Annotated in this window: 59 protein-coding genes (2 of these 59 cut by a window edge); 36 read left to right on the forward strand and 23 right to left on the reverse strand. The window is 63.3% G+C overall.

The annotated features are described in order from the left end of the window. The 10 genes from ACTG4K_RS06575 to ACTG4K_RS06620 all read right to left on the reverse strand — a co-directional run. Positions 1 to 24, reverse strand: partial view of a monovalent cation/H+ antiporter subunit D gene (locus ACTG4K_RS06575; RefSeq protein ID WP_439113388.1) — the start only. The gene continues 1638 nt to the left of window position 1, outside the view; the window shows 24 of its 1662 coding nt (coding positions 1–24); it begins with the start codon at positions 22 to 24; its stop codon lies off the left edge, out of view. After that, positions 24 to 410 (reverse strand): Na+/H+ antiporter subunit C, encoded by a 387-nt coding sequence (locus ACTG4K_RS06580; protein WP_439113584.1) that lies wholly within the window; start codon positions 408 to 410, stop codon positions 24 to 26. The genes ACTG4K_RS06575 and ACTG4K_RS06580 overlap by 1 nt, the downstream gene beginning before the upstream one ends. Positions 411 to 477: 67 nt before the next feature. Continuing rightward, positions 478 to 3321, reverse strand: coding sequence for a monovalent cation/H+ antiporter subunit A (locus ACTG4K_RS06585; protein ID WP_439113389.1), 2844 nt, complete (start codon positions 3319 to 3321; stop codon positions 478 to 480). 95 nt (positions 3322 to 3416) lie between these two features. Next, positions 3417 to 4571: an MFS transporter gene (locus ACTG4K_RS06590; protein ID WP_439113585.1), complete on the reverse strand. Its 1155-nt coding sequence runs from the start codon at positions 4569 to 4571 to the stop codon at positions 3417 to 3419. 8 nt (positions 4572 to 4579) lie between these two features. Further along, positions 4580 to 5944, reverse strand: coding sequence for a DNA recombination protein RmuC (rmuC, locus tag ACTG4K_RS06595; RefSeq protein WP_439113586.1), 1365 nt, complete (start codon positions 5942 to 5944; stop codon positions 4580 to 4582). A 152-nt stretch (positions 5945 to 6096) separates the two neighbouring features. Further along, entirely contained in the window at positions 6097 to 7095 is a 999-nt protein-coding gene (locus ACTG4K_RS06600; protein ID WP_439113390.1) for a 2-hydroxyacid dehydrogenase, read from the reverse strand. A gap of 233 nt (positions 7096 to 7328) precedes the next feature. Continuing rightward, positions 7329 to 7676, reverse strand: coding sequence for an FKBP-type peptidyl-prolyl cis-trans isomerase (locus tag ACTG4K_RS06605; protein ID WP_439113391.1), 348 nt, complete (start codon positions 7674 to 7676; stop codon positions 7329 to 7331). Between the two features lie 39 nt (positions 7677 to 7715). Further along, on the reverse strand, positions 7716 to 8441 hold the full coding sequence (locus ACTG4K_RS06610) for a nitroreductase (RefSeq protein ID WP_439113392.1): 726 nt from the start codon (positions 8439 to 8441) through the stop codon (positions 7716 to 7718). Further along, positions 8438 to 8887 (reverse strand): acyl-CoA thioesterase, encoded by a 450-nt coding sequence (locus ACTG4K_RS06615; RefSeq protein ID WP_439113393.1) that lies wholly within the window; start codon positions 8885 to 8887, stop codon positions 8438 to 8440. The genes ACTG4K_RS06610 and ACTG4K_RS06615 overlap by 4 nt, the downstream gene beginning before the upstream one ends. Further along, positions 8884 to 9870, reverse strand: coding sequence for a histone deacetylase family protein (locus ACTG4K_RS06620; RefSeq protein ID WP_439113394.1), 987 nt, complete (start codon positions 9868 to 9870; stop codon positions 8884 to 8886). Before ACTG4K_RS06620 ends, ACTG4K_RS06615 begins: the two co-directional genes overlap by 4 nt. A 254-nt stretch (positions 9871 to 10124) precedes the next feature. Here ACTG4K_RS06620 and phaP point away from each other — a divergent pair, with 254 nt between their 5' ends. Further along, positions 10125 to 10667 carry a TIGR01841 family phasin gene (phaP, locus tag ACTG4K_RS06625; protein WP_439113395.1) on the forward strand — a complete coding sequence of 181 codons (543 nt, stop codon included), beginning with the start codon at positions 10125 to 10127 and terminating at the stop codon, positions 10665 to 10667. Between the two features lie 217 nt (positions 10668 to 10884). Here phaP and ACTG4K_RS06630 read toward each other — a convergent pair whose 3' ends face one another. After that, entirely contained in the window at positions 10885 to 11841 is a 957-nt protein-coding gene (locus ACTG4K_RS06630) for a patatin-like phospholipase family protein (RefSeq protein ID WP_439113396.1), read from the reverse strand. Between the two features lie 81 nt (positions 11842 to 11922). Between ACTG4K_RS06630 and ACTG4K_RS06635 the strand changes: the two genes are divergently transcribed. From ACTG4K_RS06635 to ACTG4K_RS06670, 8 genes are all read left to right on the forward strand, one after another. Beyond that, on the forward strand, positions 11923 to 12978 hold the full coding sequence (locus ACTG4K_RS06635) for an extracellular solute-binding protein (RefSeq protein WP_439113397.1): 1056 nt from the start codon (positions 11923 to 11925) through the stop codon (positions 12976 to 12978). 221 nt (positions 12979 to 13199) lie between these two features. Then, the gene (locus tag ACTG4K_RS06640) at positions 13200 to 13958 is read left to right on the forward strand and encodes a 3-hydroxyacyl-CoA dehydrogenase (protein ID WP_439113398.1); all 759 of its coding nucleotides are present in this window, start codon (positions 13200 to 13202) and stop codon (positions 13956 to 13958) included. A gap of 415 nt (positions 13959 to 14373) precedes the next feature. After that, on the forward strand, positions 14374 to 14844 hold the full coding sequence (locus ACTG4K_RS06645; protein WP_439113399.1) for a flavodoxin domain-containing protein: 471 nt from the start codon (positions 14374 to 14376) through the stop codon (positions 14842 to 14844). 144 nt (positions 14845 to 14988) lie between these two features. Beyond that, positions 14989 to 16176, forward strand: coding sequence for an ABC transporter substrate-binding protein (locus ACTG4K_RS06650; protein WP_439113400.1), 1188 nt, complete (start codon positions 14989 to 14991; stop codon positions 16174 to 16176). Positions 16177 to 16267: 91 nt separating this feature from the next. Further along, positions 16268 to 17131, forward strand: a complete 864-nt coding sequence (locus ACTG4K_RS06655) for a branched-chain amino acid ABC transporter permease (protein WP_439113401.1) — start codon at positions 16268 to 16270, stop codon at positions 17129 to 17131. A 10-nt stretch (positions 17132 to 17141) separates the two neighbouring features. Beyond that, positions 17142 to 18131: a branched-chain amino acid ABC transporter permease gene (locus ACTG4K_RS06660; RefSeq protein WP_439113402.1), complete on the forward strand. Its 990-nt coding sequence runs from the start codon at positions 17142 to 17144 to the stop codon at positions 18129 to 18131. Between the two features lie 4 nt (positions 18132 to 18135). Then, positions 18136 to 18900, forward strand: coding sequence for an ABC transporter ATP-binding protein (locus ACTG4K_RS06665; RefSeq protein ID WP_439113403.1), 765 nt, complete (start codon positions 18136 to 18138; stop codon positions 18898 to 18900). Further along, on the forward strand, positions 18897 to 19616 hold the full coding sequence (locus ACTG4K_RS06670; protein ID WP_439113404.1) for an ABC transporter ATP-binding protein: 720 nt from the start codon (positions 18897 to 18899) through the stop codon (positions 19614 to 19616). The genes ACTG4K_RS06665 and ACTG4K_RS06670 overlap by 4 nt, the downstream gene beginning before the upstream one ends. Before the next feature lie 28 nt (positions 19617 to 19644). Here ACTG4K_RS06670 and ACTG4K_RS06675 read toward each other — a convergent pair whose 3' ends face one another. Continuing rightward, on the reverse strand, positions 19645 to 20427 hold the full coding sequence (locus tag ACTG4K_RS06675; protein ID WP_439113405.1) for an IclR family transcriptional regulator domain-containing protein: 783 nt from the start codon (positions 20425 to 20427) through the stop codon (positions 19645 to 19647). A 171-nt stretch (positions 20428 to 20598) separates the two neighbouring features. Between ACTG4K_RS06675 and pobA the strand changes: the two genes are divergently transcribed. Both pobA and ACTG4K_RS06685 read left to right on the forward strand, forming a co-directional pair. Beyond that, positions 20599 to 21783: a 4-hydroxybenzoate 3-monooxygenase gene (pobA, locus tag ACTG4K_RS06680; RefSeq protein WP_439113406.1), complete on the forward strand. Its 1185-nt coding sequence runs from the start codon at positions 20599 to 20601 to the stop codon at positions 21781 to 21783. 85 nt (positions 21784 to 21868) lie between these two features. Further along, positions 21869 to 22783, forward strand: coding sequence for a CoA transferase (locus tag ACTG4K_RS06685; RefSeq protein ID WP_439113407.1), 915 nt, complete (start codon positions 21869 to 21871; stop codon positions 22781 to 22783). 149 nt (positions 22784 to 22932) lie between these two features. Here ACTG4K_RS06685 and ACTG4K_RS06690 read toward each other — a convergent pair whose 3' ends face one another. Both ACTG4K_RS06690 and ACTG4K_RS06695 read right to left on the reverse strand, forming a co-directional pair. Further along, positions 22933 to 23136: a hypothetical protein gene (locus tag ACTG4K_RS06690; RefSeq protein ID WP_439113408.1), complete on the reverse strand. Its 204-nt coding sequence runs from the start codon at positions 23134 to 23136 to the stop codon at positions 22933 to 22935. Between the two features lie 280 nt (positions 23137 to 23416). Then, on the reverse strand, positions 23417 to 23764 hold the full coding sequence (locus tag ACTG4K_RS06695; RefSeq protein WP_439113409.1) for a TA system antitoxin ParD family protein: 348 nt from the start codon (positions 23762 to 23764) through the stop codon (positions 23417 to 23419). Between the two features lie 98 nt (positions 23765 to 23862). Between ACTG4K_RS06695 and ACTG4K_RS06700 the strand changes: the two genes are divergently transcribed. After that, positions 23863 to 24546 carry a DUF1294 domain-containing protein gene (locus ACTG4K_RS06700; protein ID WP_439113410.1) on the forward strand — a complete coding sequence of 228 codons (684 nt, stop codon included), beginning with the start codon at positions 23863 to 23865 and terminating at the stop codon, positions 24544 to 24546. Positions 24547 to 24600: 54 nt separating this feature from the next. Here ACTG4K_RS06700 and ACTG4K_RS06705 read toward each other — a convergent pair whose 3' ends face one another. Beyond that, on the reverse strand, positions 24601 to 26955 hold the full coding sequence (locus ACTG4K_RS06705) for a YgiQ family radical SAM protein (protein ID WP_439113411.1): 2355 nt from the start codon (positions 26953 to 26955) through the stop codon (positions 24601 to 24603). A 259-nt stretch (positions 26956 to 27214) separates the two neighbouring features. Between ACTG4K_RS06705 and ACTG4K_RS06710 the strand changes: the two genes are divergently transcribed. The 6 genes from ACTG4K_RS06710 (at position 27215) to ACTG4K_RS06735 (ending at position 32168) form a co-directional block, all read left to right on the forward strand. Then, positions 27215 to 27619: a hypothetical protein gene (locus tag ACTG4K_RS06710; RefSeq protein WP_439113412.1), complete on the forward strand. Its 405-nt coding sequence runs from the start codon at positions 27215 to 27217 to the stop codon at positions 27617 to 27619. Between the two features lie 120 nt (positions 27620 to 27739). Then, on the forward strand, positions 27740 to 28132 hold the full coding sequence (locus tag ACTG4K_RS06715; protein WP_439113413.1) for a hypothetical protein: 393 nt from the start codon (positions 27740 to 27742) through the stop codon (positions 28130 to 28132). 194 nt (positions 28133 to 28326) lie between these two features. Further along, positions 28327 to 28872, forward strand: a complete 546-nt coding sequence (locus ACTG4K_RS06720) for a bactofilin family protein (RefSeq protein WP_439113414.1) — start codon at positions 28327 to 28329, stop codon at positions 28870 to 28872. A gap of 106 nt (positions 28873 to 28978) precedes the next feature. Continuing rightward, on the forward strand, positions 28979 to 30691 hold the full coding sequence (locus ACTG4K_RS06725; protein WP_439113415.1) for an AAA family ATPase: 1713 nt from the start codon (positions 28979 to 28981) through the stop codon (positions 30689 to 30691). A 54-nt stretch (positions 30692 to 30745) separates the two neighbouring features. Further along, positions 30746 to 31483, forward strand: a complete 738-nt coding sequence (locus ACTG4K_RS06730; protein ID WP_439113416.1) for a general secretion pathway protein GspB — start codon at positions 30746 to 30748, stop codon at positions 31481 to 31483. Positions 31484 to 31529: 46 nt separating this feature from the next. After that, positions 31530 to 32168 (forward strand): ABC transporter ATP-binding protein, encoded by a 639-nt coding sequence (locus ACTG4K_RS06735; RefSeq protein WP_439113417.1) that lies wholly within the window; start codon positions 31530 to 31532, stop codon positions 32166 to 32168. A gap of 21 nt (positions 32169 to 32189) precedes the next feature. On the opposite strand, the gene ACTG4K_RS06740 is transcribed toward ACTG4K_RS06735, so the two are convergent. Further along, on the reverse strand, positions 32190 to 33344 hold the full coding sequence (locus tag ACTG4K_RS06740) for an acyl-CoA dehydrogenase family protein (protein WP_439113418.1): 1155 nt from the start codon (positions 33342 to 33344) through the stop codon (positions 32190 to 32192). A gap of 109 nt (positions 33345 to 33453) precedes the next feature. On the opposite strand from ACTG4K_RS06740, the gene ACTG4K_RS06745 reads away from it, so the two are divergent. The 3 genes from ACTG4K_RS06745 to ACTG4K_RS06755 all read left to right on the forward strand — a co-directional run bounded on the left by ACTG4K_RS06745 (position 33454) and on the right by ACTG4K_RS06755 (position 37908). After that, positions 33454 to 34659 carry an acetyl-CoA C-acetyltransferase gene (locus tag ACTG4K_RS06745; RefSeq protein WP_439113419.1) on the forward strand — a complete coding sequence of 402 codons (1206 nt, stop codon included), beginning with the start codon at positions 33454 to 33456 and terminating at the stop codon, positions 34657 to 34659. A gap of 134 nt (positions 34660 to 34793) precedes the next feature. After that, positions 34794 to 36953 carry a 3-hydroxyacyl-CoA dehydrogenase NAD-binding domain-containing protein gene (locus tag ACTG4K_RS06750; RefSeq protein WP_439113420.1) on the forward strand — a complete coding sequence of 720 codons (2160 nt, stop codon included), beginning with the start codon at positions 34794 to 34796 and terminating at the stop codon, positions 36951 to 36953. Between the two features lie 34 nt (positions 36954 to 36987). Beyond that, a complete protein-coding gene (locus ACTG4K_RS06755) occupies positions 36988 to 37908 on the forward strand; it encodes an EamA family transporter (protein WP_439113587.1) in 921 nt (306 codons plus the stop codon). Positions 37909 to 37967: 59 nt separating this feature from the next. Here the strand turns inward: ACTG4K_RS06755 and ACTG4K_RS06760 are convergent, their stop codons facing one another. Continuing rightward, positions 37968 to 38684 (reverse strand): Crp/Fnr family transcriptional regulator, encoded by a 717-nt coding sequence (locus ACTG4K_RS06760; RefSeq protein ID WP_439113421.1) that lies wholly within the window; start codon positions 38682 to 38684, stop codon positions 37968 to 37970. A gap of 149 nt (positions 38685 to 38833) precedes the next feature. Between ACTG4K_RS06760 and ACTG4K_RS06765 the strand changes: the two genes are divergently transcribed. The 13 genes from ACTG4K_RS06765 (at position 38834) to ACTG4K_RS06825 (ending at position 49108) form a co-directional block, all read left to right on the forward strand. Beyond that, positions 38834 to 39838 (forward strand): ABC transporter substrate-binding protein, encoded by a 1005-nt coding sequence (locus tag ACTG4K_RS06765; protein ID WP_439113422.1) that lies wholly within the window; start codon positions 38834 to 38836, stop codon positions 39836 to 39838. Between the two features lie 50 nt (positions 39839 to 39888). Then, positions 39889 to 40671, forward strand: a complete 783-nt coding sequence (locus tag ACTG4K_RS06770) for an ABC transporter ATP-binding protein (protein WP_439113423.1) — start codon at positions 39889 to 39891, stop codon at positions 40669 to 40671. Next, entirely contained in the window at positions 40661 to 41416 is a 756-nt protein-coding gene (locus ACTG4K_RS06775; protein WP_439113424.1) for an ABC transporter permease, read from the forward strand. The genes ACTG4K_RS06770 and ACTG4K_RS06775 overlap by 11 nt, the downstream gene beginning before the upstream one ends. 35 nt (positions 41417 to 41451) lie before the next feature. Next, entirely contained in the window at positions 41452 to 42507 is a 1056-nt protein-coding gene (locus tag ACTG4K_RS06780) for a TauD/TfdA dioxygenase family protein (protein ID WP_439113425.1), read from the forward strand. A gap of 19 nt (positions 42508 to 42526) precedes the next feature. Further along, positions 42527 to 44023: an aldehyde dehydrogenase family protein gene (locus ACTG4K_RS06785; RefSeq protein WP_439113426.1), complete on the forward strand. Its 1497-nt coding sequence runs from the start codon at positions 42527 to 42529 to the stop codon at positions 44021 to 44023. Positions 44024 to 44032: 9 nt separating this feature from the next. Next, positions 44033 to 44647, forward strand: a complete 615-nt coding sequence (locus ACTG4K_RS06790) for a BMC domain-containing protein (protein ID WP_439113427.1) — start codon at positions 44033 to 44035, stop codon at positions 44645 to 44647. Then, positions 44644 to 45576 carry a nuclear transport factor 2 family protein gene (locus ACTG4K_RS06795; protein WP_439113428.1) on the forward strand — a complete coding sequence of 311 codons (933 nt, stop codon included), beginning with the start codon at positions 44644 to 44646 and terminating at the stop codon, positions 45574 to 45576. The genes ACTG4K_RS06790 and ACTG4K_RS06795 overlap by 4 nt, the downstream gene beginning before the upstream one ends. After that, positions 45573 to 45842 carry a EutN/CcmL family microcompartment protein gene (locus tag ACTG4K_RS06800; protein WP_439113429.1) on the forward strand — a complete coding sequence of 90 codons (270 nt, stop codon included), beginning with the start codon at positions 45573 to 45575 and terminating at the stop codon, positions 45840 to 45842. The genes ACTG4K_RS06795 and ACTG4K_RS06800 overlap by 4 nt, the downstream gene beginning before the upstream one ends. A 99-nt stretch (positions 45843 to 45941) precedes the next feature. Further along, positions 45942 to 46214: a BMC domain-containing protein gene (locus tag ACTG4K_RS06805; protein ID WP_053168996.1), complete on the forward strand. Its 273-nt coding sequence runs from the start codon at positions 45942 to 45944 to the stop codon at positions 46212 to 46214. Between the two features lie 26 nt (positions 46215 to 46240). Next, on the forward strand, positions 46241 to 46903 hold the full coding sequence (locus ACTG4K_RS06810; RefSeq protein ID WP_439113430.1) for a microcompartment protein: 663 nt from the start codon (positions 46241 to 46243) through the stop codon (positions 46901 to 46903). Between the two features lie 160 nt (positions 46904 to 47063). Then, positions 47064 to 47807 (forward strand): 3-oxoacyl-ACP reductase FabG, encoded by a 744-nt coding sequence (gene fabG, locus ACTG4K_RS06815; RefSeq protein WP_439113431.1) that lies wholly within the window; start codon positions 47064 to 47066, stop codon positions 47805 to 47807. Positions 47808 to 47900: 93 nt separating this feature from the next. Further along, positions 47901 to 48515 (forward strand): chromate transporter, encoded by a 615-nt coding sequence (locus tag ACTG4K_RS06820; RefSeq protein ID WP_439113432.1) that lies wholly within the window; start codon positions 47901 to 47903, stop codon positions 48513 to 48515. Continuing rightward, positions 48512 to 49108, forward strand: coding sequence for a chromate transporter (locus tag ACTG4K_RS06825; RefSeq protein WP_439113433.1), 597 nt, complete (start codon positions 48512 to 48514; stop codon positions 49106 to 49108). The genes ACTG4K_RS06820 and ACTG4K_RS06825 overlap by 4 nt, the downstream gene beginning before the upstream one ends. Before the next feature lie 61 nt (positions 49109 to 49169). Here ACTG4K_RS06825 and ACTG4K_RS06830 read toward each other — a convergent pair whose 3' ends face one another. Genes ACTG4K_RS06830 through ACTG4K_RS06840 form a run of 3 tightly spaced genes read right to left on the reverse strand, consistent with a single transcriptional unit; the run spans position 49170 to position 51008 of the window. Beyond that, positions 49170 to 49514, reverse strand: a complete 345-nt coding sequence (locus ACTG4K_RS06830) for a hypothetical protein (RefSeq protein ID WP_439113434.1) — start codon at positions 49512 to 49514, stop codon at positions 49170 to 49172. 28 nt (positions 49515 to 49542) lie between these two features. Then, the gene (gene rlmB, locus ACTG4K_RS06835) at positions 49543 to 50286 is read right to left on the reverse strand and encodes a 23S rRNA (guanosine(2251)-2'-O)-methyltransferase RlmB (protein WP_439113435.1); all 744 of its coding nucleotides are present in this window, start codon (positions 50284 to 50286) and stop codon (positions 49543 to 49545) included. A gap of 35 nt (positions 50287 to 50321) precedes the next feature. Beyond that, complete coding sequence (locus ACTG4K_RS06840) at positions 50322 to 51008, reverse strand: ABC transporter ATP-binding protein (RefSeq protein ID WP_439113436.1); 687 nt, start codon at positions 51006 to 51008, stop codon at positions 50322 to 50324. Positions 51009 to 51069: 61 nt separating this feature from the next. On the opposite strand from ACTG4K_RS06840, the gene ACTG4K_RS06845 reads away from it, so the two are divergent. Together ACTG4K_RS06845 and mnmH are read left to right on the forward strand one after the other, a co-directional pair. Next, the gene (locus ACTG4K_RS06845) at positions 51070 to 51696 is read left to right on the forward strand and encodes an arylesterase (protein WP_439113588.1); all 627 of its coding nucleotides are present in this window, start codon (positions 51070 to 51072) and stop codon (positions 51694 to 51696) included. 62 nt (positions 51697 to 51758) lie between these two features. After that, a complete protein-coding gene (gene mnmH, locus ACTG4K_RS06850; RefSeq protein ID WP_439113437.1) occupies positions 51759 to 52835 on the forward strand; it encodes a tRNA 2-selenouridine(34) synthase MnmH in 1077 nt (358 codons plus the stop codon). A gap of 36 nt (positions 52836 to 52871) precedes the next feature. Here the strand turns inward: mnmH and ACTG4K_RS06855 are convergent, their stop codons facing one another. The 3 genes from ACTG4K_RS06855 to ACTG4K_RS06865 all read right to left on the reverse strand — a co-directional run. Then, positions 52872 to 53069, reverse strand: coding sequence for a hypothetical protein (locus ACTG4K_RS06855; protein ID WP_439113438.1), 198 nt, complete (start codon positions 53067 to 53069; stop codon positions 52872 to 52874). Between the two features lie 61 nt (positions 53070 to 53130). Further along, a complete protein-coding gene (locus ACTG4K_RS06860) occupies positions 53131 to 54324 on the reverse strand; it encodes a PLP-dependent transferase (protein WP_439113439.1) in 1194 nt (397 codons plus the stop codon). Between the two features lie 121 nt (positions 54325 to 54445). After that, positions 54446 to 54619 carry the 3' end of a phosphoribosyltransferase gene (locus ACTG4K_RS06865; RefSeq protein ID WP_439113440.1) on the reverse strand. 351 nt of this gene lie beyond the right edge of the window, so 174 of the gene's 525 nt are visible here — the last part of the coding sequence; its start codon lies off the right edge, out of view; it ends in the stop codon at positions 54446 to 54448.

The following is a 54619-nucleotide window of genomic DNA, read 5'->3' on the forward strand; positions in this document are numbered from 1 at the left end:
GAAAGCAGAGATCACGTCAAACATCAGGACTGACCTCCGCGCTTGGCCGCTGGCACCGGGGCAGTCCCGCGGTAGCCTGGCGCGTGGCCAGGCTCGTGCCCGTCCACATGGTCGCTGCCGCTTTCGTGGCGGCTGCGCAGGGCCAGCTCGATCACAAAACCGGTGGTAGCAAAGCCGATCACGATGGCGGTGAGCACCAGTGCCTGCGGCAAAGGATCGGCCACCGGGCCCTCACCCACCAGAATGGGCTGCGCGTTGGACCACAGGCGGCCCATGGCAAAAATGAACACATTTACCGCGTAGCCAAACAGCGACAAGCCCAGCACCACCGGAAAGGTGCGACCGCGCAACATCAAGTAAATGGCACAAGCGGTGACAAAGCCAATGCCTGTGGCCAACAAAAATTCCATGCTCATGTGGGTTCCTCGGTGCGTCGCACGGCGGTGCAAGGGGACAGATGACAGACGATTGCGGCGTTCATGCTGCCGACTCCGGGTGGCGTTGGCTGGCGGGCTGAGCGCCTTCGCGGCTCACGGTGCCCAGCACCGAGATGGTCAGCAGCGTGGCGCCCACCACCACGAGGTAGACACCCAGGTCAAACAGCGCGGCAGACGCCAGTGGCAGGTCGCCCAGCAAGGGAACATGCGGGTGGCCGTGTGCACTGGTGAGGAACGGACGACCCCATACAAAGGCGCCCACACCGGTCAGCCCGGCAATGCCCAGACCGGCACCGATCCATTTCACGAAACGGCGCCCAGCCTGACCACGCAACAGCGACTCGGCCTTGGCCTGCCCCATGGACATGAACTGCAGCACCAGCGCCACGGCCGTGATCAGGCCGGCAATGAAGCCACCGCCCGGGAGGTTGTGGCCGCGCATGAAGATGTAGATGGTGAACACCAGCGCCACCGGCAGCACCACCGCAGCCGCCACGCGCAGCAGCAAGGGTTGCTCGGCAAAGGTCCAACTGCGGCCATCGGTGTCGGCCAGGGGGCGGCGCGTGCGCATGCCCTCCATCAACGCCAGCACGCCAATGGCGGCAATACCGAGCACGGTGATTTCACCGAACGTGTCGTAACCCCGGAAGTCCACCAGGATCACGTTGACGACGTTGGTGCCACCCCCCACCGGCATGGACTTTTCAAGGAAATACCAGGAAATGGAATCGTGGTCGCGGGTCAGCAGCACCCAGGCCAGCCACGACATGCCCGCACCACCGGCCAGCGCCAGCGCGCCGTCGCGCACGCGGCGCAGGCTGCTGGACTCGCGCGGCGAGTGCTGGGGCAGCAGAGCCAGGCCCATGAGCAGCAGCACGGTAGACACCACCTCCACCGACAACTGGGTCAGCGCCAGATCGGGTGCCGACAGGCTCACAAACGTCAGCGAGGTGACCAGTCCCACCACGCCCACCAGCACCACCGACTGAAAGCGCAAATGGTGCGTCACCACCAGCGCCACGGTGGTGGCCGCCAGCAGCAACCAGATGGCGATGGCCAGGGGCGAAGCTGGCAACAGCTCGCGCGGGCCGGTGCCCATGGCGTTGCCACTGCCGAGCACGGTGACCGCCACCACGGCGATGGCGGCACCGACCGTCCAGGCTAGGTAATGCTGCAAGGAGCCGCTTTCCAGTCGCAGCGAAATGCGCCCGGCCAGGGAAAACAGGCCATCGATCAAACCGTCAAACATCTGCCGCCCGGTGGCCGGGCCAAACCAGGCCTCGGACTCGATGCGGTGCAGCCGCTTGCTCTTGGCCAACAGCAGGTAAAGCCCCACGCCCGCCACGAGGGCAATGGCACTCATGAGCAGCGGCAAATTGAAACCGTGCCAGATGGACAGGTGGTATTCGGGCAGCGGTTTGCCGGCCAGGGCCGTGGCCGCCACATCGACCAGCGGACCGAAGGTGATGGCGGGGAGCAGACCCACGGCGATGCACATGGCCACCAACAGCATGGCCGGCAGCTTCATGCCCAGCGGTGGCTCATGGGGGTGCGTGTTCGGCACATCGCCCAGCGGGCCGTTGAAATACGTGTCGTGCACAAAGCGCAGCGAATACGCCACGCTGCAAATACCAGCCAACGTCACCAGCGCCGGTACCACCCAGGCCCAGACGCCCGCTGTGCCCACCACCGCTTCTGTGAAGAACATCTCTTTGGACAGGAACCCGTTCGTGAGCGGTACACCGGCCATGGACGCGGCCGCGACCATGGACAAAGTGGCCGTCCATGGCATCAACGCCCAAAGGCCCCCCAGTTTGCGCATGTCGCGGCTGTGGGTTTCGTGGTCCACGATCCCGGCGATCATGAACAGCGAGGCCTTGAAGGTCGCGTGGTTCAGCACATGGAACACCGCCGCCACGGCGGCCAGCGGCGAACCCAGTCCGACCAGGAAGGTGATGAGACCAAGGTGGCTCACGGTGGAATACGCGAGCAGGCCTTTGAGGTCGTGCTTGAAGATGGCGATGAAGGCCGCAAACAGCACCGTGATCAGGCCCACGGTGGTCACGATCACCTCAAACCAGCCCGAACCCGCCAGCACCGGGTACATGCGCATGAGCAGGAAAACGCCCGCTTTCACCATGGTGGCCGAGTGCAGATAGGCCGAGACGGGCGTGGGGGCGGCCATGGCATCGGGCAGCCAGAAATGGAACGGAAACTGCGCGCTCTTGGTGAAGGCGCCAATCAGGATCAGCAGCAAGGCGGGCACAAACATCGGATCGGCCTGGATAGCGGCCACGTTGCCCAGCATGGCGCTGAGTTCGTAGGTACCGGCGATCTGACCCAGCAGCACAAAGCCACCGAGCATGGCCAGGCCACCGCCACCGGTCACGGCCAGCGCTTGGCGGGCACCGGCGCGGGCATCGGCCCGGTGGCTCCAGTAGCCCACCAGCAAGAAAGACGACAGGCTGGTGAGCTCCCAGAACACCACCAGCAGCAGCAAGTTGTCTGACAGCACCACGCCGAGCATGGCCGCCATGAACAGCATCATCTCGCTGTAGAACTTGCCCACCGAGTCTTTGGGGCTTAGGTAGAAATGCGCGTAGATGACGATCATCAACCCGATGAACAGGATCAGGCCGGCGAACATCATGGACAGACCGTCGAGCCTGAAAGTGAGGTTCAGGCCGATCTCGGGCACCCAGGCCCAGGCGTTCATGATGACGTCGCCCGCCATCACCGCTGGCGCCTGGCTCAGCAGCAGGCCCAGACTTGTCGCGGTCACCGCCCCCGCAGCCAGGGCAGTGAGCAGACGCGATCTCGGTCCGAGCCAAAAAGTGGCGGCGGTTCCCAGCAAGAGAGGAAGTAAAACGATGAGTAACAGCACGGCTCTTCTTTCAAGTTGGGTCTGGATTCTAAAAGGTGCGGGACGCGGTGCCGTTCATGCCCTGAAATGGATGCCTGTATATTGCTGACGCATCGTCAGGAAGAACCTGCTGTTTCGGTGCGCATCGTCCAGGCCAGGCGCGAACCCAGCCCCACCACGGAACCCACCACCCAGAACACGCCCGCCACGCCCACCACCACGCCCGCCGAGCCAAACAGCAAGGGCATGACCACGCTGGACCCGTTGATGGCCATGGCCCGCAAACCGAGCGCTTCGCCATGCCGGTGCCGGGGCGTAATCTGGTGCAGCGTGCTCATGATCATGGGCTGCACCGAACCCAGCGCCAGCCCCAGCAGCACCGACAGCACACCCATGGCCCAGGCCGCCTGCACCAGCGGGTACACCGCAAACAGCAGCGCGGTGGACACCATCGCTGTGCCGATCACCACCGACTCGCGCAGGTGCGCCGCCAGCCACGGCATGGCCAGGCGAATCGCGGTGGCCGCCAGCGCAAAGGCGCCCAGGATAGCGCCGATCACCGTGGCGCTCAGGTCGCGCTCGTGGCCGATCACCGGCACCAGAAAGGTGTGCACGTCCCAGCACGAAGACAGCATCCAGTTGATCAGCATGAGGCGGCGAAAACCCGCGTCGCGCAGCAGGTTCCACGACGAACCGCTGGCGTTGCGGTGCTCGGGCGCCACCGGCGCCAACTCAACCGTGCCACGCGCCCAGAACCAGGCCAGCGAAGGCAGCAGGGCCAGCAGCAGGAAAGCGGCCCGAAAGCCATAGGCGTCAATCAGCAGGCCAGCGGCAAAGGGGCCGATGAAATTGGAAATGGACGGGCCGATGGCCATCCAGCTGAACACCTGCTTGAGCTCGGTCGGGTTGCTCGCCAGGCGCCCCACATGGCGCTGCAGCGCAATCATGGCCAGGCCGGTAGCCGCACCACAGGTGAGCGCGGTGATGCACAACACGCCAAACACCGGGAACGCCACCGCCAGCGCCGCGCCAGCGGTGGCCGTCCCCACAGCCAGCACCACCGGCTTTTTCAGCCCGCGACGGTCCGCGTAGCGCCCAGCCGGCAAAGCCAGGAACACCTGCGCCAGCGCAAACAAGGCCAGCAACATGCCCACCGCCACCGGGCTGTAGCCCTCGCGCAGCGCCATGAGCGGTGCGGCCATGCGAAACCCGGTCATACAGGCGTGCAGGCTGATCTGGGCTGCAATCAGCCGCGACAAGCCAGCGCGCAGCGTGGGGTTCACGCTTCGGTGGCTTCAGAAGGGTCGAGCGGCAGCAGTGCACTCGCCTTGTCCTGCGGCAGCGCTTCCACGGCTTTGAGCGCACGGCCCATGGCACGGCTGCGGGTTTCAGCGGCATCGAGCGTGTTCAGCACGGTCTGGGTCTGGTTTTTCACCTTGGCCAGCACGTCGCCAAATTTGCCAAACTCGGTCTTCACCGCCCCCAGTACCTGCCAGACCTCGCTGCTGCGCTTTTCCAGCGCCAGCGTGCGAAAGCCCATTTGCAGCGAATTGAGCATGGCCATGAGCGTGGTGGGCCCGGCCAGTGTGACGCGGTAATCGCGCTGCAGCACTTCCATGAGGCCTGGGCGGCGCAACACCTCAGCGTACAGGCCTTCGGTGGGCAGGAACAGAATGGCGAAGTCGGTGGTGTGGGGTGGCTCCAGGTACTTGTCGGCCATGCTCTTGGCTTCGAGCTTGATGCGCTGCTCCAGCCCGCGGGCCGCCAGCTCGGCACCCTCGGCGTCGGCGCGCTGCTGTGCGTCCAGCAGGCGCTCATAGTCTTCGTTGGGAAACTTCGCGTCAATGGGCAGCCAGCACGGCGCTCCATCGTCGCCTCGGCCCGGCAGTTTGATGGCGAAGTCCACCACGTTGCGGCTGCCGGGCTTGGTGGAGACCTGGGTGGCGTACTGGTCGGGCGCCAACACTTGCTCCAGCAGCGCAGCCAGTTGCGCCTCGCCAAACATGCCGCGTGTTTTCACGTTGGTTAGCAGGTGTTTGAGGTCGCCCACGCCCTGGGCCAGCGTCTGCATTTCGCCCAGGCCTTTGTGCACCTGTTCCAGCCGGTCGGCTACTTGTTTGAAGCTTTCACCCAGGCGCGCTTGCAGCGTGCTCTGCAGTTTTTCGTCCACGGTGGCGCGCATTTCGTCGAGCTTGGCCGCGTTGCTCTGTTGCAGCTGGGCCAGTTGGCCATCGAGCGTGGTGCGTATTTCAGCCAGGCGGCGGGCGTTGCCCTCGCTCATGTCCTGCAATTGGCGGGTGAGTGTGTCGCCCAGCGTGCCGCGCAGCTGCACCAGCTGCTGGGCAAAGGCGTCAATCTGGGCGTTTTGCGTGCGCGTGGCTTCGGCGGCCTGGCTGTTCAGGGCCAGGCCCAGCGCCTGCAGCTGCGTGGTGAGCGTGTCACCCAGCGTGCCCCGCAACTGCAGCAGCTGCTGGGCAAAAGCGTCAAGCTGGGTGTTTTGCGTGCGGGTGGCTTCGGCGTCTTGCCGGGTCAGCGTTTCCTGGAAGGTGGCCAGCGTCTGCTGAATTTCCTGGCGCCCGCCCCGGGCGTTTTCGGCTATTTCGCGGCGCAGTTCACTTTCAACCCGCTCCACCCGCTGGCCCATTTGCTGGCTTTGCTGCTGCAGCAGGGCCAGCAGCTGCTGGCGGTGAGCCACTTCGTCGGTATCCACCGGGCGGCGGCGCAGCAGCAACCACAGGCCCAGCAACAGGTTCAACACCACCAGCACCAGCAGTGCCCACACCAGCCATTGGTTTGTCATGGGCGCGGCTCTTTCGATAGCACGTTGGGGTTCAAGGGGGTCAGGGGTTGGCCCTGGGTCAAGAAGGCAATCACGTTGTCAGCAGCCAGGTTGGCCATGGCTTTGCGGGTGGTGATGGTGGCGCTGGCAATGTGCGGCGTGAGCACCACGTTGGGCACGCTCAGCAGATCGGGGTGTACCTGGGGTTCGCCTTCAAACACATCCAGCCCAGCCGCCGCAATACGCCGCTCGCGCAGCGCCACAGCCAGTGCCGCGTCGTCCACAATGCCACCGCGCGCGATATTAATCAGCGTGGCGGTGGGTTTCATCTGCGCCAACTCGGCCGCACCTATGGCGTGGTGCGACTCGGCGCTGTAGGGCAGCACCAGCACCAAGTGGTCGGCCTGCTGTAGCAGCTCGGACTTGCTCACGTAGGTGGCCTGGCACGCGGCCTCGCTGGTGGCATCGAGCCGCGAGCGGTTGTGATAAATAACGTTCATGCCAAAGCCATGCGCCCCGCGCCGGGCAATACCTTGGCCGATGCGGCCCATGCCCAGAATGCCCAGCGTGCTGCCATGGACCTCGGCGCCAGCAAACATGTCCAGTGCCCACTTGGTCCACAAGCCAGCGCGCAAATAGTGCTCGCTCTCGGTCACGCGCCGCGCCGTGGCCATGAGCAAGGCAAAGCCGAAATCAGCGGTGGTTTCGGTCAACACGTCGGGCGTGTTGGTGCCCAGCACGCCGGCCGCTGTCAGGGCCGGCATGTCAAAGTTGTTGTAACCCACCGCAATGTTCGCCACCACCTTGAGCTGCGGGCAAGCTGCGAGCAGCTCAGCATCCACGCGTTCGCTGCCGGTGGTGAGCACACCCACCTTGCCCTGCAGACGCTCAGCCAGTTGCTGGGGCGTGAACGGCGCGTCGGTGTCATTGGTTTCGACGTCGAAATGCACGCGCAGGCGCTCGATCACGTCGGGAAAGATGGCGCGGGCCACCAAAATGGAGGGGCGTTCGCTCATGTGAAATGCTCCGGCAAAAATGTCTTGCCCGCAACCGGCGGGCGATCCAAGACGGTGAAGGTCAACCGCGCAGCACCGACCGCGTAAGCGGACGAGAGCGCCCCGCAGCGGCGCTCAGACACAACCACCACCGGAGCGCATGCACCAGCCCAGCAACCACCGTGGAACCGCTTTTGCCGGGCCACAGGTGGTGTCCCCCTGGGGGGACGCCGCGAAGCGGCGCAGGGGGGTGGTTAGACCGCCAGCAGGTCCACTTCAAACAACAGCGTCGCGTTGGGCGGAATCACGCCGCCAGCGCCGCGCGCACCATAGCCTAGAGCGGCCGGTATCACCAGACGGCGCGTGCCACCCACGGCCATACCCTGAACGCCTTCATCCCAGCCTTTGATGACCTGACCGCCGCCGAGGTGGAATTCAAACGGCTGACCGCGGTCTTTGCTCGAATCAAACTTGGCGCCCTGGGTGCCGTTGTTGAACAGCCAGCCGGTGTAGTGCACCTGCACGGGGCCGCCAGCCTGGGCAATTTCGCCATTGCCAACCACGGTGTCTTCGTATTGCAGGCCGCTGGGGGTGGTGATCATGAAGGTTTCCTTGAATTGAAAAGGGTTGAAAGGCGTGGATTATTCCAGCCAATGGGTGAAACTGGCCACGGTCTCGCGCGGCGTGTGAAAACCGTTGACCGGATCGGCAGGATCGGCGTAACCCAGCGCCATGCCGCAGACCAGCATTTCGCTCTCGCCCGCGCCGATGTGCGGCAGAATGATTTTGGCAAAGCCGTTCCAGGCCGCTTGGGGGCAGGTGTGCAGGCCGTGGCCGCGTGCGGCGACCATGATGTTTTGCAAGAACATGCCGTAGTCCACCAGCGAACCCCGGCCCATCACCCGGTCCAGCGTGAACATGAGGCCCACCGGCGCGTCAAAAAAACGGTAGTTGCGCTGGTGCTGTGCATGCATTTTGTCCTTGTCGCCCTTGGTGATGCCCAGCAGACCGTACAGGCTCCAGCCGTTTTCACGCCGACGGTCGATGTAGGGGCTGACCCACTTTTCCGGGTAATAGTCGTATTCCTCGCGGTACTGCTCAGCCAGCGACGGGTCGGCACGCATGGCGTCGTGGGCGGCGCACACCTTGTCGACCAGTGTGTCGCGGCTGGCGCCCTGCAACACATACACCTTCCAGGGCTGGGTGTTGGTGCCCGACGGTGCACGGCTGGCCACTTGCAAGATGTGCTCCAGCGTGGCACGCGGCACGTGCTGCGGCAAAAAAGCACGGGCCGACATGCGGCTGGTGATGGCTGCATCCACGCTGGCGGCGTCGATCACGGTCGTGACAACAGGGTTTTGGGTCATCGCAAGGTCTCCAGGGTTTTTTTCAGGGTTTCGGGCAAAGGCACCGGGCGGCGCGTCTCCCGGTCGACATACACGTGCACAAAATGGCCACAGGCGGCGGCGGTGTCGCTGGCTTCGGCAAACAAGCCCACCTCGTAGCGCACGCTGGATGTGCCCAAGTGGGCCACTCGCAGGCCGGCATGCACGGTTTGCGGAAAAGCCAGCGGCGCAAAGTAATTGCACTGGGTCTCAATCACCAGCCCGATCACCGGGCCAGTGTGAATGTCTAGCGCGCCTTGCTCGATCAGGTGGGCGTTGACCGCCGTGTCAAACCAGCTGTAGTACACCACGTTGTTCACGTGGCCATAGACGTCGTTGTCGGCCCAGCGGGTGCCAATGCTGCGAAACACGCGGTAGTGGCTGCGCGGGTGGGCTTTCGGGCGGGCGGTGGGTGCGGCGTGGCTCATGGCGCGGCATTGTGCCAGTGCGCGGTAGGGCCGGCTGTCGCCTGCGCAGGCTGCTGGGCCTGCCAGCGCTGGTGGTAGCCCAACGCGGTGCGGTAGGTGTGCATTTGCACCTGCACGGTGGTTTCCATGTCGTGACCGTAGCCACCGGCCATGGCGAAGGCCAGCGGCACCCGGCGCTGCCAGGCCCAGTCCATCACGCGGCGGTCGCGTGCCTCCATGCCGTCGTAGCTGAGTTTCAGGCGCCCCAGGCGGTCGCCCTCGTGGGGATCGGCACCGGCCAGGTAAATCACCAGCCCGGGCTCGAAGCGCTGAGCCAGTTCATCCAGCGCACGCTCGAGTGCTTCCATATAAAAAGCATCGTCGCAGCCATCGGGAAGCTCCACGTCCAGGTCGCTCGGCTCTTTGCGAAAGGGAAAGTTTTTGGCCCCATGCAGCGACAGCGTAAACACCGAGGCATCGTGGGCAAAAATGCGCGCAGTGCCGTTGCCCTGGTGCACATCCAGGTCCACGATGGCCACCTGCAATGGCCCACGCGCCCGGTGACTGCGGGCGTGTTCGGCCTGCATGAGCCGGGCGGCCACCGCGGCGTCGTTGAACACACAAAAGCCGCTGCCTTTGTCTGCATAGGCGTGGTGGGTGCCACCAGCCAGGTTGGCTGCCAGGCCTGCACCGCCCATGGCACTGCGGCAGGCCTGCAGCGTAGCCCCCACCGATCGGCGTGCCCGCTCGGCCATGGCAGAGCTCCAGGGAAAGCCAATCTCGCGCTGGCCTGCGGCGCCCAGCGTGCCCTGCGCCACCGCGGCGATGTAGCCGGGCGTGTGCACCAGGGCCAGCTCGCCATCGCTCGCGGCCAAGGCCTCGTGCATCTGCACCTGGGGCAGCTCGGCGCTCAGGCGTTCGCGCAAGCGGGCGTACTTGGCCATGGGAAAGCGGTGCCCTTCTGGCAAAGGCAACACGAAATGATCGGCGTAGAAAGCGTGCACGGGCGGGGAAGCTGGAATGAAAGAAGCGACCGATTGTGTCAACCCTTTGAAACCAGGGCAGCGAGACCCGGTTTTAGAAGGCGACACCTAATATGCTGCAGCGCAACAAAAAATACTTGCACGGTTTGGGGTAATCCCTATAATCGAGCCCATGTTGCAGCGCAGCAAAGCGAACAATAACAAAAGCGTACAGACAGCGCAAAGTTCCCAGCAGCCTTCAGCTAAACCTTATTTCAAAGTTTAGGAGTATGAATATGTTGACCGCAGAACAAATCGTTGCAGCCCAAAAAGCCAACATCGAGACCATTTTTGGTCTGACCCAAAAAGCATTCGAAGGCGTGGAAAAGCTGGTCGAACTCAACGTGCAAGCCACCAAGGCGGCCCTGTCCGAGTCTGCCAACAGCACCCAGGCCATGCTGAGCGTGAAAGACGCCCAGGAACTGCTGACGCTGCAAGCCAGCCTGATGCAGCCTTTGGCCGAGAAAACCGTGGCCTACAGCCGCCACCTGTACGACATCGCTTCGGGCACCAGCGCCGAATTCGGCAAGGCCGCTGAAGCCCAGGCCACCGACGCACAGAAGAAATTCATGTCGGTGGTGGACAACGCTTCCAAGAACGCACCAGCTGGTTCCGAAACCGCCGTGGCCGTGATGAAGAGCGCCGTGTCTGCCGCCAACAACGCCATGGAATCGGTTCAGAAGGCTGTCAAGCAAGCCACCGAAATGGCCGAAGCCAACTTCAACAGCGTGACCTCGTCGGCTGTGAACGCATCGAAGACGGTTGCCAAGAAGCGCTGAATTGAGCTGCCTTGGTGTGGCTGATCTGGCTGTTTGACTTCGGTCAATGCGCTGATACTGGATCCACTGCACCATGCGCTTGACCTCAAAAGGCGGCGCTTGGACACCAAGACTGTTTTTTCTGGTTGTCTCCTCGGGTCCTTTTCGAAATTCGATTTCATCGGACCCCTTAAGCCCTCGCTGCAAAGCGGGGGCTTTTTTTATGTGTTGCCAGCGGCTACAGCGGCCGTAGCTTGGCCAGCTCGGCCCGCAAACGGGGCATGGCAGCCTGCATCGCCGCCCGGCCGGCCTCAATGGAGCGCTGCCGTGCCGTGAAGTCGGCGCTGCCCACACCCGACAAGGCGGGCCGCAACACCACTTCTGCACTGGCCAGTTCGTGGCGGTTGATCGTCTGCCCCATGATGGCCGTGGTTTGCAGCAGCAACCTCAGCAGCCCGCTGGCGTCGTTGCCTTGTGGGTCGCTCGAAATGTCCACGGCCAACACCACTTCCGCCCCCATGGCACGCGCATGGCTCACCGGCACGGGTGCCACCAGACCGCCATCCACATAGTCGCGACCCGAAATATTGACCGGGGTAAACACCCCCGGCACAGCGCTGGAGGCCCGCACGGCCTGCGCCGCGTCCCCGCGGCGAAACAGCACACCGTGCCCTGTGCTCAGGTCGGTCGCCAAAATACCCAACGGCAGGGTCATGTTTTCAATCAGGCGACCGTCCACCGCTTGCCGCACATAGCGCGCCAGCGCCTCGCCGCGCAGCATGCCGCGCCCCATGATGGGCAAGGACCAGTCGGTCAGGGTGGCCTCCTCCATCGCCATGGCCACACGCTCCAGCTCGGCCGCATTTTTGCCACTGGCGTACAAGGTGGCCACCAGGCTGCCGGCTGACGTGCCCACGACCGCATGGGGCCGAATGCCGTGCTGCTCCAGCACCTGAATAACACCCACATGCGCAAAGCCCCGCGCAGCACCGCCGCCCAGCGCCAGGCCCAGCCTAGGCGGCCGCAGGGCGGGCGCCGCCACTACCGGCGGGGGGCTCTCGGCACCTTCGCCACTGGGCGGTAACTCGGGCGCCGTCCTGGGCAATCCAGAACACCCGGTCAGCGCCAGTACGAAGCAGGCATTGATCCAGATCAACTTTTTCTTAGTGAGAATAATTCGCGTTTGTGTTATCATCACATCCAGTCTAGTCGTATCCGCTGGGCCGATTGTTTCAAGTGTTCAGCGGGTGTTTGGTCATCTATCGAAGGCTTTCACATGCACACCCTCATCAAGCTTCCTATTGTCATCGCCACCGCCGTTGCCGCGCTCGCCGTTCAGTCGCAAGCCGTGGCCCAGGAAAAGGTGCTCAACCTCTATTCGGCCCGCCACTACCAGACCGACGAGGTGATGTACGACACCTTCACCAAGACCACCGGCATCAAGATCAACCGGGTGGACGCTGACGACGCGGGCATCGTGGCCCGCCTGCGCGCCGAAGGCGCCGCCTCGCCAGCCGACGTGATCTTGCTGGTGGACGCCGCCCGCATGGCCTCAGCCGACAGCCTGGGTTTGTTTCAGCCCATCAAGTCGGCCAAGCTGGACGCGGCCATTCCGGCCAACCTGCGCGCCACCCCCACCGCCGAGGGCGTCACCTGGACCGGCTTCTCCACCCGCGCCCGCGTGATCATTTACGACCCACTGCGCGTGAAAGCCGCAGACGTGGCCACCTACGACCAGCTGGCTGACCCCAAGCTCAAGGGCATGGTGTGCACCCGCTCGGGCTCGCATCCGTACAACCTCTCGCTGTTTGCCACCGTGGTCGAGCGCCTGGGCGATGCCGAGGGTGAGAAATGGCTCAAGGGCGTGGTGGACAACATGGCCCGCGCGCCCAAGGGTGGCGACACGGACCAAGTCAAGGCCGTGGCTTCCGGCGAGTGCGGTGTGGCGCTGAGCAACACCTACTACGTGGCCCGCCTGTTGAAGTCCACCAAACCCGAGGACCGCGCGGTGATGGAAAAAGTACGCATCGTCTTCCCCAACCAGGGCACCAGCGGGACGCACGTCAACATTGCAGGCGCCGCCGTGGCCAAGCACGCCAAGAACCGCGACAACGCCATCCAGTTCATGGAATTCCTGTCCAGCCCGTTTGCGCAAGACTACTTTGCCAACGGCAACAACGAGTTCCCCGCAGTCAAAGGCCTGAAGATCGCCAACCCCGCCATCAAGGCCATGGGCGGCGACACCTTCAAGGCCGAAACCATTCCATTGGGCGTGGTGGCGAAAAACATGACCAAGGTGCAACAGATGCTGGACCGCGTGGGGTACAAATAAACCCACCCCGCGGCGCACCTTCGGTGCGCCACCCCCTCAAGGGGCGGCTCCGACGGCCCGGCGAAGCCGGTTCCGCTGTGCGCTGTTGCAAAGGCATCGCTTGCCGGTCCATCATCTGCTGGTGCACCCGCTGTTCAATAAAAGTGCCCGCACACGCGGGCATTTTTGTGCCGCATAATTGACGTTTACGTCAACGTCAATCACCCAACGAGGAGCATCACATGGACATCGCAGGCAAGGTATTTATCGTCACCGGCGGCGCATCGGGTCTGGGCGAAGGCACGGCGCGCATGCTGGCGGCCCATGGTGGCACGGTCGTCATCGCCGACATGCAGGTCGAAAAAGGCGACGCCGTGGCCAAGGACATTGGCGGCGCATTCGTGAAATGCGACGTCAGCAACGAGGCCGATGGCCAGGCTGTGGTGGCCCAGGCAACGTCCATGGGCAAGCTCATGGGCCTGATCAACTGCGCGGGCATTGCCCCCGCTGAAAAAACCGTGGGCAAAAATGGCCCACACAATCTGGGCCTGTACACCAAGACCATCATGGTCAACTTGGTAGGCAGCTTCAACATGATCCGCCTGGCAGCCGACGCCATGTGCAAAAACGAGCCTGAAGCCACCGGCGAACGCGGTGTGCTGATTTCCACCGCCAGCGTGGCGGCCTACGATGGACAGATTGGCCAGGCGGCCTACGCAGCTTCCAAAGGCGGCGTGGTGGGCATGACACTGCCAATCGCCCGCGACCTGTCCCGCAATGGCATCCGCAACATGACCATCGCCCCCGGCATCTTCGGCACACCTATGCTGTTTGGCATGCCCCAAGAAGTGCAAGACGCGCTGGCCGCCAGCGTGCCCTTCCCCAGCCGCCTGGGTACCCCCGCAGACTACGCCAAGCTGGCCAAGCACATCATTGAAAACGACATGCTCAACGGCGAAGTGATCCGCCTGGACGGCGCCATTCGCCTCGCACCGCGCTGAAAGTGCAAGCCGGTCGGGACGGCATTGAGCCGCCCGTTGAACGCCGAACACCCTCGCGGTAAGCAACCTGCCCTTGCGTGGCGGCGGGCCTTGGCCTTGAACTGGCGGCCACCCACAGCCACAGTGGCCCGCTTGACCAGGCCACGCTCGCGCGCCAGATGCACCACCTGCACACACAACGCGGCATTGCCTGCAGGTGCAGTGCCCAAAAGTTCAACCACCACGGCGTAAAGGGCTCGGCGAGAGGGCTGGGTATGCGGCTCGCCTCTGGCGTGCCTGGCATGAACGGCGCTCAGGTCCAGGCGTGCGGCGCTGTCACGTTGGCTGAAAACCTCCGTTACCGCAGCAAAACCAAGCACAAGGGTTTTCACCCATCGGCGCACCCGAAGATGTGAACTATATTGCAGGTCACGCTATGCAAAACAATCGAAAACTCAAAATCCTGGTTGGCACCATGACCAACACCGCCGAATACGTCGCTCAAGCCATTGAGATGGATTGTGAGGATTTGGTGGGCACCATTGAAGTGCACCTGATGGACGGGTTGGACATCAGCGCTTTTGACGAGGATGCACTATATGTCATCTGCACGTCCACCTATGGTGCCGGCGACGTGCCCGATAACGCCAAGGCGTTGTACGAATCGTTGGCTTTGGCGCCCCGGTTCCTGGGCTCCGTGCGGTATGGCGTGATCGCACTGGGCGACAGCGCTTACCCGCAAACTTTCTGCAACGGTGGACAGCGCTTTGACGAGCGACTGAGCGACCTGGGTGCGGTACGCATCGGTGATGTGTTCAAACACGACGCCTCTGCGGGCACCGAACCGGAGGCGGAAGGCGTGGCCTGGTGCCGAAACTGGTTGCCGCTTGCATGGGCAACCCATTGAGTCGTCCCGTGTGGCACGCTGGCATACACCGTTTTTTAACTGTCAATACTTTAGGTATGAAGTACGGGTAATTCACTATCCCCAAACGCATCCGACACGCCTACATTGACCCGCTAACCGACAACCCCAACCAGGAGACTGACCATGACCACCCGCCGACTTGTTCTTACCCGCAGCGCTGCCGTGATAGGTGCCGCGTCCACCGGACTGCTGCTGCCACAAATCGTGCGTGCCCAGTCCGACAAACTGCGCGTCGGCTTCATGCTGCCGTACACCGGCACCTTTGCACAACTGGGCGTGGCCATTGAAAACGGCTTTCGCATGGCCTTGAACGAGCAAGGCGGCAAGCTCGGTGGGCGTGAAATTGAATTCTTCAAAGTGGACGACGAATCCAACCCCGCCAAGGGCATCGAGAACGCCACCCGCCTGGTGCAGCGCGACAAGGTGGACGTGCTGGTGGGCACGGTGCATTCGGGCGTGCAGATGGGTATTCACAAGGTGGCACGCGACACCGGTGTGCTCAACCTGATCCCCAATGCCGGCGTGCATGTGGCCACGCGCGCCCAATGTTCGCCCAACGTGTTTCGCACATCGTTCTCCAACTCCCAGCCCACGCTGGCGCTGGGCAAGGCCATGGTGGACCGCGGCCACAAGAAAGCTGTGTGGATCACCTGGAACTACGCTGCAGGCGATGAGGCTTATGAGGGGTTTGAGAAAAGCTACACCGAAGCCGGTGGCACCATCGTCAAAAAACTCGGTTTGCCCTTCCCCAACGTGGAATTCCAGGCCCTTCTGACCGAGATTGCCTCGCTCAAGCCCGACGCCGTGGCCTGCTTCTTCGCGGGTGGTGGCGCGGCCAAATTCATACGCGACTTCCACGCCGCCGGTTTGAGCAAAAACATCCAGCTCTATGGCTCGGGCTTCCTGACCGAGGGTGTGCTGGAAGCCGCTGGGCCCGCCGCCGACGGCGTGTTGACCACCATGCACTACAGCGATTCGCTGGACACGCCGCGCAACAAGCAGTTTCGACTGGAATATGCCAAGGCCTTCCGCATGCAGCCCGACGTGTACGCGGTGCAAGGCTACGACACCGGTTTGCTGCTCATCAAAGGCGCCAACGCGGTCAAGGGCGACCTGTCGAACAAGAAGGCGTTGTACGCTGCCATGGAAGGCGCTGTCATCGACAGCCCGCGCGGCAAATGGACCATGAGCCCGGCCCACAACCCGATTCAGGACATGTACCTGCGCCAAGTGGCCAACAAAGAAAACAAAGTGCTTGGCATTGCGGCCAAAGCGGTGGCCGATCCGGCCACCGGCTGCCGCATGGGCTAAGCCTCCTACCGCAGATGCAACCCACGAACAGGCCTCGCAAAGGCCTGTTTGGAGGGTATCTTTTGCCCTTTTTCGAGCCCGTTGCCCCCTTATGGATTTCGCCAACTTTCTGATTCAGTTGCTCAACAGCCTGCAATACGGCTTGTTGCTGTTCATGCTGGCGGCAGGCCTCACACTGATCTTCGGGATCATGGGCGTGGTGAACCTGGCGCATGGCAGCTTCTATATGTTGGGTGCCTACATGGCCTGGTTTCTGGCGGCCCAGTTTGACAGTCTGGTGCTGGCCATTCTGGTGGGCACGGTGATCGCCGTGGCCCTGGGCTGGGCGCTGGAATGGCTGCTGTTTCGCCATTTTTACCACCGTGACCACCTCGACCAGGTGCTGCTCACCTTCGGCCTGATCTACATCTTTGAAGAAGTGCGTTCCATTCTGTGGGGTGACGACGTGCATGCCGTGCAGGTGCCCGAACTGGTGAATTGGTCGATTCCGCTGACCGAAAACCTCTCGTACCCCATTTACCGGCTGGTGATTTCAGCCGTGTGTGTGGGCCTGGCGCTGGGCCTGTACCTGCTCATTTCTAAAACCCGCTTGGGCATGAAAATTCGCGCCGGCGCTTTCAACCGGGAAATGACCGAAGCGCTGGGTATCAACATCCGCTTGATTCACGGTGTGGTGTTTGCACTGGGCGTGGCGCTGGCCGCCATCGCCGGCATGATCGCCTCGCCCATCGCCAGCGTGTACCCCGGCATGGGCAGCTCGGTGCTGATCATGTGCTTCGTGGTGGTGGTGATTGGTGGCATTGGTTCGGTGCGCGGCGCCCTGGTGGCCGCCCTGCTGGTGGGCCTGGTGGATACCTTTGGCAAGGTACTGGTGCCGCAAATTGCCGGCATGGCCGTCTACATGCTCATGGCCGGCGTGCTGCTCTACAAGCCCGAAGGCTTGTTCAAACAATGATGACCCACCTATGAGTTCCCCCAAAGCCACCCTCGAACTGTTGCCCAAGAGCGTGCAGGTGTTGCTGGGTACCGGCGCCCTGGCCCTGGCTGCATTCCCGTTTGTGCCGGTAGAAGGCAGCGACTTCTATTTGCAAATGCTCTCGCAAATGATGATCTTGGCCATCTTTGCCATGAGCCTCGATTTGCTGCAGGGCGTTACCGGCATGGTCTCGCTGGGCCATGCCGCCTACTTTGGCCTGGCGGGCTATGCCCTGGCGTTCTTGACGCCTGCTGACACGCCGATCAGCCTGTGGTGGGCACTGCCTGTATCGGCGCTGGGCGCTGGTCTGGCCGCGCTGGTCATTGGTTTCTTCGTGGTGCGCACCCACGGCATCTACTTCATCATGGTCACCATGGCATTCGCGCAGATGGTGTTCTTCCTGTTTTTTGACAACAAAGCCTTGGGCGGCTCGGACGGCCTTTACGTGAACTTCCGGCCCGACGCGACGCTTTTGGGCTGGACCGGCATTGACCTGGACAACAAGACCACCTTCTACTACTTCACGCTGGCGTTGCTGGTGCTGGTCTATGCGTTTTTACGGCGTTTGCTGTTTTCGCCGTTTGGCCGTGTGCTTTCGGGCATCCGGGTGAACGAGCACCGCATGCGCGCCGTGGGTTACGGCACCTTCGGCTACAAGCTGGCCGCCTTCACCCTGGCGGGTTCGCTGGCGGGTGTGGCGGGCTTTCTGTGGGCGGCACAAACCGGCTACGTGAACCCCGAACTGATGGGTTTTCACATGAGTGCGCACGCCATCATGATGGTGATTTTGGGCGGCATGGGCAACTTTGCCGGCGCCATCGTGGGCGCCTTTGCGTTCGAATACGTCATGCATTTCTTCAAAGACCTGACCAAACACTGGCAACTGCTCATGGGTGGTTTCATTGTGCTGGTGGTGGTGCTGGCGCCGCGTGGCCTGCTGGGTCTGGGCGAGCGTCTGCTGGGCAAGAAAGAACACTGAAGCCATGTCCGAACTGCTGCTCTCAGCCCAACACCTCACCAAACGCTTCGGCGGTCTGGCTGCGGTCAATGACGTGTCGGTCGATCTGTTTCGCGACCGCATCCACGCGGTGATTGGCCCCAACGGTGCGGGCAAATCGACCCTGACCAACCTGCTCTCGGGCGACCTGCCACCCACGTCGGGGCGCATCACGCTCAATGGTGTGGAAACCGCAGGCCAAAGCCCTGAGCGCATTTCGCGCCTGGGCCTGGGCCGCAGCTACCAGAAGACCAATATTTTTCTGCCCTTCACCGTGTGGGACAACGTGCGGCTGGCCGCGCAGTCCAGCGAACGCCACTCGCCCTGGAACCCCCTGCGCTGGCTGGGCCGCGCCGACCAATTGCGCGCGGTGAACCAGCGCTGCGAACGCGCGCTGGAGCTCGCGGGTCTCACCCACCGCGGTCCCACGGTGGCTGGCACCATCAGCCACGGCGAACAGCGCCAGCTGGAAATTGCCATGACCCTGGCCACCGAACCCACCGTGCTGCTGCTGGACGAACCGCTGGCCGGCATGGGTCAGGCCGAAGCCGAAAGCATGGTGGCGCTGTTGCAAAAACTCAAAAAAGACCACGCGATGATGCTGGTGGAGCACGACATGGACGCCGTCTTTGCACTGGCCGACCAGCTCACCGTGATGGTGAACGGCCAAGTCATTGCCAGCGGTACGCCCGCGCAGGTGCGCGCCGACCCGCAGGTGCAGGCAGCCTACCTGGGCGAGGAGCACGCATGAGCACCACCACCGCATTGATTCAAGCCACCGCCTTGAACACCCACTACGGTGCCAGCCATATCCTGCGCGGTGTGGACTTCACCGTCGGCCAGGGCCAAACCATCGGTCTCATGGGCCGCAATGGCATGGGCAAAACCACCCTGCTCAAATCCATCATGGGCATCGTCAAACCCAGCGGTGGCAGCGTCCAGATCAAGGGCCAAACCATGACGGGTGCGTCCACCTATGAGATTGCCCGCCAGGGCCTGGCCTATGTGCCCGAAGGTCGCGGTATTTTTGGCAACCTGAGCGTGCGTGAAAACCTGGTGATGGCCGCGCGCGCCGGCACCCAGGGGCAACGCGACTGGACCTATGAGCGCGTGCTCGACACCTTCCCGCGCCTGGCCGAACGCCTGAACCACGGTGGACAGCAACTCAGCGGTGGCGAGCAGCAAATGCTCACCATCGGCCGGGCGCTGATGACCAACCCCGACGTGCTCATTCTCGATGAAGCCACCGAAGGCCTCGCCCCCTTGATTGCCCGCGAAATCTGGCGCATTTGCGGTGTCATCCGCGAAAGCGGCATCAGCAGCGTCATCGTGGACAAAAACTGGAAACACGTCACCCAAATCACCGACCGCAACGTGATTTTGGTGAAAGGTGAAGTGGCTTTTGAAGGCAGCTCGGAAGAGCTGCTGGCCAAGCCCGAACTGCTGGAGCAGTACCTGGGCGTCTGATCTGAGGACCGCTCTGCGCCGTGCGGCTTCAAAGCAGCGGTCTGAGCTCTCTTGCCGCATCCAGCAACAACGGCAACAAGTCCTTGCGCATCACCGCCGGCTCCAGTCGCTCGGGCGAGGCCACCACGTTGAGCGCCGCCACGGTTTTGCCTTGCATGTTGCGCAGCGGCACCGCCAGCGCGTGCACACCCAGCTCATGCTCTTCGCCCGCCATGGAAAAATCGTCGGTGCGCACCTGCGCCACAGTAGCGCGAAACGCCTTGTGGTCTACCGTGGTTAGCGGCGTCAAACGGGGCAGCTCACGGCCCTTGAGCCAAGCGGTGAAATCGGCCCGGGGTTTGGCTGCCAGCAGCACCCGCCCGGTGGAGGTGGCATGCACCGGCAGGCGCGCACCCAGGTGCAGTCCGTAGGCCATGAGCCGCTGGCCGCCAATGGAAGCACTTCGCGCCACGATCACCACCTCGTCGCCGTCCAGCACCACGGCAGAAAACGACTCGCGGGTGAGTGCCGCCAAACGATTCAGCGTGGGCTGCAGCAGCCTGGGCAAACGCGCGGAGGCCAGGTAGCTGCCCGAAAACCGCAGCACCTTGGCCGATAACCAGTAGTGGCTGCCGTCGGTATCCAGGTAGCCCAAGTGGGCCAACGTGAGCAAGTGGCGCCGTGCTGCCGCCCGCGTCAGGCCTGCGCGCTCTGCGGCCTGGGTGGCGTTGAGGCGCTGGCGTTCGGTGTCAAAACTCTCCAGCACCGCCATGCCTTTGGCCATGCCTTCAATGAAGTCGGCCTTGGCGATTTGAATGGGATCATTGCTCATAGTGCGCGATGATCGCACAAGATGTTCAATCACCGCGCACTAGCGTGCGTGCAGCCTTGTGTTAACGATGCGGCATTTTTAAGCTTGAACTTGTTTTTCAGCAACGGCCTGTCGGTGGCAATTGAAGCACCACAAGCCTTGACCGCTCACCCCCCACAGGAGACATGCTTCATGCGTACCCAGGTTGCCATCATCGGTGCAGGCCCCTCCGGCCTGCTGCTCGGCCAATTGCTTCATAAGGCCGGCATCGACGCCATCATCGTTGAACGCCAGAGCCCCGACTACGTGCTCGGCCGCATCCGCGCCGGCGTGCTGGAGCAGGTGGCCATCGACCTGCTGGACGAAGCCGGCGTGGGCCAGCGCATGCACACCGAGGGCCTGGTGCACAGCGGCTTTGACATGCTGTTCAACGGAGAGCGCCACCGTGTGGACCTGGAGAAGCTCACGGGTGGCAGGAAGGTCATGGTCTATGGCCAGACCGAAGTGACCCGCGACCTGATGGACGCCCGCACCGCCGCAGGCCTGCCCACGGTGTACGAAGCCGCCAATGTGCAGGTCCACGACTTCGACACCAAAACCCCAAGCGTGACCTATGAAAAAGACGGTCAGACGCACACCATCCAATGCGACTTCATTGCCGGCTGCGATGGTTTTCACGGCGTGTGCCGCGCCAGCGCACCGCGCAACGCTATCAAGGAATACGAGAAGGTGTACCCGTTTGGCTGGCTTGGCCTGCTGTCGGACACGCCGCCGGTGCACCACGAACTGATTTACGTGAACCACCCGCGCGGCTTTGCGCTGTGCTCACAACGCAGCGCCATCCGCAGCCGCTATTACCTGCAGGTGCCGCTGACCGACAAGGTGGAACAGTGGAGCGACGACGCTTTCTGGAGCGAGCTGAAACTGCGCCTGGACCCCGAAGCCGCCGCAAAGCTGGTGACCGGCCCGAGCATTGAAAAAAGCATTGCGCCGCTGCGCAGCTTTGTGACCGAGCCACTGCGCTTTGGCCGCATGTTCCTGGCGGGCGACGCCGGCCACATCGTGCCGCCCACAGGCGCCAAAGGCCTGAACCTGGCCGCCACCGATGTGAAGTACCTGTCCAACGCTTTCGTCGAGTTCTACCAAGACAAAACCGAAGCCGGCATCGACAACTATTCCGAGCGCTGCCTCAAGCGCATCTGGCGCGCTGAGCGTTTCAGCTGGTGGTTCACGTCCATCATGCACAACTTCGATGGCGAAGGCGCCATCAACAGCAAGCTGCAACAGGCCGAGCTGGACTACCTGATGCACTCGGAAGCCGGGCTGCGCACCATTGCTGAAAACTACGTGGGACTGCCGCTGAACTTTGGCGAGTGAGTGCGGCCGCGTTGCGCGTGTCACCTGCGCGCGCAACGGGGCACGACTTGGCGGTACATTGACGTATACGTCAACCCGAGCTGCCATGCCTTCAATGCCCTCCCCGATCAAACCCCTCAAACCCCTGCGCGGTGTGCGCGTGCTGAGCCTGGCGCTCAACCTGCCCGGCCCGGCGGCGCTGATGCGCCTCAAGGCCATGGGTGCCACCTGCTTGAAAGCCGAGCCCCCAGGCCCGAAGAGCGCACCCGCAGGCACCAGCGGCGATCCGATGGGGCAGTACAACCCCACTGCATACACCACGCTGCACGACGGCATCAAGGTCATCACCATCGACCTGAAGAGCGACAAAGGGCAAGCTGCGCTGCACAAGGAACTGGCCCGCACCGACCTGCTTCTTACCTCATTCCGCCCTTCGGCGCTGGCCAAGCTGGGACTGGGCTGGAAGGCCCTGCACAAGGCCTTCCCGGCGCTGTCGGTGGTGGCTATTGTGGGCGCGCCCGGGACACGCGCTGAAGAACCCGGCCACGACCTGACGTACCTGGCCGATGCGGGCCTGGTGACCGGGCTTGAACTGCCCGCCACGCTGTTTGCCGACATGGGCGGCGCACTGATGGCCAGCGCGGCTGCGCTCCAGGCCGTGCTGGCGCAGAAAACCAGCGGCAAGGGCTCGTTCCAGGAAGTGGCGTTGAGCGACGCCGCCGCCTGGCTGGCCCTGCCCCGCAGCTGGGGCCTGACGCAACCCCAGGGTGCGGTCGGTGGCGCGCACGCAGGCTACCGCGTCTACCCTTGCAAAGACGGCCGGGTGGCAGTGGCCGCACTGGAGCCGCATTTTGCAGCGGCCTTGTGCGGTGCTGCTGGCGTGGTCATGACCGGCATAGCCACGCTGTTTCAGCCCGCCACGCACGCCGCCATTGCCGCGTTCCTGGCCGGCCAGACCCGCAAGCAGCTCGACAAGCTGGGCGCAGCAAAAGACATTCCGCTGCACACCCTGGTGGACTGATAGCGGCGTCAGCGTTGGGTGGGATCGGGGAACAGCACCCGCTGATCCCACGCCGGCAGCGGCTCTGCCTGCCAGACCACGCCACCCGCGCGCAAGCGCGCCACCAGCCAAGGCGGCTGAAACGCATCGCCAGCGGGTTCAGATGTGTCTTACAGCAACGCCAGATTGGCCCGGCGCACCGCCACGCCCAAGTGGCGCACAGTGCGCGGGCGGCGCGCCACAATGCGCTCGGGCGGTACCGGGTGACCGCCCTCTTCCACCCACTGGCTCGCGCGGCCCAGCAGTTGCTGCAGATCGTCAACACACACCACCACCAGCACCACAGAGAAACCAGCTCGCCAGGCTGCGGCCATCAGATCGAGCTTGGAGGTGTGCGAAAAAACGGTTCCGCTCGCGAACGAAAGCCCCTTGACCAGACACTCAGATCGCCTGGCGTCAGCCAATGCGCGGGTCTGCAACGAGCGCGCTTGTGGATCTGCGACATGCTGAAAATGGGCCGCCTCGTGAAGGTCAGCGTTTACAAACTCCGCTGACACGGGGATCAGACCCTCTGCCACAGCCGCACGGTAGAGGGTGGATGTGCCAGCGCCGTTGGGCCCGGCCAGCAAGTAAAAAAACCGAGGCCGCCACGCCTCAAGCGGCGCGGCTGGAACCGGGCAATGCGCGGCGGTTGGCCAGCACCGTTTCACGCACAGCCTGCGCCAGACGGCCGCTTGTTTCGGCCGCCAAAAAGCGTGACTCAATGGCGTCCAGCGATTCGTCTGCGTTCCCAACCGCGCTCAGACGCGCGTCGTACAGGGCAATCGCTTCGCGCGCCTCTTGCACGGTCAGCCCGGTTTCATCGGCAATGCGCCCGAGCGTGGCCCAGTATTCAATCTGCCCGGCGACCGAACGCCGCTGTGGCTGGGCGGCTTCGCGCGCCTGCTGGACCAAGGAAGCGGACAACTTCACAGAAGCAAACGAGCTGGATGATGCGGCCATAAAAAGGACTCCTATATGGCGCATTTTGCGCCACCATGCCCCTTTCTGCAACAACGGCATAATTCGCAGCCAACAAGCCAACAGCACCAAAAAACAGCATGAGAAAACAGGGAACCGTGGTTCGGTGGAACGGCGCCAAAGCCTTCGGATTCATCAAGAGCAAGCAGACGCCAGGCGACATCTTCTTTCACATCCGCGACTTTTCGGGTAACCCAGCGCCCACCGAAGGGCTGCAGGTGGGCTTTGAAGAAATCCATGTGGGCGGCAAGGGTCCGCGGGCCATGCAGGTTCGTCCGCTAAACAGCGACGAGCGACGGGGCAACACCCGACCTCTTCACGGACCGCGCCGGACAGACCCACCGAGCAGCCACGCGCCAGCACGGGTCGGCTCAGGCAGGCGCGCGCCAACAACGGCAAGCCATGCCCAGCCGGTTGGCCCGGTGTTGGCGCTCATGCTGGTGTGGCTGGTGCTGCTGGTGGCTGGCGCATTCACCGGCCGTTTCACCTGGTTCGCGTTGCCCGCAGCACTTGGGCTGAACCTGGTGACCTCCTACACCTATTGGCAAGACAAACACGCAGCCCGCCAAGGAGCCTGGCGCATCAAAGAAGACACCCTGCACCTGCTGGGTCTGGCAGGCGGGTGGCCCGGCGCCTGGTTTGCTCACCAGATTCTTAGGCACAAATCGAGCAAACAGGCTTTTCGCGCGGTGTACTGGGCCACGGCCATCTTGAACACCGCCGCCTTGCTGGCCTGGGTGCTGCTACCCTGGTTTCAGCGCTGAACCGACTACGGTCGGCGCCTCGGCTCTGCCTGCGAAAAAAGGCTGGTGGCGGGGTTAGCCGGGTTTGCGTTTCGTGGCACCACCGGTTTGTCGAGGTGGCAAGCCCGTGTGTTGGGTCAGCATCTGGCCTTTGCGGGGCTGAACGGGTTTCGCGCCGGGCTTCACCACCGCCGCAGCCCGCTCGCTGGCTTTGCCCAGCGGGGTGCTGTTTTTGCGGCGTGCACTCTGGTAGCTGCCGCCGGTTATCGGCTGGAAGGTCGGGATCAGGTGGTGCTTGCCGTTGCCGATCAGGTCCGAACGGCCCATGGCCTTGAGGGCTTCGCGCAGCAATGGCCAGTTGTTGGCGTCGTGGTAGCGCAAAAACGCCTTGTGCAGCCGGCGGCGCTTGTCGCCGCGCACAATGTCCACCCGCTCGGCGCGCTCGGGGTCGCGGCTGATGCCCTTGAGCGGGTTCATGTTGCTGTGGTACATGGCCGTAGCGGTGGCCATAGGGCTGGGGTAGAAGGTTTGCACCTGGTCGGCGCGGAAGCCGTTTTTCTTCAGCCATAGCGCGAGGTTCATCATGTCTTCGTCGCTGGTGCCGGGGTGGGCCGCGATGAAGTACGGGATGAGGAACTGCTTCTTGCCCGCCTCTTCGCTGTACTTTTCAAACAGCTGCTTGAACTTGTCGTAGCTGCCGATGCCGGGCTTCATCATCTTGGACAGCGGCCCGCCTTCGGTGTGCTCAGGCGCGATCTTCAAGTAGCCACCCACGTGGTGCTGCACCAGTTCCTTGACGTATTCCGGGCTCTTGATAGCCAGGTCGTAGCGCAGGCCGGAGCCGATCAGGATTTTCTTGATGCCGCGCAACTCCCGCGCGCGGCGGTAGATCTTGATCAGCGGGCCGTGGTCGGTGGTGAGGTTGGAGCAGATGCCGGGGTAGACGCAGCTGGGCTTGCGGCAAGCGGCTTCAATCTCCGGGCTTTTGCAGCCCAGACGGTACATGTTGGCGGTGGGGCCGCCCAGATCGGAAATCACGCCGGTGAAGCCTTCCACCTTGTCGCGGATGTCTTCCACCTCTTTGATGATGGATTCTTCAGACCGGCTCTGGATGATGCGGCCTTCGTGCTCGGTAATGGAGCAGAAGGTGCAGCCGCCGAAGCAGCCACGCATGATATTGATACTGAAGCGGATCATTTCCCAGGCTGGGATCTTGGTCGCGCCGTCGTGTTTGCCGTGCTCGTCAGCGTAGTCGGGGTGTGGGCTGCGGGCGTAAGGCAGGTCAAACGCGTAGTCCATTTCGGCCGTGGTGAGCGGAATCGGGGGCGGGTTGATCCACACGTCGCGGGCCGTGGCACCGTCGCCATGCGCCTGCACCAGCGCGCGGGCGTTCCCGGGGTTGGTTTCCAGGTGCAACACGCGGTTGGCGTGGGCGTACAGCACCGCGTCGCTTTTCACCTGCTCGTAGCTGGGCAGGCGGATCACGCTGCGGTCGCGCGCGGGCGCCTTGCGCTTGCTCACCAGGGCCGGGTTGGGCATGAAGTTCAGCGGCTTGATAGCCGGATTGGCTTCGGGTGCGCCCGAGCCGCCCTCTTCCTTGGTACACGTCTGGCCCTGGGCCTGCGCTTGCTCGCTGGTGGTCAGGTAAGGGTTGATGTGGTCTTCCACACGGCCTGGCATGTCCACATCGGACGAATCAATTTCGATCCAGCCGTCGGCCGTGGGGTCTCCAGGGCGGCGCACAAACGCGGTGCCGCGCACGTCGGTGATCTGGGCGATGGGCTCGCGCGCGGCGATACGGTGCGCCACTTCCACCAGGGCGCGCTCGGCGTTGCCGTACAGCAGCAGGTCGCATTTGGCGTCTACCACGATGCTGCGGCGCACCTTGTCGCTCCAGTAGTCATAGTGGGCAATACGGCGCAGGCTGCCTTCGATGCCACCCAAAATAATCGGCACATCTTTATAGGCTTCGCGGCAACGCTGGCTGTAGACGATGGCCGCCCGGTCCGGGCGCTTGCCGCCCACGTCACCGGGGGTGTAGGCGTCGTCACTGCGAATTTTCCGATCCGCCGTGTAGCGGTTGATCATGGAATCCATGTTGCCCGCGGTCACGCCCCAGAACAGGTTGGGTTTGCCCAGCGCCTTGAACGGCTCGGCGCTCTGCCAGTCGGGCTGCGCAATGATGCCGACCCGAAAACCCTGGGCTTCGAGCACCCGGCCAATCACCGCCATCCCAAAGCTGGGGTGGTCCACGTAGGCATCGCCCGTCACCAAGATGATGTCGCACGAGTCCCAGCCCAGGCGCTCCATTTCGGTGCGGCTCATGGGCAAAAACGGCGCCACCCCGAACCGCTTGGCCCAGTAAGGGCGGTAGCTGGTGATCGGCTTGGCAGCGCGCGCGAAAAAGGAGACGTCGACGGGGGCGTTCATGGTGCGGGTGAAAAGTGACCGGGAAGTGTACGGTTTTAGCCCCCACACAGGAAACCAAGGGTTAAGGGCGCGGGCGCGATTGTCCAGTCGCCAGCCACTTCCATGCGCGCGCCAACCCCGAGCCAGGCCGGTTACACCTGGATGCACAAGCAACCAAGGCTTTACCCAGCGTCTTGCGTTGGCTCAATGGGCGTCAAAACCACCGTTCCAAAATAGATCACGTGAAGATACCGCATGGGGTATTCAATTCCCCGGACATATGCTCGGCATGCTTCTCGGAAAAATTTCCATTTTTTATCAAGGAGTCGTTATGAAAAAGCACATCTGGATCAATGCGCTGGCGCTGACTGTTTCACTGACTGGCGTCGGCATGGTGACCGCTCAGGATCAACAAAAAACGCAAGACCAACTCAAAACCCAGGATCAGCTGCGTGATCAGGAACGTATCTACGCCCACGAATTGATGACCGATGCCGAACGCGCGGCTTACCGCGAGCGCATTCGGAATGCCAAAACCACGCAGGAGCGTGAACGAATCAGGGAGGAGCACCGCGTTCAAATGGACGCGCGTGCCAAGGAACGCGGTGTGGTGATCATGCACGGAGGCCCGGGTGCCATGGGTGGCATGGGCGGTGCCGGTGGTGGGGCGGGCGGGCGCAACTAACAGTCCGTTCTATGGCTGACGGTCAAAAGAGTGCATCTGCGAATACCCGGGGCACACGCCGATGGAGCCATCCAACGCCGTACGCCATACCCCATACGCAATGAAGAAAGGGACATATCAATGAAACACCGTACATCGATCAAAACCATCTTGACCCTGCTGACAGTGAGCGCGCTGGGCACGGTTCTGGCGCAAGACATGAACCGCACCCGCACAGAGGAGTCGCTACGCGCACAGCAGCAATTGCAGCTGCAGCTCCAGGAACAGAACCAAATCTATGGTTACGAGTTCATGAGCCAGGCAGAACGCAACACCTACATGGAACGCCTGCGCCAGGCCAACACCGAAGAGGAGCGCAACCGCATTCGCAACGAGCACCGCGAGCGCATGGATTTGCGCAAGCGCGCGCTGAATGGTGTGGGCAACCTGGGGGCGGGTGGCGGCACAGGCCCTGGAATGGGTGGCAAATCGCCTGTAATCATTCCCGGCCCCAAGGGCGGTGGCCGTCACTAGATGCCTCGCACGCGCCTGCGATTGCGCGGGCCGACGGCTGGTCGCACGCGGTCAGCCGTTTTTCGTTTCTGGCCCAAAACGGCAACACCCGCAACCAGGCGTGGCGTGCATCTCGTTACCCCTCTTACGGTACCAACCAGAATGTAAGCCACGTGGCTATTAGCATGACTGCTTAACTTTTTTTAGGAGCTGGCATGGCACTGCACTTTGGCAAACGAGAACCCGAAACCATCAAACCCCTGAACGCGGGCGTGACGCCGCAGCGCTACGGTGGCCTGAACGCCGGCGCGGCCACGCAGACGGCGGCGCCGGTGGCGGCCGAGCCAGCGCACGCGCTCGCGGCCGACACCTCGGCCAGCGGCACCCAGCCCGAAGGCGGCAGCAAGCTCACGGTAGGCCCCAACATCAAGCTCAAAGGTGTTGAGATCACCGACTGCGACACCCTGGTGGTGGAAGGCATGGTGGAGGCCACCATGGACTCGCGCGTGATCCAGATCGCCCAGCAAGGGGCGTTCAAGGGCTCAGCCGAAATCGACATTGCCGAGATCCGGGGCTTGTTCGACGGCAGCCTCACCGTGCGTCAGAAGCTGGTGATCTACGCCACGGGCAAGGTCACTGGACAAATCCGCTACGGCAAGGTGGTGATCGAAGAAGGTGGCCAGCTATCCGGCGACATTGAGTGCACGGTGAACGCTGTGACCAAGACCGCCAGCAAACCGGCCATGGCGCTGGCGGCCTGATGGGCTGAGCGTCTTTTCTGCATGAACCGTGTGCCGGCCGGCTTGTGCCGGCACACGGTTTGCCCGGTATTTGCCCAGCCCTGGCGGCACCGTTATCCTCAAGGGCATGTACGCCGGTTATTTCGGTCTTAAACAGGCCCCCTTTTCCATTGCCCCGGACCCGCACTACCTCTTCATGAGCGAGCGCCACCGAGAAGCGCTGGCGCACCTGTTGTACGGCATTGAAGGCGGCGGTGGTTTTGTGTTGCTCAGTGGCGAAATTGGCGCGGGCAAAACCACCATCTGCCGCTGCTTTTTGGAACAGCTCCCGAAGCACTGCAACGTTGCCTACATTTTCAATCCCAAGCTCACCGTAGGCGACCTGCTCAAGACGATTTGCCATGAGTTTCAGGTCACGGTTGCGCACGAGGGCGTGGGGCCAGCCACGATCAAAGACCATCTGGACCCGCTGAACGACTACCTGCTGCGCAGCCATGCGGCGGGGCAGCACAACCTGTTGATCATCGACGAGGCACAAAACCTCACACCCCATGTGCTGGAGCAGCTGCGCTTGCTGACCAACCTGGAAACCAGCGAACGCAAGCTGCTGCAGATCATCTTGATTGGCCAACCCGAACTGCGCCAGATGCTGGCCCAGCCCGAGATGGAACAGCTGGCTCAGCGCGTGATCGCGCGGTTTCACCTGGGTGCGCTCACCGAAGCCGAGTCGCGCCAATACATTCAGCACCGCATGGGTGTGGCGGGCTTGCAGGGCCCCCTGCCGTTTTCAGACGACGCGCTGCGCCGCGTTCATGCGCTCGCGCGTGGCGTGCCGCGCCGCATCAACCTTTTGTGCGACCGCGCCCTGCTGGGCGCCTATGCCACCGGACAAGCACGGGTAGAGCGCGCGGTGGTGGACAAGGCAGCGGCCGAGGTGTTTGAGCCAGACGCGCAGGCACCCGCCCACGGCACGGCCAGCACCCAAGCCCTGGGGCAGCGCTTGGGCACACTGGCGCTGGGCGCCTTGGGTGGTGCAGCGTCCGCGGCTGCCTTGTTTTGGCTGTGGACGGCGGGCGGCATGGGGCCTGCGCCCAACCCGCCACACACGGACACCGCAGTGGCCAACACCGCGCCCGTGCTGGCCGCCCCCCCCGCCGAACCACCCCAAGCAACAACACCCCCGACCACCGAGCCAGCGCCTGCGCCGGTCGTGGCCAGCGCAGCGCTCATAGTGGCCGAACCTACCCCGGGCCAGCCTCCGGCCAAGGCCCTGTGGCGCAGCGAAGCCGCCGCGCTGCGCGAGCTGGGTCCGCTGTGGGGCACCGAACTGAGCAACACCGACCCCTGCACGAGCGCCCAACGCGAGCAGCTGCAATGCTTTCGCATCAACCGCATGACGCTGCACGGTCTGCGGCAAATGGACCGCCCTGCGGTGCTGTTGCTGCGCCTGCCTGGTCAAGGCAGTGGCTGGGTGGTGCTGAGCGCCATCACCAGCGAAACCGCCACCTTGCGCACGGCAGCAGGCCGCTGGCGCATGCCCCTCACCGCGCTGGCCGACATCTGGCGCGGTGACTACGCCACCCTGTGGCGCACACCGCCCGGGCAAGTAGGCCGCTTGCACAACGGCAACAGCGGCCCAGCCGCCGCTTGGCTGGCCGAGCAACTGCAGCGGCTGCAAGCCAGCGGCCAAATTACCCGCGATGCGACCGATGTTTCGGCGCGCATTCGGGCCTTTCAGCGCAGCCAGGGCGTGGACGGCGATGGTGTGGCAGGCCCCATGACCTTCATGCTGGTCAACCGGGCCAGTGGCGTTGAAGAACCCCGGCTGGGGCTCGACTGAGCACACCCGTCGAACCCCACCGAACCACCCCGATCCGACACCTGAGCCCTGCCGATGTCCTACATTCTTGACGCCCTCAAACGTGCCGACGCCGAACGCGAACGAGGTCACGTACCCGGCCTGCACACGCACAACGCGCCACCCAGTGCGGCCACGCAGGCGCGCATCAACAGGCCTGCCATGGCCAGGGTGCTGGCGGCGGTGGCCAGCGCGGTGGCTGTGGGCTTGGCTGTTTGGTGGTGGCACACCGCCCCGGAGGCATCCCCAGCGCAGCAGCAGGCCACGGGCACGGTGGCGAGCGCAGACGGGGCAGCGCCCATGCAAGCACCACCCACCGCCGACGTGGCACCCGCCAACGACCTTGTGAGCGCCGCGCCCGGTGTACCCACGCCCGCCAGCAAAGCGCCGCCTGCCGCGGTGCTGCCCTTGCTGGCACCGCCACCCCCGGCCCCTATCGCCGCCCCTCCCCGCGCAGAACCACCGCGCACAGACGCCAGCGCGCAGCAGCCCACGCCACCCCAAGCCGTTGCCAGCAACACGCCTGCTGCGGCCCCGGCGCCGGCGGCGGTGCGCAGTTTTGCCGAACTGCCGGCCGAAGCCCGTGCGCAATTGCCTGCAGTCAATGTCAGCGGCTCCACTTACTCGCAAAATCCCGCGCACCGCATGCTCATTGCCAACGGCAAGGTCGTGCAAGAAGGACAGGAAATAGCGCCCGGCCTGGTGCTGGAAACCATCGGGCCGCGCAGCGCCGTACTGAACCACCGGGGCATGCGCTACAGCATCGGCTATTGAACCCGGGTTGAGCCTGCGCAAGCCCAGCCCCCAACACAACGACCTCATGAACACCGAGCACACCCCATTGGTCGAGTCCGTTTTGCAGGCCGACCAGCTGTTTTTTGCATGGCCCAACCGCCCGCTGTTCAAAGCGCTGAGCTTCAGCATCCCGCCCGGCCTGAGCCTGATTCAGGGCGACGACGGTTGCGGCAAAAGCAGCCTGATCCGGCTGATGGCCGGCGATCTGGTGCCCGATTCAGGCAGCTTGAGCATCCACGGCACACGGCTGGACGAGCAGCACAGCGCCTACCGCCAACAGGTGTTCTGGATCGATCCCCAGACCGAAGCGCACGACGCCATCAGTGCTGCGGGCTATCTGGAGAGCCTGAGCCAGCACGACCCGCGCTTCAACAACGAGGCCCTGGCAGACCTGGTGGCCGGTTTCGCCCTGGAACCCCATTTGAAAAAGCCGATGTACATGCTCTCGGCCGGCAGCAAGCGCAAGGTGTGGCTGAGTGCGGCGTTTGCCGCAGGCACACCGCTGACCCTCATCGACCAGCCCTTTGCCGCGCTGGACGCCCCTTCCATGCGGTTTCTGACCGAGTTGCTGCAAGAAGCCGCCAGCCACCCGAGCCGCACTTGGGTCATCGCGGATTACGAAGCACCCGCCGGAGTGGCACTGGCCAGCGTCATCAAGCTCTGAGCGACCGAGCCATGCGAGCTGTTACCGTCCGCCCAGGCCCATGCCGCGCGAAATCACCTCCTTCATGATCTCGTTGGTGCCGCCGTAAATGCGTTGCACGCGTGCGTCGGCGTAGGCGCGTGTGATCGGGTATTCCCACATATAGCCATAGCCGCCGAACAGCTGCACGCACTCATCCATCACCTTGCACTGCAAATCAGAGCACCAGTACTTGGCCATGCTGGCGGTGGCCGTGTCGAGTTGGTCCACCGCTACGAGCTCGCAGCACTTGTCAACAAAAACACGCGCCACCTGCACCTCGGTCTGCATTTCGGCCAGCTTGTAGCGTGTGTTCTGGAACGCGGCCACGGTCTGGCCAAACACCTTGCGGTCTTTCACATAGGCCACCGTCCAGTCGATCGCGGCCTGCGCGGCCGACACCGCGCCGATGGCAATTTGCAGGCGCTCCCAGGGCAGCTGCTCCATCAGGCAAATGAAACCCTTGCCTTCAGTGCCCAGCAGGTTTTCAGCCGGCACCCGCACGTTGTCAAAAAACAGCTCGGACGTGTCTTGCGCCTTCATGCCCAGCTTCTTCAGGCGCTTGCCCTTCTCAAACCCCGGCATGCCGCGCTCGATCAGCAACAGGCTGGTGCCCTTGGCCCCGGCTGCCGGATCGGTCTTGGCGACCACGATGACCAGGTCGGCGTGCCAGCCGTTGGTGATGAAGGTCTTGCTGCCGTTGAGCAGGTAGCTGCCGTCAGCCTGTTTGATGGCGGTGGACTTGACGCCCTGCAGATCGCTGCCCGCGGCCGGCTCGCTCATGGCGATCGCGCCCACCATCTCGCCCGTGGCCAGTAGCGGCAGGTACTTTTGCTTCTGCGCTTCCGTGCCGTAGTGCAGGATGTACGGCGCCACGATCTCGCTGTGCAGCCCATAGCCAATGCCACTGAAGCCGCCGCGCGCCAACTCCTCCATCTGCACCACCGAATACAGCTTGTCGGCGTCAGAGCCGCCGTAGGCCTGGGGCATCGTCATACACAAAAAGCCGTTCTCGCCAGCCTTGCGCCACACGGCGCGGTCCACATAGCCTTGCTCTTCCCAGGCCTCATGAAACGGGGCAATTTCTTTGTCCATGAAGCGGCGAAAACTGTCGCGAAAAGCTTCGTGGTCGGCATTGAACAGGGTGCGGTCGATCATGTGTCACCTATCAGACTGGGTGGGTTGATTTTTACAAAGCAAACGCTTGGCAAAAGTCTATACTGATCCGATCGTTCCAGCCAGCGGGACAGTTCCCAAGGAGACAGCCATGAGTGAAGCCTATGTGTTCGACGCCATCCGCACACCGCGCGGCAAAGGCAAGAAGGACGGCAGCCTGCATGAGGTGAAGCCGGTCAACCTGCTGGCCGGCCTGCTGACCGAGCTGCAGCGCCGCAACGACTTGGACACCGCCGCAGTAGACGATGTGGTCATGGGTGTGGTCTCGCCCATCGGCGAACAGGGCTCAGTGCTGCCCAAGGTGGCCGCGCTGAAAGCGGGCTGGGACTGGCGCTGCTCGGGCGTGCAGATCAACCGCTTCTGCGCCTCAGGCTTGGAAGCGGTGAACATGGCCGCCATGAAGGTGAAGAGCGGGTGGGAAGACCTGGTGGTGGCCGGTGGCGTGGAAAGCATGAGCCGCGTGCCCATTGGCGCCGACGGCGGCGCCTGGGCGCAAGACCCGGAAACCAACAGCGCCACGCTGTTTGTGCCGCAGGGTATTGGCGCCGACCTGATCGCCACGATGCACGGCTTCACCCGGGCCGACGTGGACGCCTTTGCTCTTGAGTCGCAAAAGCGGGCCACCGCTGCGCGCGCCGCCGGACACTTTGACCGCTCGGTGGTGGCGGTGAAGGACGCGCTGGGCCAGACCATCCTGGCGCAAGACGAATTCATCAAACCCCACACCACGCTGGAAGGCCTGGGCGGGCTGAAAGCCGCCTTTGAGCAGCTCGGTGCCATGGGTTTCGACACCGTCGCCCTGCAGCGCTACCCACAGGTGGAACGCATCCACCATGTGCACCACGCGGGCAACTCGTCGGGCATTGTGGACGGCGCAGCCGCCATCCTGATCGGCTCTGAAGCCGCTGGCAAGACGCACGGCTTCACGCCGCGCGCCCGCATTGTTTCGGTGGCGCTTTCGGGCGCCGACCCGACCATCATGCTCACCGGCCCCATGCCCGCTGCGCGCAAGGCACTGGCCAAGGCGGGCCTCACCATCGACCAGATCGACCTGTTTGAAGTGAACGAGGCCTTTGCCGCCGTGCCCATGAAGTTCATGCAAGAAATGGGCGTGCCGCACGATAAGGTGAACGTGAACGGGGGGGCGATTGCGCTGGGGCATCCGCTGGGCGCGACCGGCGCCATGATTTTGAGCACGCTGATTGACGAGCTGCACCGCACGGGCAAGCGCTATGGCCTGGCAACCCTCTGCGTGGGTGGCGGCATGGGCATCGCCACGATTGTTGAGAGGGTCTGACGACCCTACCCCCGCGCTGCGCTTCGCGCGTCACCCCCTGTGAGGGGGCAACGCCAGTGGCCCAGCAAAGCCGGTTCCACGGCGTTCTCGACCAGACACTTCGCTCCACTGTTTTCTTTCGCCGGAGACAAGACATGATCACAAAAACCATCCGCTACGACCTCTACAACGGCATTGCCACGATCACCTTCGACGAGCAGGGTTCGCCGGTCAATACCATGTGCCTGCAGTGGCAGGACGACCTGGACGCCATCGCCGCCCAGGTGGTGAAGGACCACGCCCAGCTCAAGGGCATCGTGCTGGCCTCGGCGAAAAGTACTTTTTTCGCTGGCGCCGACTTGAAGGGTGTGATGCGCTCCACGGCAGCGGACGGCCCACGCGTATTTACCGAAATCGAGCGTATCAAACGCAACTTCCGCACCATCGAGACGCAAGGCTTGCCGGTGGTGAGCTGCCTCAACGGCGCGGCGCTCGGCGGCGGCTGGGAGGTGGCGCTGGTCGGCCACCACCGCATCGCGGTGAACAACCCCAAGGTGCAGTTCGGCTTGCCCGAGATCACCCTGGGACTGATTCCAGGCGGTGGTGGCATCACCAAGATGACCCGCGTTCTGGGCCTGATGGCGGCCCAGCCCTACATCCTGGAGAGCAAGCTCTTTGGCCCTGAAGAAGCGCTGAAGATCGGTGTGGTGCACGAGCTGGTGGCCACACCCGACGAACTGCTGCCCCGCGCCCTCGCCTTCATCGAAGCGGCCCAGGGCAAGCCCGAGGCCTGCCAGCATGTGTGGGACCGCAAAGACTACAAAATGCCCGGCGGCACACCGAGCAACCCCAAGATCGCTAATCTGCTCAGCGTGGCGCCGGCCGTGCTCAAGCAGAAGACGCGTGGGCTCTACCCCGCGCCTGAAGCCGCGCTGGCCGCCATGGTGGAAGGCGCCATGGTGGACTTCGACACCGCCATGCGCGTGGAAAGCCGTTACCTCGCCGGGCTCATGGTCAGCCCCGTGGCCAAAAACATGATCAACACCTTCTTCTTCAACATGAACGCCATCAAGGGCGGTCAGTCGAGGCCGAAGGATGTGCCGCGCTACCAGCCGAAGAAGGTGGGCGTGCTCGGCGCCGGCATGATGGGCTCGGGCATCGCCTACGCGCAAGCCACCAAGGGCATCGCCACCGTGCTCAAGGATGTGAGCCTGGAGGCCGCCGAAAAAGGCAAGGCCTACACCGCCAAGCTCACGCAAAAGCGCGTGGACAAAGGGCACATGGGTGCCGAGAAGCAACAAGGCATCCTGAACCTCATCACACCAACCGCCCACGCGCAAGACCTGGCGGGCTGCGACCTGATCATCGAAGCCGTGTTTGAAAACCGCGAGCTGAAGGCCCAGGTGACGCGGGAAGCCGAAGGCATGTTGGCCGAGGGCGGGTTCTTCGCCAGCAACACGTCCACCTTGCCCATCAGTGGTCTGGCGCAAGCCAGCGCCAAACCAGCCAAGTTCGTCGGCATCCACTTCTTCAGCCCGGTGGACAAGATGAAGCTGGTCGAAATCATCCGTGGCCAGGACACGGACGACGAGACCATTGCCCGTGCCTACGACTACGTCCAGGCGCTGGGCAAGCTGCCGATCGTGGTGAACGACTCGCGCGGTTTCTACACCAGCCGCACCTTTGGCACCTTTGTCATGGAAGGCGCAGCCATGCTGGGCGAAGGCATTCCGGCACCCGTGATCGAAAACGCTGCCATGCAAGTGGGGATGCCCGTGGGCCCGCTTGCCGTGCTGGACGAAACCGCGCTCTCACTTTCGGTGCATGTGCTCGACCAGACCCGCGCCGACCTTGCCGCCGAGGGCAAAGCCTACAGCGCCACACCGGGCGAGTTGCTGGTGGAGCGCATGGTGAAAGAACTCCAGCGCCCAGGCCGCGCCGCTGGCGGCGGCTTCTACGATTACCCCGCTGGACAGAAAAAGCATCTATGGCCCGAGCTGAAAAACCTGTTCGAAAAACCTGGCGTGGCCTGGGACCTACAGGCGGTAAAAGACCGCATCCTGTACCGGCAGGCCGTGGAAACCGCGCGCTGCCTGGCCGAGGGTGTGCTCACCAGCGTGCACGACGGCAACATTGGCTCCATCTTCGGCATCGGCTTCCCGGCCTGGACCGGTGGCGCCCTGCAGTTCATCTACGGCATGGGCATCGATGCGTTTGAGCAGCGCTGCGGCGAACTTGCCGCCCAGCACGGCCCGGGATTTGCGCTGAGCGCCGACGTGACGGCGGCCCTGCGCCAGCACCAGCCTGTTTACTGATGTCGATGAAGGCCCGTCTTTGAACCCCTCCAAACTGTCGCCTGGCGACCTGCTCGGTGCACTGGCGGTGGTGGTCATCTGGGGATTGAACTTCGTGGTCATGAAGGTGGGCCTGCAAGGGCTCGGGCCTATGCTGCTGGGTGCGCTGCGATTCGCGGCGGCGGCATTGCCCTTCTTGCTGTTTGTCCCGTTTCCCCGGCTGCCTTGGAGGTATGTTGCAGGCTACGGCCTGGCGCAGGGCTTGGGGCAGTTTGGTTTCCTTTTTCTGGGCCTCCAGATGGGGATGACGGTGGGCATGGCCTCCGTGGTGATGCAAACCCAGGCGTTCTTCACCCTGCTCCTGGCCGTGCCGCTGCTGGGCGAACGCGCTCGGCCCTCACAGTGGTGGGGCCTGGCGGTGGCGCTGACCGGGCTGCTGATGATCGCCAGCGCCAGCGGCGAAGGCGCCGGGCAGATGACACTAGCGGGCTTTTTGCTCACGCTGTCAGCCTCCTTCATGTGGGCGGTTTCCAACCTGATCGCCCGCCTGGCAAGCCGGGTCGCCGACTACAAGCCTTTCCCCTTCATCGTCTGGAGCAGCCTGTTCCCGGTGGTGCCCTTCCTGGCGCTGGCGGTGTGGACCGACGGCCCGTCGACCGTGTGGCGCCAGCTCACGGGCATGGATGGGCGCGCCTGGCTGGCGGTGCTGTTTCTGGCTTGGCTGGCAACGCTGCTGGCCTACAGCCTTTGGACCAGGCTGCTGAAGCGGCACCCGGCTGGCCGGGTGACCCCGTTTTCCCTGCTGGTCCCGGTTGTGGGCCTGTGGGCCGCCTGGATGTTTTCGGGTGAACTGCCGCAGCGCTGGCAGTGGGCCGGCACCGCAGCGGTGTTGCTGGGTCTGGTCATCAACCAGGCTGGCCCCTTGAGAGCACTGCTCAAAGACATGGTTGAACGTCGGCGCCCACGCGCCGATTGAAACCACCCACATCAACCGCAGCCCCCCATCAGGCCCGTGGCTCTTGGCCGCCCGCCCAGTTACCGCAGCAAAACGATGTTGCGGTAGCCCAGGCGGATCAGCCCCTGTGCCTGAAAGCGCTGCAGCTGCTGGTTGACGCGCTGGCGGGATGCGTTGGCAGCTTGCGCCAAGTCGGCCTGGCTCACCCGCAACTGCAGCCCGTCGGCCACCGCCACACTGTTGAACTTGGCGATGCGCTCCAGCGCAGCCCACACGCGCTGCTGCAGGCTGTGCATGCCCTGGTCGGCCAAGGTGTCAAACAACTGGTTGATCCGCAGACCCAGAATACGCAAAAGGTCGACCGCCACCGTGGCATCCCGGCTGATCAGGTCGACAAGTCCCGCACGCTCCACGTGCAGGACTTGGCTGGGGCCTGCAGAGACCAAGTCGGCTGGGTAGGTGGTTTCCGCAAACACCGAGCTCAGGCCCGATATCTCACCAGGCAGCATCCAGCGCAGCAATTGCTCCTCGCCTTCGGGGGTCGTGACGCTGACGCGCAAGCGCCCTTTGATGAGCAGCAACGCTGTGGCGGTCGATTGCCCCCGGCTGAGCAACACCTGCCCTTCGGTCCAATTTCGAAGCACGCCCACGCTTTTCAGGGCCTGGGTGGAGCGGGGTGTGAGCGCCGACTTTTCGGCCCACGCTTTCGTGAACAGATCGGCATCCACCGCCTTGAAAGCCGGAGCAACTGCCGGCGAGCGGCTTGGATTCAGAGAGCGAGCAGGCGGCAGGGGCATGGCTGGTCCGAAAGATCTGGAACGTAATTTTGAGTGCTTTCCCTTAAATTGTCACAACAGAAACAATTTGCTGGAAGGTTGCGGAATTTAATCCATTTCACAGAGCTTGACGCAGATCAAGCCACCACCACCAACGCATTGGAGACGACATGACGATTTCAACATTTGGATTCCTTCGCACCACGCTGGGCGCTGTTGCACTGACGTTGAGCGCCAGCGCCATGGCTCAAACCGAAACCTTGCGCATCCAGGACTACCCCGGCCTGGGCAACGTGATTGTTCGCATCGCGGCTGCCAACGGCTACTGCGAAAAGCACGGCCTCAAGTGCGAACTGAAAACCATTCCTTCCGGCCCACTGGGCGTTCAGACCCTGATGGCAGGCGACATTGACATTGCGTTTGGCCCTGCCGAGGTGGTGATCCAGGCAGCCAACAAGGGCGCCGATCTGAAGATCATTGGCAACGCGGCGCGCGACAACATCTTCTTTTTGATGGCCGGTGTCCACACCGAAACGCCCAACGCCGCCAAAGGCTACCCCGCTGTGATGGCCGACCTGAAGGGCAAAAAAATAGGCGTGACAGCCCGCGGCTCCGGCGCTGAATTCCAGTTGCTCGACATGCTCAAAGGCGCAGGCCTCTCGGGCAACGACGTCACCATCGTGCCGGTGGGCGCACCCAACACCGCCTTGCCCGCCATCGCCAACAAACAGATTGACGCGGTGATGCTGTTCGCCCCGATGGACGGCTTCTGCGCGGCCATGAAGGTGTGCCGTGTGATCGTGGATCCACGCAAAGGCGAAGGTCCCGACGCGATCACCAACCTCAACGGCGCCTCCGGCCCAATGACGGTGCGCGGCGACTTTGCACAAAAGAAAGGCTCCACGCTCGACGCGTTTGCCAAAGCCATGCGCGAGGCGGAAACCTTCGCCCAGAACCCGGCCAACTTTGCCGCCGTGCTCAAGGTCGTCAACGACACCTTCAAGATCGACGGCCCTGCCGGGGCTGCAGCCATTGAAGCCTCGTTGCGCAATTCGATCAGCGGCGTGCGTTTCTCACTGGACACCAAGGCCCTGCAGCACGCTGCAGATTACCTGCACAACACCAAGCAGATCGACAAGAACTTCGACACCAGCAAGGTATTGCAACTGCGCTGACCGCTCAACACACAGCCACAACGAACGACTGCATGAGCGGAGCACCTGAATTGAGCGCAACCTCCCTGGCCATCGCTGCCGACGGCGTGCACCTGAGCTTTGATGGCACCAATCAGGTGCTGTCAGATGTCTCACTGCACGTTCGCCAAGGCGAGTTTGTTTCTTTGGTCGGTCCCAGCGGCTGTGGCAAAACCACGCTGCTGAACCTGGCTGCTGGCCTCGTGCCGCACACGGGCAAGGGTTCCCTGCAAGTGGGTGGCCAGGCGCCGCGCCAGGGCAATCCTCAGGTGGGCTACATGCTGGCTCGCGACAGCCTGCTGCCCTGGAAGACGGCACTGGGCAACGCCATGTTTGGCATGGAAGTGCGCGGCGTGCCACGTGCCCAGGCTGAGGAACGCGCCCGCAGCATGTTGCAGGAAGTGGGGCTGGCCGGTTTCGAGAAAGCCTTGCCCAAGGCCTTGTCGCATGGCATGCGCCAGCGCGTGGCCCTGGCGCGCACCTTTGCCATGGGCTCGCCACTGCTGCTCATGGATGAGCCCTTTGGCGCGCTCGATGCACAGACCAAGCTGCAGCTCGAAGACCTGCTGCTGAGGCTGTGCCAACAGCACCAGCAGTCGGTGCTGTTCGTCACGCACGACCTATCGGAAGCCGTGGCCGTGTCAGACCGGGTGGTGGTCATGACCTCGCGTCCAGGCCGCATCGTGGCAGACATCGCCATCGACCTGCCCCGCCCGCGTTCGATCCGCGAACTGCAAAAAGACCCGCACTTCCATGAGCTGTATGCGCAGCTCTGGTCCCACCTGGAATCTGGCTGGAGCAAACATGAAGGCTGAAACCGTGCGCTGGGGCGCAGCCCACATAGTGTTCATTGCCGCGCTGATGGCGCTGGGCGAATGGTTCACCGTCAAGGGCTGGCTCAACCCCACTTTTGTCGGCCAACCCAGCGGGGTGCTCAAGTTTCTGTGGGAGAACATCGCCACCGGCAAGCTCTGGACCGACATGGGCTGGACGATGGCCGGCACGCTGATTTCGTTCGTCCTGGGCAGCACCGCGGCCATGGCCGTGGGCTTGCTTTTCGTGGCCTTCCCGCAGGTCGAAAAGTTTCTCGATCCTTACCTGAACGCCATGAACGTGATGCCCCGCATCGCACTGGCACCGCTGTTCATTTTGTGGTTTGGCCTGGGTCTGGGCTCCAAGATCGCAGTGGGTTGCAGCCTCACGTTCTTCATCGTGCTCTCCAGCACGGTGGCCGGCATTCGCGGCGTGAGCCAAGACCATGTGACGCTGTGCAAGACGCTGGGAGCCAGCGCCGTGACCACGTTCTTCCAGGTCACGCTGCCTGGCGCAGTGCCGGTCATTTTTTCGGGTCTGCGCCTGGGCCTGATCTACGCCTTGCTGGGTGTGATCGGGGCCGAAATCATTGCGTCGGAAAAGGGCCTCGGCCAGTCACTGGCCTACCTGGGCTCCACCTTTGAAGTCAATGGCGTGATGGCGCTGTTGCTGGTGCTGGCCCTGCTGGGTGTGGCGGTGGTGCGCACCATGACCTGGATCGAGAAACGTTTGCTGCACTGGCAGTAAGCCAGGCTGATTTCACACATCAAGGAGATACAAGCATGAACTTCCGGCACATCCAGGTCGACCCCATGACGCCCACCATCGGCGGCATGATCAGCGGTGTTGACTTGAACAACACCCGCTCAGAAGACGTCTACGAAGAAATCAAGCAAGCGCTGTGGCAGTACGGCGTGGTGTTCTTCCGCAAGCAGGCCCTGAAGCCCGAAGCCTACATCCGCCTGGGCCGGAATTTTGGCGAGATGGAGCAACACGAGTTCTTCCCGCACATAGAGGGCCACCCTCAGATCCAGCTGATCTCGAACCAGGGCAACGATGCCCCGGAAACCGATCGCTGGCACACCGACGTGACCTTCCGCAAGAAGCCCAACATGGTGTCCATCTTGCGTATCACCGACCTGCCCCCCTCGGGCGGTGACACCATGTGGATGCATGCCGGCGCAGCCTATGACGCGCTGAACCCCGGTTTGCAGCAGATGCTGGAAGGCTTGCAGGCCGACCACGACCTGCCCTGGCATTTCCGTCGGATCAACGCGAGCGAGCGCTTTGCCAAGCGTGCGACGGCCAAGAGCGGCATGCTGGTCACGGCCAGCGAGCAAGAGTGCAAGATGATTGAAAACACGCCCACGGTGACGCACCCGGCCGTGATCACGCACCCCTACACCGGTCGCAAGATTTTGTTTGTCAACTCGATCTGGACCAAGCGCCTGCTGGGCATGCACATGGACCTGTCGGAAGCCGTGTTGAGCATGCTCTACGAGTGGGTCAAAAAGCCCGAATTCATGGTGCGCTTCCGCTGGGAAAAAGATTCCATCGCCATGTGGGACAACTGCGCCACGCAGCATTACGCCGTGTTCGACTACGCGCCGCACTACCGTGCGGGCCAGCGCATGACCTGCGGCAGTTTTGTGCCCACGCTGAACCCCGGCGCCAGCGCGCCCGCAGCCAACAGTCAGCCTTCGGTGATGCGCCAGCTGCTCGACACCACCCGCATGCAAGCGGCCAACCCCCGTGAGCAGCAGGCTGTGGAAGCCATCTTCAGCGCCCTGGAAGGCGTGGACCTGAACGCGGTGGCCACAGCAGCCCAGCGCGGCTGAACCCGAGCCGCACCACCCCATGAGCTCCATCCGATCCACCGATCTGGCCGACCACGACCTGGCCGCCTTGCAGGAGGCCCGGGACTTGCTGGGCCATGCCCGTCAGGCCGCGGCCATGCTCGCAGGCTGGACACCCGAAGAAGCCAAGCGTGTGGCCAAACAGGTGGCCGCCGCCTTGCTGCCGCGTGCCGCGTTTTATGCCGAGTGGGCCGTGCGCGAAAGTCGCATTGGCAAAGTGGCAGACAAGATTGCCAAAAACCAGCTCGCCTGCACGCTCACCCCCAGCGCCTGGGACAACGTGGCCTTGGGCGGCGTGCGCCGCAACGACGCCTTGCGCCTGGTTGAGATTGGCCGCCCTGCCGGTGTGGTGGTCGGTTTGTCCAACTCCACCTCACCCGTGGCCACCATCATTTTCAAGACCATCATGTGTCTGATGACCCGCAACGCGCTGGTCATTTCGCCACACCCGGTGGCGCTGGGCTGCTGTAGCGAAGTGGTGCGCGAGCTGCAAGCGGCGATTGTGCAAGCCGGCGGCCCGGCCCACACACTTCAAATTTTGACCCGCCCCACGGTGGAGGCCACCAGCGCACTCATGCGAGACCCGCGTACCGACGTGATTCTGGCCACCGGCGGTACACCCATGGTGCGTGCGGCCTACAGCTCGGGCAACCCCGCCATTGGCGTGGGTTCGGGCAATGTGCCGATTTACGTGGATGCCAATGCCGACCTGGAGGCCGCTGCACCGCTCATCGTCACCGCCAAAAACTTCGACCACGGCAGCCCCTGTTCGGCCCCCTCGGTGTTGATGCTGCACGCCAGCATTGCGCCACAGATGCAGCAAGCCCTGGCGCGCCAGGGCGCACACATCTGCACCGAGCAAGAGGCCCTGCAGATCCAGCAATACGCCTTTCCGGGCGGCAAGTTCAACGGCAAGGTGGTGGGCCGCCCCGCCCACGAAATTGCGCAGGCCGCCGGTGTGCAGGTGCCCACCGATTGCGAGGCATTGGTCTGCCCGGTTACGAGCCCGCACGCTGGCCACGTGCTGCTGCGCGAAAAACTCTCACCCATCCTGGCCTGCGTGGTCGTGGACGACGTCAAGCAGGCCATTGGCGTCGCCCAGTGGATGCTGCAACACAGCGGTGCGGGGCACACCTCGGGCATCCATTCGGCATCGCCCGAACAAGCGGTGTACTGGGGCGCGGCACTTGACTACTACCGCGTCGTCGTCAATGGCAGCACCGTGCACGACAGCACCGGCGCCAACACCGGCCTGCCCTACACCTTCACCATCGGCACGGGTTACGCGGGCAAAAGCTCGGTGGACGGCAACGTCGGGCCAGAGCTGCTGGTGAACTGGAAGCGGGTGGCGTTTCCACTGCCCGGGGGCTGGGCCGGCGCCATGACCACAGTGGCCGCACCGCCCTCTTCCACCACTGTCCCGCTCACCAACCTCACGCCTGAGCTCCAGGCCATGGTCCTGCGCATCGTGCAGGAAGAACTCGAACACCTTCGCTGAGAACACGCCATGTCCACCTTGCGCAGCTACATTTTTCTGGACCGCTTGCAGCCACAACTCATGTGCCTGCTGGGCTCCACCGCACGCGGTTTTCTGCCCCGACACAACGACGCCGCCATGGTGATCGAAGTGGCACCCGGCATGGACATCGAATGGCTGACCGATATCGCGCTCAAGCACGACAACGTCAAGCCCGGCAACCTGGTGGTGGAGCGCCAGTTTGGTTACCTGGAGTTCCATGGCCAGTCGGCGTCGTCGGTCAAGTCGGCTGGCGCTGCCGTGCTCGACGCCATGGGCGTGAGCGAAAAAAACGTGCTCAAGCCCGAAATCCTGGCGTCCAAGGTGATCGACCGGGTTGACGGTTACCACGCGTTTTTGATCAACCGCAGCAAGTCCGGCAGCATGTTGTTGCCCGGCGAGTCGCTCTACATCATGGAGATGACCACCTCTTCCTACGCGCTGCTGGTGGCCAACGAGGCTGAAAAGTCGGCGAACGTGAAGCTGATTGATTGCCGCTTCATGGGGCCTGCGGGGCGGCTGTATTTATCCGGCAACGCGTCGGACGTGCGGGCTGCTGCTGCCGTGGCCGAGGCGGTGATCCGCGATGCTGGGGGTGCCGCATGAGCACCGAGGCCCTGCGTGCGCAGATTCGGGCACAGCTGCGCACTGCGTTGAGCACACCACCAGGCACGCCCGCCGCCGACCACATGGTGGCCACCCTGATGCGGCGCTTTGAAGCCGGTTACGAAGCCGCGAGCGCCGAGGCCATCGTGGCCTGCTTTGCGTCCGATGTGGTGTGGAGTCTGCCCGACGCCCGCGTCCTGCGCGGACGCGAGGCCTGCCAGGCATTTTTGCAAGAACGCTTTGCCAGCTCTGGCAGCCCGAAATTTTCTGATTCGCACATGCAGGTGCTGGGCCAGACGGTGGTGCAGACCTACCAGGTCAGCGTGCCGCTGCCCGGTGGCCAAATGGGCACATTTGACGGCACCGACGTCTACCAGATCCGCGATGGCCTGATTGCCCGCAAAGACGCGTACTGGAAGCAAGTTGGTGCGCCCAGGCTTGCACCCCCAGCAACCGCCCACCCAGCGGCGGCTGGCGTGGTGGTGCCCTTGCGCGTGGGCACGGCGGAGCACGCGGCTGCGCTGACCGAGTTGTTCAAACGCCTGGCCGCCAGCCCGGCTTTGCTGCAAGCGGCGCAAACCGGTTTGCTGCGCTTCGACTTGCGGGTGGACGAAGCGGCCGTGAAGACCGTGGCTGCCACTGGCGCGTCGGCCATGGCCGCCACCACCGCCATCGACCCGGCTGCCTGCTGCCCTTCATGCAAAGAAGGCAAGGCCTGCGACTGCAACGACACGCACGGTGATGGACACCCGCAGCAAGTGGCCGGGGCCGTGCTGGAGCTCAAAGGCGTGATCGGCGAAAAATTGCTCAAGACGCTGGACGCCGGTGTGAAAACCGTGCGCATACACCCCAAGGCGGTCTTGACCCCCTTGGGCAAAGAAGCCCTGCGCAAGCGCGGCATCACCATTGACCGAGGAGCTGCACCATGAAAACAGGAACCGTCATTGGCCGCATTGTGGCCAGCAAACGCCTGCCCGAGTTGCCCGCTGGCGCGTTGCTGGAAGTGCAACTGGACTACCCCAAAGACGTGGTCGTGTGCTACGACCCGATGGGCTGCGGCATTGGCGAGCGCGTGATGATCACCATCGGCGCGCCGGCAGCCTGGTGGTTCGCGCCGGCCCACCCGCGCGTGGTAGCCGACGCGCTGATCATCGCCTCGCTCGACGGTTACGACACCCCCACGCCCATGCGCTGACCGGCCACAACACACACAACACACACGCAAGCCTTTCCCTCACCTTTTCCTCGTCCCTTTTCTTCCACCTGTTCCTTTTCAACCCTCAAGGAGACTCATATGTCACAAGCCATCGGAATGATCGAAACCAAAGGTTATGTTGCTGCTTTCGCTGCTGCGGATGCGATGGTCAAAGCCGCCAACGTCAACATCGTTGGCAAAAAAGAAGTCGGTGGTGGTCTCGTTGCCATCATCGTCTCGGGCGACGTAGGTGCCGTGAAAGCTGCCACCGAAGCTGGCGCAGAAGCCGCTGGCGCCATTGGTGAAGTGGTGTCCTGCCACGTCATTCCGCGTCCGCACGCCGACGTGCAAAAAGCCTTTGACGGCAACTGACCCGCGAACCTCCACAAGGAAGCTGCATGGCCACAAGCAAAAAAGCCGCTGCACCCGCCAAACCGGCGGCCGAGCTTCGGGTCTACCTGACGCTCACCGACCTGCAACGCCAGTTTTCGTCGTGGATGAGTTCGCCCCTGGGCGCTCGCGGCTACGTGGCGATGCAAGGCACCCATTCGCTGCTGGTGGAAATCGCCCCCGGTCTGTCCATCCAGCGGGTGATTGACCTGGCGCTGAAGGCCGAACCCAGCCTGGAACCCGGCATCCTCGCTGTCGAGCGGCAGTTTGGCGTGCTGGAATTGCACAGCAACGATGGAGCGGCCCTGGAGCGTGCGGGCCAGGTCATCCTGGACTGGATGGGCGCCAAGGCCGAAGACCAATTGCGCCCTCAACTGCTTTACAGCGACATTCTGGAAGACGTGACCGATCAGCACGCCGTGCTGATGAACCGGACGCGCCAGGCCAGCATGGTGCTGCCCGGGCAAAACCTCTTGCTCATGGAAGTGGCCCCGGCCTTGTTTGGCGCCCACATGGCCAACGAAGCCGAGAAAATTGCACCCGACGTAACGCTGGTCGAGTGCAGCATGATCGGTGCCAGCGGCCGTATGTACCTCAGCGGCAGCATGGCTTCCTTGACCATGGCCAAAAACCACGTCGAGAAGCTGCTGGCCGGTATCCCAGGCCGCTGACACGGCCTTACAACGCCACCGGGTGCGGCCTGCGGGGGCGCCCGGTGGCGTTGTCCGGGTGGCACAGCACTGAACCGATGCGACAGCCAACCGTCCAGGGCCCCCTGGGCCTTCCCGCACAATCTGCTGCTTCAACAGTTTGTCTGCACGGGAAACCACCATGAAACGACTCGACGGAAAAATCAGCCTCATCACCGGCGCAGCGCAGGGCATTGGCCTGGCCACCGCCCTCAAATTTGCCCGCGAAGGCGCCGTCGTCATCGTCTGTGACGTGAAGCAAGCGGCCGTAGACGAGGCCGTGAAGCAATGCGAAGAATTCGGGGCACAGGCGCAGGGGTTTGTGATGGATGTGACGCAGCGCGAGATGGTCGACGCCGTGGTGGCGCAGGTGCTGGAGCGCTTCGGCCGCATCGACGTGCTGGTCAACAACGCGGGCATCACCCAAGACGCGCGCCTGCAAAAAATGACCCTGGAGCAGTTTGACCGGGTGATTGATGTCAACCTGCGCGGCGTGTTCCACTGCGCCCAGGCCGTAGCCGACTGCATGACCGCGCAAGGTGCCGGCGTGATCCTGAACGCGTCCAGCGTGGTCGGCATCTACGGCAATTTTGGCCAAACCAACTACGCGGCCACCAAGTTCGGCGTGATTGGCTTCACCAAAACCTGGAGCCGCGAGCTCGGCCCCAAGGGCGTGCGCGTGAACGCTGTGGCGCCTGGCTTCATCGCCACGCCCATCCTCAGCACCATCCCTGAAAAGGTCATCAGCGAGATGGAGCACCGCGTGCCGCTGCGCCGCCTGGGCCAGCCCGAAGAGATTGCCAACGTCTACGCCTTTCTAGCCAGCGACGAGGCCAGCTACATCAACGGCGCGGTGATTGAAGTGTCGGGCGGCATGTCGGTTTAGTGGTCCGGCGTCGAAAAACAGGTGCACGCTGTGGGGCCGTGCTTTCGGTGATGGGAACAACCGCCTGGTGACTTGGCCGTCGATAATCCCCCCATGCTCAAACCGCCTCAGGCCACCGCCCCCATGGCCCCCAACCAACCCCACTCAAAAACCGACCTTTTTCTCTCATTTACCTGGCTGGCGCTGCAAGGCTTTGGTGGGGTGCTGGCGGTGGTGCAGCGTGAGCTGGTGGAAAAAAAGCGCTGGATGACGCGCGAACAGTTCATTGAAGACTGGGCCGTGGCCCAGATCATGCCGGGCCCAAACGTGGTCAATCTGTCGCTGATGATCGGCGGGCGCTACTTTGGGCTGCCGGGCGCACTGGTGGCGCTAGCGGGTATGCTGGCCGCGCCGCTGGTGGTGGTGCTGGTGCTTGCGGCCCTTTATGGCAGCGTGGCCGAGACTGCGGCGGCGCAAAACGCACTGCGCGGCATGGGCGCCGTGGCGGCGGGCCTGATCACGGCCACCGGCATCAAGCTCATCGGGGCACTGGACAAAAACGCCATGGGCATGGGCCTGTGCACCGTGTTGGCAGCACTCACGTTTGTGGCCATCGCGCTGCTGCGCTGGCCCCTGCTGTGGGTGTTGCTGGGCATTGGCGGGGGCGCTTGCCTGTGGGCCTACCGGGTGCTGGGGGCCGTGCATATCCACAGGGCAAACCGACCATGAGCATGGCGCCCACACTGGCCAACTGGGTGGAGCTGTTCGGCCATTTCGCCTCGCTGTCGTTGCTGGCCGTGGGCGGTGCCATCACCACCGCGCCCGACATGCACCGCTACCTGGTGCACCAAAACGGCTGGCTGAGCGACGACCAGTTCAGCTCTTCCATCGCCCTGTCCCAAGCCGCACCGGGGCCCAATGTGCTGTTCGTGGCCCTGCTGGGGTGGAATGTGGGACTCAACGCGGGCGGGGGCCCGGGCGGAGGTGCTGTGGCCTGGGCACTGGCGCTGTTGGGCGTGCTGGTGACCATGGTGGCCATCATGCTGCCGTCTTCGGTGTTGACTTACACCGCCACACGCTGGGCTCACCGCAACCGCGACGTGCGCGCCGTGCGTGCCTTCAAAACCGGCATGGCGCCCATCGTCATCGCATTGCTGATCGCCACCGGCTGGCTGCTGACCGGCTCACACGACCACCCCGCCCGAGACTGGCCGCTGTGGCTGCTCACCGCTGTGGCCACGCTGCTGGTGTGGCGTACCCAAGTTCACTTGCTGTGGCTAATTGGAGCAGGTGGTTTGCTGGGGGCTCTGGGCTGGGTTTGAGCCACCCCAAAGCAGGGGGCACGGATGGGTTACACAGCCCGCGTGCAACCGGCGGGCCAGATCAGCGCGGGTTTTCAAAAAACACCGCGTTGGTGTAATCGCTGATCTCGAAATACACCTTCTTTTCACCGGGGTCGGACACCATGTTCAGGTTTTCGTCCAGCACGCCATAGCCAAACCGGTAAGCACGGGGCTTGCCGTCGTCGGTGCCCAGCGCGGTGCTGATCTTGTCAATCTTCAGGAAGCGACGGACCAGTTTGTCACCGGCATACACCTCCAGCACGCCGTTGGCACCGGTCCAATTTTGAATTTCGCGGCCCAGCTTGTTTTGCTGTTCTTGGGTGCAAGCGGCCAGCAATGCAGTGATCAGTCCAAGCGCCAGCAAGCGCATCCAGGAATGTTGCATGGTTCTCATCCGGTAAAGCATGCCAGGCTCAGGTGCGCTGGCGGAGCGCTTCGTAAAGGCACACCCCGCTGGCCACCGACACGTTCAGGCTCTCCACCGCGCCGTGCATCGGAATGCTCACCAGCTCGTCGCAGGTTTTGCGGGTGAGCTGGCGCATGCCCTCGCCCTCGGCACCCAGCACCAGGGCGGTGGGGCCTTTCAGCTCCACCTGGTACAGCGTCTTGGGTGCATCGTCGCTGGTACCAATGATCCAGATGTTGCGTTCCTTGAGCTCGTTCAGGGTGCGCGCCAGGTTGGTCACCATGAAGTACGGCATGGTCTCTGCCGCACCACTGGCCACCTTGGCCACGGTGGCGTTGATGCCGGCCGCGTGGTCTTTGGGTGCGATCACAGCGTGAGCACCCGCGCCATCGGCCACACGCAAACAGGCGCCGAGGTTGTGCGGATCGGTGATCCCGTCAAGCACCAAGAGCAACGGCACCGTGCCCTCGGCTTCCAGTTTTTCCAGCAACTCATCCAGCGAATGGACCTGAGCCAGCGCCTCCACACGCGCGGCCACACCTTGGTGGCCGTGGCTGCCAGCGAGCTTGGCCAGGCGCAGGCCGTCGGCCTCGATCAGCCGCACCCCGGCCTCGCGGGCACGGTCCAGAAACTGGCGCATGCGCATGTCGCGCCGCGTCGGTTCGTAATAAATTTCAACGACGGAATTGGGTGCGGTTTTGAGACGCACACCCACGGCGTGAAAGCCGAAAAGCACTTTGTGTGAAGACATGGGGCGATTATCGCCGCCCCAGTGCAGCAAGCCGTTCAGTCCACCACGGCTTCGGCTAGCACCTGCCCAGCTTCGATCGTGATGCGGTGCTCGCAGCGCTGAGCAATGGCGCGGTCATGCGTCACCAGCACCAGTGTGGTGCCCAGTTCGCGGTTGAGCTCAAACATCAACTCCATGATCTTGCCGCCGGTGGCAAAGTCCAGGCTACCGGTGGGTTCGTCGGCCAGCAACACGGCGGGCTTCACCACAAAAGCCCGGGCCAGCGCCACACGCTGCTGTTCCCCGCCCGAAAGCACCTTGGGGTAGCTTCCCAGCCGCTCGCCCAAGCCCACGCGCTGCAGCATCGCCGCAGCGGTGGCGCGTGCGTCGCGCCGTCCCGCCAGTTCCAGCGGCAGCATCACGTTTTCCAGGGCGGTCAAATTGCCCAGCAGCTGAAAGCTCTGAAACACAAACCCGACTTTTTGCGCCCGCAGCGCGGCACGCTGGTCTTCGTTCATGGCAAACAAATCGACACCATCAATGTGAACTGTGCCGCTGCTGGGCGTGTCCAAACCCGCAATGATGGACAGCAACGTGCTCTTGCCGGAACCGGACGCGCCCACAATGGCGGCGGTTTCCCCTTTGTTCAGGGAGAAGTCAATATCGCGCAAAATCGTCAAGGACCCCGTGGAGTCGGTCACCGACTTGAACACGTGCTGTACAGCAATCATCACATCGGGCATGGAAGGACTTTTCAAGTTGAATCGACGTCACTTTAACGCGCTGGCCCTGCTGGCCTCCTCAATGGGGTTTTCAGGCACCGCCCTGGCGCAGTCTGCGGCACAGCCGGCGGGCGCCAAATCGCCTTCCGACCCCCTCGTTCTCGTGGTCGGTGATTCGCTCAGCGCCGAATACGGACTCAAGCGCGGCACCGGCTGGGTCGCCCTGCTGGAACAGCAACTGGGCAAAGAAAAAGTGCGTGCACAGATCGTCAACGCCAGCATCAGCGGCGACACCACCTCGGGTGGGCGCTCCCGCTTGCCCGCCCTTTTGAAACAACACAAACCCGCCGTGGTGGTGATTGAGCTGGGCGGTAACGACGCTTTGCGCGGACTGCCACTGAGCATGACGCGTGACAACCTGGCCCACATGGCCCGTATCTCGCGCGAGGCGGGTGCACGCGTGCTGTTGCTGGGCATGGAAATGCCGCCCAACTACGGCGCCAAATACGGCCAGGAATTCCGGGAGGTTTTCTCAGGCGTTGCACAGACCGAAAAAGCCGCGCTGGTGCCCTTTTTCCTGAAAGGCGTGGGTGACCTGAAAGACCCGACCCAGCTGTTTCAGGCTGACCGCATCCACCCCAACGAAGCCGCGCAACCCATCATGCGCGACAACGTGTGGCCAGCGCTGCGCAAACTGCTGCCCCGGTGATCCCCCTGTATTGTCCTGACACCGGGGGCGGCTGGGCTGACGGTCAGCCGCGATAATCCAGCATGCCCGTTCAAACACTGCCCGCCTGCGACGCCCTGACGCGCCTCGCCGATTTCGACACCATCATCGACGCCCGGACCGAAGACGAATACGCCCTCGACCACGTGCCCGGCGCCATCAACTGGCCCACGCTGGACAACGCAGAGCGCATCACCATCGGGACGATGTACAAGCAGGTCAACGCCTTTGAGGCCAAGAAACGCGGCGCAGCGCTGTCGGCGCGTAACATTGCTGCCCACATTGAGCGCGATGTGCTCGATAAACCCCGCCAGTGGAAGCCGCTGGTGTATTGCTGGCGTGGAGGCAATCGCAGCGGCGCGCTGGCCACCATTCTGGGTGCCATCGGCTTTCATGTGACCCTGATCGAAGGTGGCTACAAGGCCTGGCGCGCTGCGCTGGTAGACGACATTCCCCGCCTGGCCCAGCGCCTGCACTACCGCGTGGTGTGTGGCCCCACCGGCAGCGGCAAAACGCGTCTGCTGCACGCTCTGGCCACCCAGGGCGCCCAGGTGCTCGACCTGGAAGCCCTGGCCAACCACCGCAGCTCGGTGCTGGGCCACATCCCAGGCGTGGAGCAACCCAGCCAGAAACGTTTTGACAGCCTGATCTGGGACGCACTGCGGCAGTTGGACCCAGCGCGCCCGGTGTACGTGGAGAGTGAAAGCAAAAAGGTGGGCAATGTGCGCGTGCCGGACGCGCTGATCGACGCCATGCGCCAAAGCCCTTGCATCGACTTGCAATTGTCAGACGCCGAGCGCGTGGCGCTGCTGCTGGAAGACTACGATTTTTTTGTGACGGACAGTGAACACTTTTGCCGCCGCCTGGAAGCCCTGACCGAGCTGCGCGGCAAGGCGGTGGTGGGCGGCTGGATAGACCGGGTGCAACAGGGGCAGACGCCCGATGTGGTGCTGGAACTGCTGACCCAGCACTACGACCCGATGTACGCGCAATCGATCGAGCGCAATTTCAGCCAGTTCGGGCAAGCTCTACCATGCCAATTGCCCAACCGCTCCCCCCAATCACTGGCAGAAGCTGCGCGCCAGCTCATGGCTAGCGAGGCCGTGGCGACAACCGCGTAGGGACCTGTCGCTGTACCGTCGGCCAACTCAGCAGGCTCAAGCGGGGTGGGAGGGCCCCTCACCACTGGCGGCTGCGGCGTCGTTGGTGTCAGCGTCATCGGCCGGCTGGCCTTCAGGCGCATCGGGATCGTCGTAACGCTTGCCGGCAGCCTTCGCCTTCAGTTTCTCCTCTTTCTTCTTTTTCTTGGCGAGTTCGCGCTGGCGTTTTTCGTATCCGTAATTGGGAGTGGCCAAAGCAGTCTTTCTTGTCGGTGGTTAAGAGGGTGGAGTTCAGAAAATAGATGCAGAAAACGGGTCAGGCAAACAAAGCGGGCAGCGCCTGGGCCAGATCGGCCTGCAGATCGCACACGGCTTCCAGACCGACGGCAAAGCGTACCAGACCGCCCGCATGCGGCCAAGGCGCGGTGCGGATGGACGGCACATCGTAAGGTGCACACAGGCTGATGGGGCCAGCCCAGCTCCAGCCGAGCTTGAACAAACGCAGGCTGTCGCAAAACGCATCAATCTGGCGCTGTGCAATGCCGGACTCAAAAACCACACTAAACAGGCAGGCGGCGGCCTTGGCATCGCGCTGCCACACCCCGTGACCGGGCGAACCTGGCAAGGCTGGATGCAACACCTGCGCTACGCCGGACTGACCTTGCATCCAACTGGCCAGCGCGCGCGTGGCGGCATCTTGTGCGGCGTACCGCAGTGCCATGGTGCTCAAGCCGCGCAGGACGAGCTCGGTGTCGTTGCCGCTCACACCCAAGCCCAGGCGCATGTGCGTCATCAGCACCTGCTGGTGCAGGCTTTCGTCACGGGTCACCACCGAGCCCATCAGCACGTCGGCGCCGCCACTGGGGTATTTGGTCAGCGCCTGCATCGACACGTCGACACCCATGTCAAATGCGTTGAAGGCGATGCCGGCACCCCAGGTGTTGTCCAGCACGGTCAGCACGCCACGGGTCGTGCCTTGGCGAGCTGCATTGGCTTGCTGCACCACAGCCACCAGCGCAGGGAGGTCGGGGTATTCGAGCGTGATGGAGCCAGCAGCCTCCAACCAGACAAGCCGTGTGGCCGGACCGATTTTGGCGGCCAGGTCAGATGGGTTTTGCGGGTCGTAATATCGGTGCGTGATACCCCAGGCGGCCAGCTCCACATGGGCAAAGGACTTGTTGGGGCCATAGGCGTTGTCGGGAATCAGCAGCTCGTCACCCAGGCGCAAAAAAGCCATGTCCACCAACGCCACCGCCGAAAGACCGCTGGGCACCAGCGCACAGAACCGACCACCTTCCAGGGTAGCGATCCGCTCTTCCAGGACGAAGGTGGTGGGCGTGCCATGCAGCCCGTAGGTGTAGCCGCTCTTGTCTTTCCATTCCTGGGTGCGCAAGGCTTGCACCTTGGGAAAAATGACCGTGGAAGCCTTGTGCACACCGGGCGCCACCGCCTCAAACCCTTCTGGCGCGCGGTAGGGGTGGTGAATCAGCTGGGTCGAAAGTTGGGTCATGAACGGCACACGAATGGCTCACCGCCACACAGCGGGGGACACGTCGTTGAAGCTGCCAACCCAACGCACCAGCCAACCGTCAGGCTGTGCGCCAGACCAAAACGCCGCAGCAGCTGCGTTTTCAAAGCTTCCACTTCTCCAGCAACTGCGCTGGGCGCATGCTGTCGTAGCTTTCAAAGGGCTGGTGAATCCACGGGTTCGTGGGCAAATACTCCACCGAATAATCCGGCGTAAAGGTGGACAGCTCCTTGGTCCATATCACGGCGCTGCGCAACTCTGTGATGGGAGCGTAGTT

The organism is Hydrogenophaga sp., assembly GCF_965657535.1.
Classification (GTDB): Bacteria; Pseudomonadota; Gammaproteobacteria; order Burkholderiales; family Burkholderiaceae_C; genus Hydrogenophaga.

What these genes read in the sequence shown, in the direction of transcription:
- ACTG4K_RS06655 (WP_439113401.1), top strand. Translation starts at nt 16,268, where the DNA reads ATGGATTTCGCCAACTTTCTGATTCAGTTGCTCAACAGCCTGCAATAC.
- ACTG4K_RS06710 (WP_439113412.1), top strand. Translation starts at nt 27,215, where the DNA reads ATGCTCGGCATGCTTCTCGGAAAAATTTCCATTTTTTATCAAGGAGTC.
- ACTG4K_RS06790 (WP_439113427.1), top strand. Translation starts at nt 44,033, where the DNA reads ATGTCCACCTTGCGCAGCTACATTTTTCTGGACCGCTTGCAGCCACAA.
- ACTG4K_RS06810 (WP_439113430.1), top strand. Translation starts at nt 46,241, where the DNA reads ATGGCCACAAGCAAAAAAGCCGCTGCACCCGCCAAACCGGCGGCCGAG.
- ACTG4K_RS06765 (WP_439113422.1), top strand. Translation starts at nt 38,834, where the DNA reads ATGACGATTTCAACATTTGGATTCCTTCGCACCACGCTGGGCGCTGTT.
- ACTG4K_RS06695 (WP_439113409.1), bottom strand. Translation starts at nt 23,764, where the DNA reads ATGGCCGCATCATCCAGCTCGTTTGCTTCTGTGAAGTTGTCCGCTTCC.
- ACTG4K_RS06735 (WP_439113417.1), top strand. Translation starts at nt 31,530, where the DNA reads ATGAACACCGAGCACACCCCATTGGTCGAGTCCGTTTTGCAGGCCGAC.
- ACTG4K_RS06760 (WP_439113421.1), bottom strand. Translation starts at nt 38,684, where the DNA reads ATGCCCCTGCCGCCTGCTCGCTCTCTGAATCCAAGCCGCTCGCCGGCA.
- ACTG4K_RS06830 (WP_439113434.1), bottom strand. Translation starts at nt 49,514, where the DNA reads ATGCAACATTCCTGGATGCGCTTGCTGGCGCTTGGACTGATCACTGCA.
- ACTG4K_RS06740 (WP_439113418.1), bottom strand. Translation starts at nt 33,344, where the DNA reads ATGATCGACCGCACCCTGTTCAATGCCGACCACGAAGCTTTTCGCGAC.
- fabG (WP_439113431.1), top strand. Translation starts at nt 47,064, where the DNA reads ATGAAACGACTCGACGGAAAAATCAGCCTCATCACCGGCGCAGCGCAG.
- ACTG4K_RS06665 (WP_439113403.1), top strand. Translation starts at nt 18,136, where the DNA reads ATGTCCGAACTGCTGCTCTCAGCCCAACACCTCACCAAACGCTTCGGC.
- mnmH (WP_439113437.1), top strand. Translation starts at nt 51,759, where the DNA reads ATGCCCGTTCAAACACTGCCCGCCTGCGACGCCCTGACGCGCCTCGCC.
- phaP (WP_439113395.1), top strand. Translation starts at nt 10,125, where the DNA reads ATGTTGACCGCAGAACAAATCGTTGCAGCCCAAAAAGCCAACATCGAG.
- ACTG4K_RS06720 (WP_439113414.1), top strand. Translation starts at nt 28,327, where the DNA reads ATGGCACTGCACTTTGGCAAACGAGAACCCGAAACCATCAAACCCCTG.
- ACTG4K_RS06860 (WP_439113439.1), bottom strand. Translation starts at nt 54,324, where the DNA reads ATGACCCAACTTTCGACCCAGCTGATTCACCACCCCTACCGCGCGCCA.
- ACTG4K_RS06660 (WP_439113402.1), top strand. Translation starts at nt 17,142, where the DNA reads ATGAGTTCCCCCAAAGCCACCCTCGAACTGTTGCCCAAGAGCGTGCAG.
- ACTG4K_RS06725 (WP_439113415.1), top strand. Translation starts at nt 28,979, where the DNA reads ATGTACGCCGGTTATTTCGGTCTTAAACAGGCCCCCTTTTCCATTGCC.
- ACTG4K_RS06820 (WP_439113432.1), top strand. Translation starts at nt 47,901, where the DNA reads ATGCTCAAACCGCCTCAGGCCACCGCCCCCATGGCCCCCAACCAACCC.
- ACTG4K_RS06600 (WP_439113390.1), bottom strand. Translation starts at nt 7,095, where the DNA reads ATGAGCGAACGCCCCTCCATTTTGGTGGCCCGCGCCATCTTTCCCGAC.
- pobA (WP_439113406.1), top strand. Translation starts at nt 20,599, where the DNA reads ATGCGTACCCAGGTTGCCATCATCGGTGCAGGCCCCTCCGGCCTGCTG.
- ACTG4K_RS06745 (WP_439113419.1), top strand. Translation starts at nt 33,454, where the DNA reads ATGAGTGAAGCCTATGTGTTCGACGCCATCCGCACACCGCGCGGCAAA.
- ACTG4K_RS06795 (WP_439113428.1), top strand. Translation starts at nt 44,644, where the DNA reads ATGAGCACCGAGGCCCTGCGTGCGCAGATTCGGGCACAGCTGCGCACT.
- ACTG4K_RS06605 (WP_439113391.1), bottom strand. Translation starts at nt 7,676, where the DNA reads ATGATCACCACCCCCAGCGGCCTGCAATACGAAGACACCGTGGTTGGC.
- ACTG4K_RS06670 (WP_439113404.1), top strand. Translation starts at nt 18,897, where the DNA reads ATGAGCACCACCACCGCATTGATTCAAGCCACCGCCTTGAACACCCAC.
- ACTG4K_RS06580 (WP_439113584.1), bottom strand. Translation starts at nt 410, where the DNA reads ATGGAATTTTTGTTGGCCACAGGCATTGGCTTTGTCACCGCTTGTGCC.
- ACTG4K_RS06715 (WP_439113413.1), top strand. Translation starts at nt 27,740, where the DNA reads ATGAAACACCGTACATCGATCAAAACCATCTTGACCCTGCTGACAGTG.
- ACTG4K_RS06685 (WP_439113407.1), top strand. Translation starts at nt 21,869, where the DNA reads ATGCCTTCAATGCCCTCCCCGATCAAACCCCTCAAACCCCTGCGCGGT.
- ACTG4K_RS06635 (WP_439113397.1), top strand. Translation starts at nt 11,923, where the DNA reads ATGCACACCCTCATCAAGCTTCCTATTGTCATCGCCACCGCCGTTGCC.
- ACTG4K_RS06610 (WP_439113392.1), bottom strand. Translation starts at nt 8,441, where the DNA reads ATGACCCAAAACCCTGTTGTCACGACCGTGATCGACGCCGCCAGCGTG.
- rmuC (WP_439113586.1), bottom strand. Translation starts at nt 5,944, where the DNA reads ATGGGCCAGCGGGTGGAGCGGGTTGAAAGTGAACTGCGCCGCGAAATA.
- ACTG4K_RS06800 (WP_439113429.1), top strand. Translation starts at nt 45,573, where the DNA reads ATGAAAACAGGAACCGTCATTGGCCGCATTGTGGCCAGCAAACGCCTG.
- ACTG4K_RS06650 (WP_439113400.1), top strand. Translation starts at nt 14,989, where the DNA reads ATGACCACCCGCCGACTTGTTCTTACCCGCAGCGCTGCCGTGATAGGT.
- ACTG4K_RS06845 (WP_439113588.1), top strand. Translation starts at nt 51,070, where the DNA reads ATGGGGTTTTCAGGCACCGCCCTGGCGCAGTCTGCGGCACAGCCGGCG.
- ACTG4K_RS06805 (WP_053168996.1), top strand. Translation starts at nt 45,942, where the DNA reads ATGTCACAAGCCATCGGAATGATCGAAACCAAAGGTTATGTTGCTGCT.
- ACTG4K_RS06700 (WP_439113410.1), top strand. Translation starts at nt 23,863, where the DNA reads ATGAGAAAACAGGGAACCGTGGTTCGGTGGAACGGCGCCAAAGCCTTC.
- ACTG4K_RS06840 (WP_439113436.1), bottom strand. Translation starts at nt 51,008, where the DNA reads ATGCCCGATGTGATGATTGCTGTACAGCACGTGTTCAAGTCGGTGACC.
- ACTG4K_RS06615 (WP_439113393.1), bottom strand. Translation starts at nt 8,887, where the DNA reads ATGAGCCACGCCGCACCCACCGCCCGCCCGAAAGCCCACCCGCGCAGC.
- ACTG4K_RS06780 (WP_439113425.1), top strand. Translation starts at nt 41,452, where the DNA reads ATGAACTTCCGGCACATCCAGGTCGACCCCATGACGCCCACCATCGGC.
- ACTG4K_RS06630 (WP_439113396.1), bottom strand. Translation starts at nt 11,841, where the DNA reads ATGATAACACAAACGCGAATTATTCTCACTAAGAAAAAGTTGATCTGG.
- ACTG4K_RS06645 (WP_439113399.1), top strand. Translation starts at nt 14,374, where the DNA reads ATGCAAAACAATCGAAAACTCAAAATCCTGGTTGGCACCATGACCAAC.
- ACTG4K_RS06775 (WP_439113424.1), top strand. Translation starts at nt 40,661, where the DNA reads ATGAAGGCTGAAACCGTGCGCTGGGGCGCAGCCCACATAGTGTTCATT.
- ACTG4K_RS06730 (WP_439113416.1), top strand. Translation starts at nt 30,746, where the DNA reads ATGTCCTACATTCTTGACGCCCTCAAACGTGCCGACGCCGAACGCGAA.
- ACTG4K_RS06750 (WP_439113420.1), top strand. Translation starts at nt 34,794, where the DNA reads ATGATCACAAAAACCATCCGCTACGACCTCTACAACGGCATTGCCACG.
- rlmB (WP_439113435.1), bottom strand. Translation starts at nt 50,286, where the DNA reads ATGTCTTCACACAAAGTGCTTTTCGGCTTTCACGCCGTGGGTGTGCGT.
- ACTG4K_RS06675 (WP_439113405.1), bottom strand. Translation starts at nt 20,427, where the DNA reads ATGAGCAATGATCCCATTCAAATCGCCAAGGCCGACTTCATTGAAGGC.
- ACTG4K_RS06690 (WP_439113408.1), bottom strand. Translation starts at nt 23,136, where the DNA reads ATGGCCGCAGCCTGGCGAGCTGGTTTCTCTGTGGTGCTGGTGGTGGTG.
- ACTG4K_RS06785 (WP_439113426.1), top strand. Translation starts at nt 42,527, where the DNA reads ATGAGCTCCATCCGATCCACCGATCTGGCCGACCACGACCTGGCCGCC.
- ACTG4K_RS06640 (WP_439113398.1), top strand. Translation starts at nt 13,200, where the DNA reads ATGGACATCGCAGGCAAGGTATTTATCGTCACCGGCGGCGCATCGGGT.
- ACTG4K_RS06825 (WP_439113433.1), top strand. Translation starts at nt 48,512, where the DNA reads ATGAGCATGGCGCCCACACTGGCCAACTGGGTGGAGCTGTTCGGCCAT.
- ACTG4K_RS06705 (WP_439113411.1), bottom strand. Translation starts at nt 26,955, where the DNA reads ATGAACGCCCCCGTCGACGTCTCCTTTTTCGCGCGCGCTGCCAAGCCG.